Source organism: Nibrella saemangeumensis, assembly GCF_039541915.1.
Lineage (GTDB): Bacteria > Bacteroidota > Bacteroidia > Cytophagales > Spirosomataceae > Nibrella > Nibrella saemangeumensis.
Genome location: NZ_BAABHD010000014.1, coordinates 1 through 57,671, shown reverse-complemented (window position 1 = coordinate 57,671; position 57,671 = coordinate 1). Strand labels below are relative to the sequence as shown.

Annotated in this window: 35 protein-coding genes (1 of these 35 running past the window's edge); 17 read left to right on the top strand and 18 right to left on the bottom strand. The window is 54.4% G+C overall.

Annotation, left to right across the window (positions count from 1 at the left end; genetic code table 11):
* The 3 genes from ABD949_RS06440 to ABD949_RS06430 all read right to left on the bottom strand — a co-directional run.
* A protein-coding gene (locus ABD949_RS06440; protein ID WP_345241746.1) for a LytR/AlgR family response regulator transcription factor crosses the window boundary here: on the bottom strand, positions 1-246 show its beginning. The gene continues 495 nt to the left of window position 1, outside the view; 246 of the gene's 741 nt are visible here — the first part of the coding sequence; the start codon lies at positions 244-246; the stop codon falls past the left edge of the window.
* Between the two features lie 25 nt (positions 247-271).
* Positions 272-3,325, bottom strand: a complete 3,054-nt coding sequence (locus ABD949_RS06435) for a two-component regulator propeller domain-containing protein (RefSeq protein ID WP_345241744.1) — start codon at positions 3,323-3,325, stop codon at positions 272-274.
* A 193-nt stretch (positions 3,326-3,518) separates the two neighbouring features.
* Positions 3,519-4,109 (bottom strand): hypothetical protein, encoded by a 591-nt coding sequence (locus ABD949_RS06430; protein ID WP_345241742.1) that lies wholly within the window; start codon positions 4,107-4,109, stop codon positions 3,519-3,521.
* 206 nt (positions 4,110-4,315) lie between these two features.
* Between ABD949_RS06430 and ABD949_RS06425 the strand changes: the two genes are divergently transcribed.
* The 3 genes from ABD949_RS06425 (at position 4,316) to ABD949_RS06415 (ending at position 7,433) form a co-directional block, all read left to right on the top strand.
* Positions 4,316-4,627 carry a hypothetical protein gene (locus ABD949_RS06425; RefSeq protein WP_345241740.1) on the top strand — a complete coding sequence of 104 codons (312 nt, stop codon included), beginning with the start codon at positions 4,316-4,318 and terminating at the stop codon, positions 4,625-4,627.
* A gap of 27 nt (positions 4,628-4,654) precedes the next feature.
* Positions 4,655-4,948 (top strand): hypothetical protein, encoded by a 294-nt coding sequence (locus tag ABD949_RS06420; RefSeq protein WP_345241738.1) that lies wholly within the window; start codon positions 4,655-4,657, stop codon positions 4,946-4,948.
* Between the two features lie 148 nt (positions 4,949-5,096).
* On the top strand, positions 5,097-7,433 hold the full coding sequence (locus tag ABD949_RS06415; protein ID WP_345241736.1) for a S8 family peptidase: 2,337 nt from the start codon (positions 5,097-5,099) through the stop codon (positions 7,431-7,433).
* Positions 7,434-7,506: 73 nt separating this feature from the next.
* On the opposite strand, the gene ABD949_RS06410 is transcribed toward ABD949_RS06415, so the two are convergent.
* Positions 7,507-8,718: a n-acyl-d-glucosamine 2-epimerase gene (locus tag ABD949_RS06410; protein WP_345241734.1), complete on the bottom strand. Its 1,212-nt coding sequence runs from the start codon at positions 8,716-8,718 to the stop codon at positions 7,507-7,509.
* 145 nt (positions 8,719-8,863) lie between these two features.
* Between ABD949_RS06410 and ABD949_RS06405 the strand changes: the two genes are divergently transcribed.
* The 5 genes from ABD949_RS06405 to ABD949_RS06385 all read left to right on the top strand — a co-directional run bounded on the left by ABD949_RS06405 (position 8,864) and on the right by ABD949_RS06385 (position 15,927).
* Positions 8,864-10,429 carry a DUF4127 family protein gene (locus ABD949_RS06405; protein ID WP_345241732.1) on the top strand — a complete coding sequence of 522 codons (1,566 nt, stop codon included), beginning with the start codon at positions 8,864-8,866 and terminating at the stop codon, positions 10,427-10,429.
* Positions 10,430-10,437: 8 nt separating this feature from the next.
* Positions 10,438-11,733 (top strand): citrate transporter, encoded by a 1,296-nt coding sequence (locus ABD949_RS06400; protein ID WP_345241730.1) that lies wholly within the window; start codon positions 10,438-10,440, stop codon positions 11,731-11,733.
* Between the two features lie 2 nt (positions 11,734-11,735).
* On the top strand, positions 11,736-13,886 hold the full coding sequence (locus ABD949_RS06395; RefSeq protein WP_345241728.1) for a hydantoinase/oxoprolinase family protein: 2,151 nt from the start codon (positions 11,736-11,738) through the stop codon (positions 13,884-13,886).
* 44 nt (positions 13,887-13,930) lie between these two features.
* Positions 13,931-15,520, top strand: coding sequence for an FAD-dependent oxidoreductase (locus tag ABD949_RS06390; protein WP_345241726.1), 1,590 nt, complete (start codon positions 13,931-13,933; stop codon positions 15,518-15,520).
* A 95-nt stretch (positions 15,521-15,615) separates the two neighbouring features.
* Positions 15,616-15,927 carry an ImmA/IrrE family metallo-endopeptidase gene (locus tag ABD949_RS06385; protein WP_345241724.1) on the top strand — a complete coding sequence of 104 codons (312 nt, stop codon included), beginning with the start codon at positions 15,616-15,618 and terminating at the stop codon, positions 15,925-15,927.
* Here ABD949_RS06385 and ABD949_RS06380 read toward each other — a convergent pair.
* The 5 genes from ABD949_RS06380 to ABD949_RS06360 form a co-directional block, all read right to left on the bottom strand.
* Positions 15,902-17,059, bottom strand: coding sequence for an ROK family transcriptional regulator (locus ABD949_RS06380; RefSeq protein WP_345241722.1), 1,158 nt, complete (start codon positions 17,057-17,059; stop codon positions 15,902-15,904). The genes ABD949_RS06385 and ABD949_RS06380 overlap by 26 nt on opposite strands.
* Positions 17,060-17,070: 11 nt before the next feature.
* Complete coding sequence (locus ABD949_RS06375) at positions 17,071-18,318, bottom strand: enolase C-terminal domain-like protein (RefSeq protein ID WP_345241720.1); 1,248 nt, start codon at positions 18,316-18,318, stop codon at positions 17,071-17,073.
* Between the two features lie 145 nt (positions 18,319-18,463).
* Positions 18,464-19,996 (bottom strand): glutamine-hydrolyzing GMP synthase, encoded by a 1,533-nt coding sequence (guaA, locus tag ABD949_RS06370; RefSeq protein WP_345241718.1) that lies wholly within the window; start codon positions 19,994-19,996, stop codon positions 18,464-18,466.
* A gap of 104 nt (positions 19,997-20,100) precedes the next feature.
* Positions 20,101-20,376, bottom strand: a complete 276-nt coding sequence (locus ABD949_RS06365) for a DUF7683 domain-containing protein (RefSeq protein ID WP_345241716.1) — start codon at positions 20,374-20,376, stop codon at positions 20,101-20,103.
* A gap of 135 nt (positions 20,377-20,511) precedes the next feature.
* On the bottom strand, positions 20,512-21,741 hold the full coding sequence (locus ABD949_RS06360; RefSeq protein ID WP_345241714.1) for an exo-beta-N-acetylmuramidase NamZ family protein: 1,230 nt from the start codon (positions 21,739-21,741) through the stop codon (positions 20,512-20,514).
* Between the two features lie 64 nt (positions 21,742-21,805).
* On the opposite strand from ABD949_RS06360, the gene ABD949_RS06355 reads away from it, so the two are divergent.
* Positions 21,806-23,029 carry an ABC transporter permease gene (locus ABD949_RS06355; protein WP_345241712.1) on the top strand — a complete coding sequence of 408 codons (1,224 nt, stop codon included), beginning with the start codon at positions 21,806-21,808 and terminating at the stop codon, positions 23,027-23,029.
* 236 nt (positions 23,030-23,265) lie between these two features.
* Positions 23,266-26,631, top strand: coding sequence for a methylmalonyl-CoA mutase family protein (locus tag ABD949_RS06350; protein WP_425576733.1), 3,366 nt, complete (start codon positions 23,266-23,268; stop codon positions 26,629-26,631).
* Between the two features lie 68 nt (positions 26,632-26,699).
* Here the strand turns inward: ABD949_RS06350 and ABD949_RS06345 are convergent, their stop codons facing one another.
* Positions 26,700-27,992, bottom strand: coding sequence for an alpha/beta hydrolase family protein (locus ABD949_RS06345; RefSeq protein WP_345241708.1), 1,293 nt, complete (start codon positions 27,990-27,992; stop codon positions 26,700-26,702).
* A gap of 218 nt (positions 27,993-28,210) precedes the next feature.
* On the opposite strand from ABD949_RS06345, the gene ABD949_RS06340 reads away from it, so the two are divergent.
* The 3 genes from ABD949_RS06340 (at position 28,211) to ABD949_RS06330 (ending at position 32,865) form a co-directional block, all read left to right on the top strand.
* Positions 28,211-28,627 (top strand): DUF2267 domain-containing protein, encoded by a 417-nt coding sequence (locus ABD949_RS06340; RefSeq protein ID WP_345241706.1) that lies wholly within the window; start codon positions 28,211-28,213, stop codon positions 28,625-28,627.
* Between the two features lie 120 nt (positions 28,628-28,747).
* On the top strand, positions 28,748-30,031 hold the full coding sequence (locus ABD949_RS06335) for an acetyl-CoA hydrolase/transferase family protein (protein ID WP_345241704.1): 1,284 nt from the start codon (positions 28,748-28,750) through the stop codon (positions 30,029-30,031).
* A 155-nt stretch (positions 30,032-30,186) separates the two neighbouring features.
* Complete coding sequence (locus ABD949_RS06330) at positions 30,187-32,865, top strand: MGH1-like glycoside hydrolase domain-containing protein (protein WP_345241702.1); 2,679 nt, start codon at positions 30,187-30,189, stop codon at positions 32,863-32,865.
* A 70-nt stretch (positions 32,866-32,935) separates the two neighbouring features.
* On the opposite strand, the gene ABD949_RS06325 is transcribed toward ABD949_RS06330, so the two are convergent.
* From ABD949_RS06325 to ABD949_RS06310, 4 genes are all read right to left on the bottom strand, one after another.
* Positions 32,936-33,487, bottom strand: coding sequence for a CHRD domain-containing protein (locus tag ABD949_RS06325; RefSeq protein ID WP_345241700.1), 552 nt, complete (start codon positions 33,485-33,487; stop codon positions 32,936-32,938).
* Between the two features lie 175 nt (positions 33,488-33,662).
* On the bottom strand, positions 33,663-34,379 hold the full coding sequence (locus ABD949_RS06320) for a membrane or secreted protein (protein ID WP_345241698.1): 717 nt from the start codon (positions 34,377-34,379) through the stop codon (positions 33,663-33,665).
* Positions 34,380-34,384: 5 nt separating this feature from the next.
* Positions 34,385-36,580, bottom strand: a complete 2,196-nt coding sequence (locus ABD949_RS06315; RefSeq protein ID WP_345241696.1) for a xanthine dehydrogenase family protein molybdopterin-binding subunit — start codon at positions 36,578-36,580, stop codon at positions 34,385-34,387.
* Positions 36,581-36,583: 3 nt separating this feature from the next.
* Entirely contained in the window at positions 36,584-37,069 is a 486-nt protein-coding gene (locus tag ABD949_RS06310; protein WP_345241694.1) for a (2Fe-2S)-binding protein, read from the bottom strand.
* Between the two features lie 105 nt (positions 37,070-37,174).
* Here ABD949_RS06310 and ABD949_RS06305 point away from each other — a divergent pair, with 105 nt between their 5' ends.
* Together ABD949_RS06305 and ABD949_RS06300 are read left to right on the top strand one after the other, a co-directional pair.
* Positions 37,175-37,483: a GNAT family N-acetyltransferase gene (locus ABD949_RS06305; protein WP_345241692.1), complete on the top strand. Its 309-nt coding sequence runs from the start codon at positions 37,175-37,177 to the stop codon at positions 37,481-37,483.
* 100 nt (positions 37,484-37,583) lie between these two features.
* Complete coding sequence (locus tag ABD949_RS06300; protein ID WP_345241689.1) at positions 37,584-39,098, top strand: sensor histidine kinase; 1,515 nt, start codon at positions 37,584-37,586, stop codon at positions 39,096-39,098.
* A gap of 19 nt (positions 39,099-39,117) precedes the next feature.
* On the opposite strand, the gene ABD949_RS06295 is transcribed toward ABD949_RS06300, so the two are convergent.
* Positions 39,118-40,017, bottom strand: coding sequence for a sterol desaturase family protein (locus tag ABD949_RS06295; RefSeq protein ID WP_345241688.1), 900 nt, complete (start codon positions 40,015-40,017; stop codon positions 39,118-39,120).
* Positions 40,018-40,227: 210 nt separating this feature from the next.
* Here ABD949_RS06295 and ABD949_RS06290 point away from each other — a divergent pair, with 210 nt between their 5' ends.
* Positions 40,228-41,241 carry a threonine aldolase family protein gene (locus ABD949_RS06290; protein WP_345241686.1) on the top strand — a complete coding sequence of 338 codons (1,014 nt, stop codon included), beginning with the start codon at positions 40,228-40,230 and terminating at the stop codon, positions 41,239-41,241.
* A 48-nt stretch (positions 41,242-41,289) separates the two neighbouring features.
* Positions 41,290-42,882, top strand: a complete 1,593-nt coding sequence (locus ABD949_RS06285) for a carbon-nitrogen hydrolase family protein (RefSeq protein WP_345241684.1) — start codon at positions 41,290-41,292, stop codon at positions 42,880-42,882.
* A 65-nt stretch (positions 42,883-42,947) separates the two neighbouring features.
* Here ABD949_RS06285 and ABD949_RS06280 read toward each other — a convergent pair whose 3' ends face one another.
* The 3 genes from ABD949_RS06280 to ABD949_RS06270 form a co-directional block, all read right to left on the bottom strand.
* A complete protein-coding gene (locus ABD949_RS06280; protein ID WP_345241683.1) occupies positions 42,948-43,862 on the bottom strand; it encodes a T9SS type A sorting domain-containing protein in 915 nt (304 codons plus the stop codon).
* 44 nt (positions 43,863-43,906) lie between these two features.
* Complete coding sequence (locus ABD949_RS06275; protein WP_345241682.1) at positions 43,907-46,375, bottom strand: Ig-like domain-containing protein; 2,469 nt, start codon at positions 46,373-46,375, stop codon at positions 43,907-43,909.
* Positions 46,376-46,441: 66 nt separating this feature from the next.
* Positions 46,442-57,670: an Ig-like domain-containing protein gene (locus ABD949_RS06270; protein WP_345241680.1), complete on the bottom strand. Its 11,229-nt coding sequence runs from the start codon at positions 57,668-57,670 to the stop codon at positions 46,442-46,444.
* Between the last annotated feature and the right edge of the window lies 1 nt (position 57,671).

The window sequence follows — 57,671 nt, the reverse complement described above, 5'->3', positions numbered from 1 at the left end:
GCCGGTCGTAAAAATCAGGGCAAACGGTATAGCCGGCAGGCACTTCAGCATGTCAAAACCATTCATCCCCGGCATCTCCACATCCAGAAAAACCACATCCGGATTATACTGATTGATAGCCTGAAGTCCTTCTGCGGCCGAACTACATTCGGTCAGCAGGGTAACGTCGGGGCAGTAGCGCTCCAGTTGCATAGACAGCGTTTCCCGACAGTGCTTTTCGTCATCAACTAATATTGCCTTTATCATCGTATGAAGAAGTACGAATCCTTATTTATACCGGTATTTTCAGTTGTACCCGCGTGCCGCAGGGCTCCCCCAGTGAATCTACTAAATCGACTACCTCCACGGCAGTCTGACGCTCTGCTCCCTGGTTGAGCAATGCCAGCCGGTGGGCCGTAATGGTCATGCCCAGCGACTTGTTGCGGGTGACCGATTGGCTTTTCAGCTCGGCTGCCCGCTGCCGGCCAATGCCGTCATCCTGCACTGTACACAGCAGCCAATCCCTTTCACACGCGACGCTGATGTCGATATGGCCGCTACCTTGTTTATGCATCAGACCGTGCCAGATGGCATTCTCCACATACGGCTGGATCAACAACGGCGGAATCTCCAGATACGCCAGTTCTACGCCAGACGCGCAGTGAATCTGAAAGCTGAACTTCTTCTCAAAGCGCAGCGACTCCAGCTCCAGGTATAGCTGTAAGGCGTTTAATTCATTTTCCAGGGTTACCCCCGGAGCATTGGAGTTTTGCAGAATGAGCCGGATCAGTTTCGAGAACTTGGAGAGATAGTCAGAGGCTGCTTCGGCTTCATTTTTCATGATGAAGCGGTTGATGGAATTGAGACTGTTGAAGATAAAGTGGGGATTCATCTGCGCCCTGAGCGCCTGCATCTCCATCTCCGACAGTTTTTTGCTGAACTGGGCTTTCTGTTCTACGTCTTTGGTTTTGCGAACTTCCTCCCGGCGAATCTGCTCGACGCGGTAGTGAAAACCCGTAGCAATCAGGCTCACGACAAGTGCAACAATCAGCGCCGTAAACCACCAGGTGCGCCACCAGGGCGGATGAATAATGAGCGTTACCGATGTTCCTTTTTCACTCCAGACGCCATCGCTATTGGAGCCTTTGACCCGGAAGGTGTAGGTGCCAGGCGCAATATCGGTGTAGGAGGCACTGCGTCGGGTACCGGAGTATACCCACTGGGGGTCAACTCCCTCCAATTGGTAAGCATATTGGTTCTTTTGTACGCTTCGGTAGCTCAGGGCCGCAAACTCAAACGAAAAGAAGTTCTCCTGGTAGCCTAGTTCAATGGGTCTGGTATCAACGGGATGAGGCTTATCAAACACGCTAAAACCGGTGATGTAAACAGGGGGAGCCGGAATGTTATCCCGAAGGCTGTCCGGGTAAAATACACTAAAGCCATTGTGGCCATGTAGTATAAGTTTCCCGTGTCTGTACTGCACACTACCGAAATGAAAATCATCCTCCCGTAAGCCGTCGCTTTCATCGAAATTACGGCAAACCTTAGTTGTTGTGTTGAACCGGCATAGCCCTCTATCGGTAGTGAGCCAGAGGTGACCGGCGGAGTCACCTGTCATTCCCCTGATTTGATTACTAGGCAGGCCATCGTGGGTAGTAAAGGCGGTAAAAAGTTGAGTTTTAGGATCAAAGCGATTGAGCCCGCCATGCTGCGTACCAATCCAGATGATACCGTGAGAATCCTCGTAAAAAGCCGAAATCAAGAGGTCGTTGAGGTGGCCGGCCGGGTGGGTCAGATTTGGGAGGTAACGGGTAAACTTGCCGGTAACCTGATTCAGCCGGCTGATCCCCATCCCCCCCACCCAAATATCACCCGTCCGGCTGGTCAGTAAGGCCCCGACCCCATTGTCTCCCAGGCTGGTACTATCTTTAGGATTATGACGATAGTGCGTAAATTTTCCCGTCTTTCGATCCAATGACGAAATGCCATTCCCGTCAATCCAGATCTTTCCGAAGATATCTTCCCGGATCAGCCAGAAAAAAGTACCAACCGGATAGCGGGTAAACCGCCCCGTCTGCCGGTCCAGGGCGTGCAGCGTTTCGCCGGCACCTACCCAAAGGATTCCGGTATGATCTTCGAGAATTGCATCACCAGTGATAAAATTATGGATCAGGCCGTGTGGGTCAGTTGGTCTGGCTTCATAGCGCGTTAGTTTATCCTGAACAGCATCGAACCGGTATAAACCGCCGGGACCGGGTGAATTGCTCAGCCAGATTACGCCCGACCGGTCTATATAAGCGGGTTCAATGTTATTTTCGGGTAACCGGGAATTGGTAGCATCCGGCATAAACTGGTAGGTACGGAATTGCAGGCCATGCTGCTCTACTTTAGTAATTCCTTTATTAGTGCCTACCCACAGGATGCCCGACCTATCTTTATATAAAGCATACACTTCATTGCCGCCAGGGCGGTTCGGTCCGGAAAAACGCTGAGGTGAGGTAAAAACCTCACCAGTTTGGGTATTAATGCACTGTAAACCAGCATCGGTACCCAGCCAGAGCATATTCCCTTCCTCCAACATAGCATTCTGATAGAAATGCCCTCCAGCCAGAGACTTGGTTTTAAAGGGGTAAAAAGCGATGATCTGTTGAGTAATCGGATTAAGTCGATACAAACCAATTTGGAAAACGCCAACCCACAATGTGCCGGCAGCATCTTTATAGACTGACTCGATAAGATGCGGGATAGAGGAATGTACGCTGGGCTGGGGTGGCTTCAGCCGGAAAAGAGTGAATTGCCCGGAACGCTCATCGAACCGATATAATCCATGTCTCGTGCCCAGCCACAACTGGCCGGAATTGTCTTTGCAAACCGACGATACCCACTCAAAATTGCCCCGAAACGGGTAAAATGTTACGTCACCCGTCTGCGGGTTAAATCGGTTCAGGCCATTTAACGCAGGAATCCAGAATACATCCTCCTGGTCTGCGAAAATTCCAAAATCTGTCTGAATGGGTTTATTGCCGGTAGCACGATTATGATAGTCGATGGTCCTGGCAGTCTGCGGGTCAAACCGTCTCAACCCTTTGTTGAGGGTGCTGACCCAAAACAGGCCATTACGGTCTTTATGAATATTCGTTATATGCGTGTAACCAGGTTTATTGTCCGGTTCTGGAGAACCGGGTTGACTCACGGTGAAGGTATAACCGTCAAATTTATTCAGACCATCCCGGGTTCCTACCCATAGAAAACCCTGAGCGTCCTGGTGAATCGCAGTAACAAAGTTATTGGAAAGGCCATCTCGTACCGACAGGCATTCAAAACGGGCTTCATCAGTTACATACAATCGGGCTTCAGTGTTCTGCCCCCATAGTACAGCCGGACAGCTTAGCAAGACCAGCAGGAGAACAGTCCTTAAAAGGTTCGTCCTCCGCTTAACCCGGTTTATATGCTTCAGACCGAACATCTTTTATACTGATAGTCAATACAATATAATGAAATCGAAACAGATTCTGGCAAAGAGCAGCTATAATCAGGATCTATACGCCGTTGTAGGTAAAAAGGAGTTGTACAGTTTTAACCTTCGCTGTATCTACCTCTTTGAAGTAGGCTAAGCCAGCCAGGCCCGCTGCGGCAACGCCATGCTCCGCAGCGGTGGGTGCCGCTTTCTCCGGGTTCACCGCTACTTCTGGCGTTCTTCCACTAAATTCATAATCCGATAGGCTAAGGCTCAAAAACTCCATCGTAAAAAAAGGCTCATTGGTTAACTCCAGAGCCGTATCGTTCTGCTTCAGGGTGTAATTGCCGGACGGACCGCTGGACGAGTATCGGCCATCTGCCCGGAAGGTAATATTATCGAGAAGAATCCCCACCGCCTGCCATTGCGTCCTGGTGAGGCTATACGTACTACCATTATCAACCCGAATAGTTACCGTGTTGAGGGTCCACTTACGAGCAATCAGTTTCTCCTGGGCGGTACGTTTAACCGGCATGGTATCATCCTCTTTGCTACAGCCCACCAACAGAGGTAATGCTGTCACGACCGCGAAAAACAGGAAACGTTTTATGTACGTAAAGAGCAGCGTGCCTGTTGCCGGAAACAGAGCAGAAGGGTTGGATGACGTTTTCATGGCGTTTGACCATTTGGTGATTTAGTCAAAGCTATCATCTCTTCCCACCTCAACCTATCGCCAATCTATAACTGGCGGGAACCAGTTTATAACTGCCTTATTTGAGTCCATACTTAACGAAGCGCCCATTACATCCTGCCCAGGGCCACCCGTCAAACCTTTAGGCCCCCCACCAGTTTCTTTACTATCACCAAAGACCAACGGCTATGAAAACAGAACGCAAAACCCCGCAGACCGAGGTAGATCCGCAACAGGGCATCGCCGGTGCCAGGGCGCAGTTTGGCCTCGGTAAAGACAATACCGAACTGGTGGGCTCACGGGTAGGACGCATCAATCCGGATAACTTTAGCAATGAAGGCCCAACGGCTGAGGACGATATGAATTCAGACGAACGCCTTGACGAAGAAGCCATCAACGATGATTTTAACGACAGCTACCGCGTAGGGGGCGACACCAGCCACGACCGGGATGATAATTATCAGCTAGGCAGTTCAACGGCGCGGACGAGTGGAGAATAGACCGCGTTCGACCAAACAAAATCAACTATGGAATCAAGAGACGAACGGTACGAACCGGGTGAAGACGAAAATCAGGGCCCACTCTCGGCCCTGGCCCGCACCGAACAGGTAGATCCCGAAATTGGCGAAGCCCAGGTGCCCCGCATGAGCCCCAACGAAATGCTGCGGCCAACCGCCCAGGATTTAGAAGTTGACAAACAGGAAACCAGCGCCGACGGCACCAACACTACTTTACAAAATGCCAAAACGGTAGCCAGCGGTGATGCCGACAATGCGGCTGGTAACCCAAATTATGAGGATGTGACGGGAGCTGCTAGTTGAATGTCAACTTCTCTATTTTTGCTTCAAACGCCCGGTGGATTAAACCCCGGGCGTTTGTTGTTCTGCCTTACAGGTAAACAGGGGTTTTTACGCTAAAATAATCCCTTATAAATCAATAGGTTCGTAAGACACTAACCCTGTTACTGCCATGGAAAAAGAGTTGGAATTTATGCGCCAGAACCATCCGGAGATTCTGGAAAAAGAACCGCCTTATATCATGATCCGGTTTAGTCCTGAGTTGAAGCTTGACTACAACGAAAAAGCTGCGCAGCAACTGGAAGCCCGGCAGTTCAGGCCCTGGGTTGACCTGCAAAGAGAGTTTCCCGGTATTAAGCTATCACCGCTGTATGCGGCTTTACCCCAGGACCAGTTGAATGCACTCATCAGAAAAGCCAGAGCGACAGACCCCACCTACAAACCCGGTCCTTTTTCTTCGTACTTCAAAGTTGACTACGACGATGCCCAACGGCTGACCGACATTGTAAAACGATTGAAGCGCTGGCGGGAAGCCGAAGATGTAACCATGTATGTGCCCGCTCCTGATCCGTTTGTTGATGCCACGAATGATCCCAGGGCCGTTGACCAAGTTTATCTGGATACGGCTCCCAACGGCATTGATGCCCGCTATGCCTGGGGATTTGTGGGGGGCGACGGACAGGGGCAGCGGGTCATCGATCTTGAGCGAGGCTGGACATTCGGTCATGAGGACCTGACAGCCCATGGCATTACACTCCTGCACGGCACGCTGCTGGATTCGAGCCGGAGCCATGGTACAGCTGTTTTTGGGGAGATTTGTGCGTCTGACAATACCTTAGGTTGCGTGGGAATCACCCCCAATGTAGCCAGTGTACGGGCCGTATCATTTCACGGCAGCACCCAGCAGGATGCCATCCTGGCCGCCATAGCCACTATGAATTTCGGTGATGTCTTGCTGCTGGAAGCTCAGAACTGGGTTCCCGGATTACCCAGTATGCTGGGGCCTATAGAAGTAACAGATGCCGTTTATGAAGTGCTCCGCTTGGCTACGGCTTTAGGAATAATCGTGGTAGAGGCCGGGGGAAACGGTACCAATAACGGCTCTACACCCCCGTTTGCTATGGATACGTATGTTGCGCCCGGCGGTAACGCGATCCTGAATCCTGGCGGGGTGGGATTTCGGGACTCGGGAGCCATCATTGTCTCAGCCTCTACGTCTGCCGCTCCGCATACCCGGATGCCCTGGGCTCCCCATGGGCAGCGCATAGACTGCTATGCCTGGGGAGAAAACATTAACACCTGTAGTTCCAACAGTAGCGGAGCTACCAATCTGTACCAAACAAGCTTTGGCGGTACCTCAGGAGCCTCACCCATCATTACGGGAGCCGCTTTGGCCGTTCAGGGGATCATAGAAGCGAGTTTCGGTTTCCGGTATAGTCCCAGACAGATGCGGGCGGTTTTGCGCAACCCCGCAACCGGTACGCCACCGGCCACTACCGAAACAACACAGATAAATGTAATGCCGAATCTGCGGCTTATCATTGACAATCAACTTAATATCACCCCTGACATTTATCTGCGTGACTTCGTTGGCGATACCGGCAATCCCCATACGGGCGCTATTTCGGCAAGCCCTGACATCATCGTTCGGTTAGCCGCAGAAGCCAATCCTCAGGCTGCGTTCGGTGAAGGCAGTGGTACCGAAAACACTAGTACGCTCGGTAGCACGGTAGAAGCCGGTCAGAACAATTTCATCTATGTACGCATGCGTAACCGGGGCGGCTCAAACGCCAACAATGTTCAGGCTACGGTATTCTGGTCAGAGGTAGCCTCACTGGTTACCCCGGACTTGTGGAACCTGGTTGGCACTACGACGCTGGCTTCGGTACCCAACGGCAACCAGCTGACGGTTTCAGACGCCATTACGTGGTCGGCAGCCGCCATACCGGCCACAGGTCACTACTGCTTCGTTGGGCTCGTCGGGAACGCACAGGATCCGGCGCCCGGTCCAGCAGACTTCATTGACTGGAACAACTTCAACAACTTCATTCGTAACAATAACAATGTTACCTGGCGAAACTTCAACGTTGTCGACGCAGAGCCTGCACCAGCGGCCGATCCGGCGGGATTCGTACCATTACCCTTCCTGCTGGTCGGTGCACCGGATAAAAATCGGGTGTTTGCGATTGAAATTGAAGGACGGTTGCCGGAAGGAGCCCGCTTGCTTTGGGAAATGCCTCTGGCATTATACCGGAAGGTCAAGCGATACCTGCCCAAAGCAGACCTGATTCAACGGGAGAAGGTAGTCCGTGCTTACCTGCACCCATACCAGGTAACCCGGCTCACCTCGATTGAGCTTCCGGCCAAATACCGGGCGAAGTGCCGTTTGTTGCTGCAAATTCCCAGGGAGCTTCGGCGTAAGACTTACCAGATAACCCTTCGACAGTTTTACCGTCAGCTACAGGTGGGGGGTATAACGTGGCAAACAGGTCGCAGACGCCTGGTCTAAACCGCATCGCACCCAGCCGGTCTCCCGGCTGGGTGCGATGCCTGGTTGAGCGTGATGAGACGGAATTTAACAATCAACTCATCACGTTTAGCCGCCGGGCAGCCCCGCCATCATTCTTCACCGCTATTTTCTCCAGCGTTTTCCAGCACTGATACAGGGCCCGCGGAACGTGGTAGCAGCCTTTCCATTTGCCTCCTTTCAGGGGTAATAATACTTCGCCCCGGCGATTGAGGTAGCCGTACCATTCACCGTACTCAGCGTCTTTAAAGTGCTGCCAGGTATAGTCATGTACTTTTTCGAACCAGCGCAGACAGGCTTCGTCGTTGGTCAGGCGGTAGCCTTTCAGGAGAGCAATCAGGGTTTCGACATGCACCCACCAGAGTTTCTGATCCCACTCCAGATGCTGCGACGGACGACCTTTAATGTCCATGAAGTAAAAGATGCCGCCGTAGGTGCTGTCCCAGCCATACTCCAGGTGTTTTAAGGTAAGATCCTTGGCGCGTTCGATCAGGGTTTGGTCGCCCAGCCGCTCGCCCAGATCCATAATAAACCACATGGCTTCGATCACGTGACCGGGATTGAGGTGCCGCCCTTCAAAGCTGTCGACAAACGAGCCGTCCGGGGCTACGTTCTCCAGAATCAAACCTGATTTTTCGTCGTAGAAAACATCCATCACCTCATGGATGCAGTCCTTGATAAGGGCATCCACCATTGCCGCGTCCAGCAGGTGTTCAATCTCCAGCGACAGGTTGCACAGGATCATGGGCAGGGCAAAGTTCTTCAGCGGCCGCGTGCCGGCCACGGCTTTGCTCCACTGACGCTTGGGGTTGGTCTGCCGATCCAGAATACTATTGAACGTGTTGTAGGCAATATCGGCGTGGCGCGGTTCGCTGGTGGCTTTGTAAAGCTGCCCGAATGCCATGGTGGCGAAGCAGTCGGAGAAGATGTTGTACGGGTGCACCAGCGGCCGGCCGTCGCGGGTCAGCGAGAAGTACCAGCTACCATCCTCAGCACGCCCGTGTTTCTCCATGAAGCTGGCACCGTGCAAGGCGAAGTCCAGCCATTCGGTATTTTGCTCCACCTGGTTGTACAGCATCGAGAATAGCCATACCTGCCGGCCCTGCAGCCACATGAACTTGTCAGTATCGAACACCGAGCCGTCGCGGTTGAGGCAGGTTAGGTAGCCGCCGTATTCGGCATCTTTGGAATGAGTCAGCCAGAAAGGAAGAACGTTGTTGAGCAACTCTTTTTTATATAGATCCAAATACTGATCAGCCGAATTCATAAGCAAGATGCGTTTTCTTTCCTAAGTTAGTAGGTAATCCGAACAACTTTACAAAAATATGTAAAATACTTTACTAAAAATTTTATTTAAGTTTGTTCAATCAAAAAAGTTGGCGTTTCTTGTACTGTTTCTAGTAGCCTGCTATATGCCTCGCAAACTATTGATTATTGCTCTGCTCATCCACGCACTGACACTTCAGGCACAGGTGAATTACACCTCCCGCGTGTTGCTGATCCCGCTGGACGACCGGCCGCCCTGCCTGCAGTTTCCGGTCCGGATGGGCCTGATCGGCGATGTAGACGTGGTGACGCCACCCCGTGAGATGCTGGGGCGGTTTACGCAGTATGGTCAATCCGACGAGATCATTCAGTGGCTCCGTGGGCAAAACCTCAGCCGGTTCGATGCGGCCATTCTGTCGCTGGATATGCTGGCGTACGGCGGACTGGTCGCTTCACGGGTACACGCCACCCCGGAAGCCGAAGCGTTACAGCGGGTGCAGATTGCGCGCGAACTACGCCGGAAAGCGCCCAACCTAAAAATGTACGGCTCCAGCGTGATTATGCGTCTGGCACCCACCTCCGACGGTAAAAATGAAGCCTATCGGGAGAAACTGGCGAAGTGGGCCGAGGTGTCACCGGATGCCGGTGAAGCCGCGTTAACGCAGAAACTGGAGAGCGATATTCCGGCAGCAGCGCTGGCAGACTACAAACAGGCCAGGGAGCGTAATCTCCGGATCAACCGGTACGCCGTTGACCTGGTGCGGGACAAGGTGTTCGACTACCTCATCGTATCGCAGGACGACGCCAAACCCAGAGGGGTACACGTCAAAGACCGCGAAACGCTTATTGATCTGGTAAAGACAAACAAGCTGACCGAGCAGGTGGCCGTGCAGCCCGGTGCCGACGAAGTATCTATGCTGCTGCTGGCCCGTGCTATGGCTGACAAATACAACTACCGGCCTAAAATCAAAGCCGTATATTCGTCGGAGGCAATGGCCAATAAAATCATGCCTTATGAAGACCGGCCGCTGCGCCAGACGGTCAGCTTCCACATCAGAGCCGTGGGTGCAACAGAAGTGACCAGCGAGCAGCAGGCCGATCTGCTGTACTACGTCTATGCCTCCCGGTTTGAGCCCGGCCGTGCCCAAAGCTTTGCCGAAGAAATTGCGAAAGTACCCGCGTCGAAAGGGCTGATTATCGCGGATATCGACCCTAAAGGCGATGTGCAGGGGGGTGATATACTCTTTACGGAAGCGCTGAAACAGCAATCCGTTTTTGCCCGGACCTACGGCTATGCCTGCTGGAACACCGCCGGTAACACCATCGGCACAGCGCTCCCGCACGGCATCATAGCCGGTATTTCCAAAACTGTTTTAAAAGCCAAACCGCCGGTCGTTGACCGCATGAACCGGGCCCAGACCTGGTTTATGCTGAACCGCCTACTGGACGATTATAGCTACCACTCCATCGTCCGCCCGAAAGCCCAACAACTGTGCCGGGAAAGGCAATGGAACAACTACCGGCTCACCGACGAGCAGAACCAGGCCATCGAAGCCTTTTGCCTGAAGGAACTCCAGCCCATTGCGCAGCAAACAGCTGCCGGTTTCTTCCCGAAAAGCAGCAAACAACGAGCCGAACTCACCAGCCTCACCTTCGACCTGCCCTGGAACCGTACCTTTGAAGCAGAGATTGATTTTGAGGTAAAACCTTAATCTTTTTCATGATAGCCATCGGTCTACTCCTCATCTTCCTGGTTTTTGCCACGCTGATGTTCATGCGGAAGGTTCCGGCGCTGCTGGCCTTACCCGCCATAGCGGTGCTGATTGCGGCCCTGGCCCGACTGCCGGGTACCGATATTCTGAACACGATTGTCGCCCAGGGTTCCATCAAACTGGCACCGGTATACGTGGCGGTGTTTGCGGGAGCTATGATGGGCCGGGTGCTGATTCAGACCGGCATTGCCGAAGAGATTATCAAGCGGGCTGCTGAGTTTGGGGGCGAACGGCCGCTGGTGGTTGCGTTCGGGCTGATGCTGGTCACGGTGGTGCTGTTTACGACCCTGCAGGGGTTAGGCGCTATCATTACTGTGGGGTCGCTGGTGCTGCCGATCATGATGAGCCTGGGTATTCCCCGTAAACTGGCCGGGGTGCTGTTCCTGCTGGCGTTTGCTACGGGGTTCATCTTCAACCCCATTCTGTTTACGCTGTACCGGCAGTTGCTGCAACTCCCCGAAAGCCAGCCGATGCCGGGTCAGGTGATGACATTTGCCTTTATTCTGCTGGGGCTGATGATGGTCGCCGTTGTAACATATGCGCTCATTGCCGCCCGCCGGTCGGGTGAAATGCTGCTGATGATAGCCACACCGGCCGAAGAAGCCGTCAAGCCGGAGCGGGGAAAGCGGGTGCCGCTCATTGCGCTGCTGACGCCGGTGGTGCCGCTGATTCTGTTTTTCGGCTTTAATGCATTTGGCATCAAGCTCGATTTTATTGCTGCGTTTATCATCGGTTCGCTGTTCGGCGTGATTACCACCAACTACCGCAATGCGGTGAAAACGGTAACGGCTTCGGCCATTAAAGGCATTGAAGATGGAGCCCCGGCCGCCATTCTGATGATGGGCATCGGTATGCTTCTGAACGCGCTGAATTTACAACCCATTAAAACGGCGCTGGAGCCGCTCATCGTATCGCTGCCGTTCAGCTCAGCGCTGTTCTATATCGCTTTCTTCGGACTGCTTTCCCCGCTGGCGCTTTACCGGGGACCGCTCAACATTTTCGGTATTGGGGTTGGCCTGTTCACCATTATGTTCGGAACGGGCGTGCTGCCCGCCATTGCGTTGCTGGCGGCTATCATGTGCGTGGTGCAGGTGCAGAATGTGTGTGACCCCACCAACACACATAATGTGTGGATTGCCAACTTTGTAGGTGTTCGGGTGGAAGATCTGACGAAGGAAACGCTACTGCCGACGGTGCTGGTGTGTGTAGTTGGCCTGATAATCTCGGCCCTGTTATTCCTGTGAGCATGAAAAAGCAAGTCAGAGTGGGCATCGATGTAGGCGGCACCTTTACCGATGTGGTAGTGGTCGACCATGCCAGCCGGGAGGTTATCTCGCAGCTCAAAGTACCTACCACCCACGACGCTACCGAGGGCGTGGCCCTGGGCATCATCAACGCCATCAACCGGGCGCTGTCTGAACTCAGCATCGACCCCGAAGACGTGGTGTTCATCGCCCACTCCACCACCCAGGCGACCAACGCGCTGCTCGAAGGGGATGTGGCTAAAGTCGGCATTATCGGCATCGGCAATGGTGTGGAAGGGCTGAAAGCCAAAATTGACACCCATATTCCGGCCATCGAACTGGCTCCTAACCGCTTCCTGAACGCGGAACACGTTTTTCTGTCGAACCGCAACCTCAGCGAGACAGTTCTGGATACTCAACTGGCTGATTTCCGCCGGAAGGGTGTCGAAGTTGTGGTAACGTCCGAAGCGTTTGGGGTGGATAATGCCGACAATGAGACGCACATCAGCGATAAAGCCCGCCAACTGGGTTTTCTGGCCACCAGCGGCCATGAGGTATCGACCCTCTACGGCCTGCGTACCCGCACCCGCACGGCGGTGATTAACGGGGCGATTCTGCCCAAGATGATTCACACGGCTACTATGACGGATGCGTGCGTGAAGAAGTCCGGCATTACGGCCCCGCTGATGATTATGCGCTCCGACGGTGGCGTGATGAGCGTTGAAGAAGTTCACCGGCGACCGATTATGACCATGCTCTCCGGCCCCGCAGCGGGTATTGCGGGTGCGCTGATGCACGAGCGGGTATCCGACGGGATCTTCATCGAAGTTGGCGGCACCAGTGCGGATATTTCGGTGATTCGCGACGGGCAGCCCCAGACCAAAGCCGCCCGCGTGGGTGGTCACCGGACGTACCTGAACACGCTTGATGTACGCACCCTGGCCATTGCCGGCGGCAGCATGATTCGCGAGGCTAACGGCAAAATCGTGGACGTAGGCTCCCGGTCGGCCCACATCGCCGGACTGCATTATGCCTGCTTCCAACCGGCTGAAATCTTTGAGAATGCCAGACTGGTGCATCTTCGCCCTACTGAAAAAGACGCCGACGATTACACCGCCATCGAAACCACCAGCGGCAAACGCTTTTCCCTGACTCCCACCTGCGCGGCCAACCTGCTGGGCATTATTCCCGATACCGCTTTTGCCAAAGGCAATGCCGATGCCGCCCGGCTGGCGTTTAAACCGCTGGCCGATAAGATTGGCAAGACGGTAGAAGAAGCCGCCCGTGAGGTGCTGGACATCTCGTGCCGAAAAGTAGCAAAACAAATCGACGAACTCATTGCCGAATACCACCTCGACCGGGACACCGTCGAACTGATCGGCGGGGGTGGCGGAGCGGCTTCGCTGGTGCTGTATACCGGCGAACTGATGAAACTCCCCGCCCGGCTCGCCAGAAAGGCGGAGGTCATCTCCACCATCGGCGTAGCCCTGGCGATGGTGCGTGATACGGTGGAGCGTAACATTGTTGACCCGACACCCGATGATATTCTGGCGGTGCGTCGGGAAGCAGCCGAAGCGGTTATCAAAATTGGCGCTTTGCCCGAAACGGTCGAGGTGCAGATGGAAGTAGATACCCGGCGGAATCTGGTGCGGGCGACGGCCTTTGGCACCACCGAACTCAAGAAGGACGACAGCAACGCAAAAATTTTCACCTTTCAGGACTGCAAAGCCTCGGCCGCCCGCTCTATGCAAACACCTGCTGAAAACGTCCGGCTGCTGGGCGAAACAGGTCCGTTATACGTTTTCGGTGCCGAACGCATCAGCAAAACGTTCTTTGGACTTTTTCAGTCGAAACAACTGGCGGTGCGGATCACCGACCGAACGGGGGTAGTACGACTCCAGCGCAACCACGCGCATGTGTACGCGACCCGGATTGCCGAAGCGTTGCCGCAACTGGAACGAGTGATACTCGACTTAACGGATTTTGGGGATGCCGGCCGGAGTCTGCCCGATATTCATTTGCTGGTCGGTGCCCGCATTATCAACCTGTCGGGGCTGGCCGACCTCGAACAGGCACTGGCCCTGGCGGCTACCGAACTGGAGAATAGAGCCGGTGACGAGCACATTGTGATTCTGGCGGAAGATAAAAAGTGAAAGAGCGAGAGAGCGAAAGAGTGGGGCTAGCAACTATTCAACCAATGACTGATATACTAATTGTAGGTGGTGGCGTGGGTGGCTGCGCCTGTGCGCTGGCGGCCTGCAACGCTGGCTTGACTGTGATAATGACGGAAGAATCCGACTGGATTGGCGGTCAGTTTACTACACAGGCCACCCCGCCTGACGAACACGGCTGGATTGAACGCTTTGGCTGCACCCAGACCTACCGAACCTTTCGGGAGCGGGTACGGCAGTACTACCGAACCAATTACCCGCTCAAACCAGAAGCGCTGACAAACCCCGTGCTGAATCCGGGTAATGGCTGGGTGTCGCCGTTGTGCGCCGAACCAAAGGTATTTTTACACGTGCTGAAAGATATGCTCCAGCCGCACGTCCAGAACCATAAGCTGACTATCCTCACCAAACACATCCCGGTTGCTGCTGATTCTACCGGCAATACGGTACATGCCATTACCCTGCAAAACACCCGAACCAGCGAACCCACCACGATTACCGCCCGGTATTTCGTAGACGCCACCGAACTCGGCGATCTGCTGCCCCTGACCGGAACCGAATATGTCACCGGCTCCGAAAGCCAGGCCGATACCGGTGAACCCAGCGCCAAACCTATAGCCAACCCGGCCAATTCGCAGGCATTTTCGGTATGCTTCGCCATAAGCTACCACGAAGGCGAAGACTGGACCATTGACCGGCCTAAAAATTACGACTTCTGGCGGGAATTTACGCCCAGTCTCTCCCCTGCCTGGGTCGGGCGGCTGTTGAGCATGTCAGGTATTAGTCCACGCACCATGCAACCCGTGCAGTATACCTTTAAGCCCCACAACGAACCCAACAAAGCCTTTGCGGGTCTGTGGACATACCGCCGGATTCTCCATAAAGACCTGTTTAAGGATGGCGCGTTCGATTCCGACATTACGCTGGTGAATTACCCGCAGATTGACTACCTGCTGGGCGATTTGTGCAATGCCTCCGCCGAGGAAAAGGAGCGGCTGATTGCAAAAGCCAAAGAGCAGAGCCTATCGTTTCTGTACTACCTGCAAACCGAACTGGGTTTCAAAGGGCTGAAGCTGCGAGCGGATGTGGTGGGTACGGAAGACGGACTCGCCAAACGGCCATACATCCGGGAGTCGCGTCGCATTAAGGCGGAATTTACCATCAAAGAGCAGCATGTCTCGGCCCAATACCGGCCGGGGCAGATCCTGGCGGAGCCGTTTCCGGACTCAGTAGGCATCGGCTTTTACCGGATTGACCTGCACCCGAGCGTTGGCGGGGATAATTACGTAGACGTAGAAAGCCTGCCGTTTCAGATTCCGCTGGGCGCGCTGATTCCTAAGCGGGTTGACAACCTGTTGCCGGTTTGTAAAAACATCGGCACTACGCATATCACCAACGGCTGTTACCGGCTCCACCCGATCGAGTGGAACATTGGCGAATCGGTCGGTAACCTGCTGGCGTTTTGTCTGGGAGAAGACCTCCGTCCGAGGGCCGTCAGAAATGACCGTACGTTACTCCAGCATTTTCAGCAACTGCTTATCGACAAAGGGGTAGAAATAGCGTGGCCCGACGATATAAAGTTAGAAGAAGGCGACCCGCATATTCACGCCATGTGAACGGATTGGGGACGGTTCGCCGATGCGATTTATGAATTCGAATTTGGGATTTTGTCCGAGGCTACCTCGACTACCATTCTATCGAACTTGAGTGTATGAACGGGAAGGAACTGGCGCAACAGGTAATCGAACGCTACGGCACCAGCGATGCATTTGCCCTTGTTGAACGGGCAGGTATATCGCTGAGCTACGGCCGGTGGCATCCAGTAACGCTGGGTGAATATGATAAAAAGACCCGAAGCATCTGCATCAACCTGAACGCGGCTATTGACAAAGAATTGATTATCGCCCACGAGTTGGGGCATTACTTTGCCGCCGACCTGCCGGGACAGCGGAGCCGGGCCGAAGAAGAACAGATAGCTGAAGACTTTGCGGCCGAACTCAAGGCTCAAAGACCTTCTCCATAACCAGGGCGTAGGCCCCCAGCATCTCGGCCTTTTCGCCTAAGGGCGATACCTGAACGTCACAATCGGCCATCAACTGGGGTAAACTGTGCAGGCTCATGCCCCGGATAATCGGGTACTTCAGGTACTCACCCACTTCGCTGAACCGCCCACCCAGAATCAGCAGCTCCGGATTCAATACCTGAATCAGCAGCGACAGGGCCTTGCCTAACTGCTCCCCTACCTCCGACAGCAGTTCATTGACCAGCCGGTCGCCCTGCTTCGACAGCACCATGAGTTCGCGATAACTCAGCGCCTTGCCGGTCTTTTCCTGATAAGCCTCCTCCACAGAAGCGCCCGACACAACCGTCGACAAACAACCTTTTTTGCCACAGATGCAGAGTTTGTCGTTATCGAAAAAGGAGATGTGACCAAACTCCCCGGCGAACCCGGAGTGCCCGTTATGAATCTGTCCGTTCGAGATTAAGCCAACCGCCAGCCCCCGGCTCAGGTTGACATACACGACATCCTGCTTGCCACGGGCCAGCCCGAACGTCTGCTCGCCCAGCGTCATGAAGTGGGTATCGTTGTCAATGAAAACCGGGTAGTTCCACTGCGCTTCCAGCAGTTTGGTGAGTGGCTGGTCGAAGTTCAGAAACGAGTAGCTGATGCCTCTGTCCCGATTTACCCTGCCGGTGATACCAATCCCTACGCCCAGGATTTTCTCGTCGGCAATGCCTTTGGAATTTATCAGCGCCGGCACCGTCCGCACCAGAAAATCGAACGCATCTTCCCGCTTGCTGATATCGAAATTATCCGTCTCATAATCGTAGATTACCTCGTGGTTGAGGTTGATAATGCTCATCCGGAACGACTTCAGCAGCAACTCTACCCCCACAATGTAGCCCTGCTCCGGATTCAGGCGGTAGACGGTCGGACGGCGGCCGCCGGAAGACTCTTTCTTGCCGGACTCAATGAGAATATTCCGGTCCAGCAGGTCGTTGATAAACTTGATGGTAGTGGGCAGACTCAGGCCGGAGAACTCCCGAATTTCGGGCATAGTCTTGCCTTTTTCGCGCAGCAGAAACTGAATTATTTTTCGGGTTTGCAGACTCTGATGTGTGCCCACATCCATATTGTCGATAAACGCTCTCATCTTTACCGTTTTTAAACTACCCGCTCGGCTCCTTTCCAGATACCTTCGTCGTACTGAATACCCAGGCCGGGAGTGTTTGGGATTGTCATTTTTCCGTTCTGCACCTGAATGGCGGGCGAATACCAGGAAGCCGGTTTTTCGCCGGGATTATACACGAACTCCTGCAGGCCGTACAGATTTGTGGCCAAGGCCGCTACCTGCCAGAACGGCCCGATCAGCGGGTCCGCTTTTGGGGTATGCGGGGCAAACTGCTTGCCATGCTGCCGCACAATCTCAGCTACCTGCAACGTCCGCAGTATACCACCATTGTAATACAGATCCGGCTGGTAGAGGTCATATACGCCGGTGCGGGACAGTCGTTCAAAACGGTACAAGCTGCTGTCCTGCTCGCCACCGGCCAGCATGATTTTGGTCAGCGCCTGATTCACCTGGCGCATGCCGTCTTCGTCTTCAAAGCTGCACGGCTCCTCAAAAATAGCCACGCCGTAACTTTCCAGAAACTTACCCGCTTCGATGCCTTCTTTGGTAGAGAATGAGCCGTTACCGTCGGCGTAAATAATTGCCGCATCGCCCAGCGTTTTGCGGACCAGCGGCACAAACTGCCGGGTCCGGCGGTCATCCTCCGGCGTATTCTGCATACGACCACCCACTTTAATCTTTACCCCTCTGGCACCGGTAGCCACTAGTTTTTCCGCCAGCCGGTTCACAACACCCCCTACCAGTTCTCCTCCCCGGTAAAAATCAGATATGTATACTTCGTATTCATTCCGTATGGGCTTACCAAGTAGAGCATATACCGGTTTTCGGGTCAGTTGCCCCAACAGGTCCCAAGTAGCAATTTCGACCGAGCCGATGCTGTTCCAGAGCGGCATACCGGCGTATTTGTAATTGCTGTTGAGCCGGTAAGCATTATCCACCAACTGCGGCAGGTCGCGGGCATCTTTCCCTAAAAAGTGGGGCAGTACCAGCCCCTTCAGCAGCGACGTCAGGTTCGGCATCCGATCGTTGCACTGGGTGATACCCTTCGCCCCGTCTTCTGCCGTAACCACCAGCAACATACGCCCCTGGGTTTTCAGTAGCTCTACGGATCGGATCGATACCGGATTCGGTAAGGCTTTCCTGAGGTCTGGTAAGGGCCAGTTGGGAAACGGGTCCGGAGCGGCTGAACCCAGGATGCGATTATCGGCTTCGGCCATGGGTGAGGTAAAGGCCAGGGTCGCTACGCCGGTCAGGGTTTTCAGGAAATGATGTCGGTTCATCGGTTCAGGAAGCTACTACACGTGCGGCAGGCAAGTAAGCATTTTCCTGTTAAGATTCTAAATGCCGGCTATGTAAATAAAAGCCCAGCCACCCTTCGGCAGCCAGGCTATAATTCGTTTTTCATTATACAGTATTCACACTCCCCTATTCCCACTCAATGGTAGCGGGCGGTTTGGAGGAAATATCGTACACGACGCGGTTAACACCCTTGACCTTGTTGATGATCTCGTTGGAGATGTCGGCCAGGAATTCATACGGCAGGTGCGCCCAGTCGGCGGTCATGCCGTCGACACTGGTTACGGCCCGGAGCGCTACGACGCGTTCGTACGTACGCTCGTCGCCCATAACCCCCACCGACTGAATCGGCAGCAGCATGGCCCCGGCCTGCCAGACCTGATCGTACAGGTCGTATTTCTTCAGGCCGTTGATAAACAGCGCATCCACCTCCTGCAGAATGGCTACTTTCTCCGGCGTAATATCGCCCAGGATACGAATGGCCAGGCCCGGTCCGGGGAACGGGTGGCGTTTCAGGATGTTATCCGGTATCTCCAGCGTGCGGCCGACAGCCCGTACCTCATCTTTAAAGAGCGTATTCAGCGGTTCCACCACTTTCAATTTCATGAAGTCGGGCAGACCGCCTACGTTGTGGTGGGATTTGATGGTGGCCGACGGCCCCTTCACCGATACCGATTCAATCACATCCGGGTAGATGGTACCCTGCCCCAACCAGCCGACGCCTTCAATCAGGTGCGCTTCGTGGTCGAATACGTCGATGAACGTTTTGCCGATGGCTTTGCGCTTGGCTTCCGGATCGGTCAGGCCGGCGAGGGCGGTGTAGAATTGCTCTTTGGCGTCGACGCCTTTGACATTCAGGCCGAGGTGCTTGTAGGATTCCAGAACGCCCTCAAACTCATCTTTCCGCAAGACGCCGTTATCCACAAAAATGCAGTAGAGGTTGCTGCCGATGGCCCGGTGAATGAGCGTAGCCGCCACCGATGAATCGACCCCGCCGGACAAGCCCATAACAACCTTATCATTACCCAGTTTTTCTTTCAACTGCGCAATGGTCGACTCCACAAACGACGCTGACGTCCAGTTCTGCGAACAGCCACAAATATCGACCACAAAGTTTTTGAGCAGCATCTTACCCTGCAGCGAATGCGTTACCTCCGGGTGGAACTGAATGCCGTAGGTTTCCTCACCCGCTACCTGGAAAGCAGCCACCTGAACCGTTTCCGTGGAGGCAATGATCTGGAAGTTGTCGGGGACACTGGTAATGGTATCGCCATGCGACATCCAGACCTGCGTATGCACATCCAACTCTTTCAACAAGGGGTTTTCGGTATGAACGGTACTGAGTTTAGCCCGGCCGTATTCCCGGATGGACGAAGGCTGCACCTCTCCCCCGCTGGTATGGGCTAGTAGCTGAGCGCCGTAGCAGACACCTAATAGCGGCATCTTGTGCCGGAAAGCGGCCAGATGCACTATCGGCGAATCGGCGTCCCGTACGGAACACGGGCTTCCGGACAAAATGACACCTTTGATGTCGGGGGTAATTTTGGGGATATGATTATAGGGGTGAATCTCACAGTAGACGTTCAGTTCGCGCACCCGGCGGGCAATCAGTTGGGTATACTGCGAACCAAAGTCCAGAATCAGGATTTGTTCAGTGGCCATGGTACGTATCTAAAATGCAAAATTATAGCATTTTAGATACGTACCCAAAAAGTCTCTGCGCTCTGAACAATTTTGTGTTTAAATAAGGGCGGGCGAATTGGATTTTACTCGTACACCTCAGCAACCTGCGAGCACTCTAAATAGTAAATATTCTGGTCAAAATCAAACGAAACATCTTCGTCGGCCAGCACATGCGCATTCACCGGCGATATTTCGTAAAAATCGTACATAAACGGGTCATCCTGAGGCACGTCGAACCAGTAAATATACTCATGCAGAGCAAAATTCTGGAGCGTGAAGTACGTTATAAATTCCTCAGTATCCTTATCAAATACGGTGACAACACGGCGAACCGCGTACTCTCTGACATTTGTGTTCATGGTTAGATTAACAGGTACAAGTTACATCATATTTTCACTTAAAAACCAAGAAACATTAACTTTCTGCACAAATATAGTAACACGTTTGAATTGTAAAATAGCCGGAAAAAATCTCCGGCTATACATGACAAAAAATTATTGATACAGTAAGTATTTCTTTCTAAGCGTCTTGTACTGGCCCAGTTCCGGCTCCCAGCTTTTTCGGATATTAGCCTCCGAAAGCCCTCCTTTTATCTGATAACGCAACTGATCACTACCCGCCAGCCGGTCAATGCCATTGTTCTTCAGAAAGAACGCTTCCTTATCGGATGCCTTCTGATAAAAGTCAATCAGGTACTTTAACGTGATTCTGTCTTTTGGCGGCTCGATCTGCGACATATCCATGCCATAGCACTGCTTGCCTTCCTGCGGAGGGTTCATCGCACCCGGCTTATCCACCGGTGTGAACGTGTACGTGCCAAAATTCGGGTCAGGGCCTCCAATCACCTGAAACTGCTTGTCGGTACCCCGCCCTACGCTGACAACCGTGCCCTCAAAGAAACAGAGTGACGGATACCACAGGACCGCTTTCTGGTTGGGCAGGTTCGGCGACGGCTTCATGGGCAGGGTGTACGGTGTCTGGTGGGTATACCCTTGCAAGGGAATCACCGTCAGATTGGGCTGCACCCCATTTTTCAGCCATTTCTCGCCATTGATCATTTTGGCCAGTTCGCCAATGGTCAGGCCATGTGCCACCGGTATCCTGTGCATCCCCACAAACGACCTGAACTTAGGGTCCAGCACGGGCCCATCCACAATATGGCCGTTTGGATTAGGCCGGTCCAGAATCAGGATGGGCTTATTGTTTTCGGCGCAGGCCTCCATGGCGTAGTGCATGGTGCTGATATACGTATAAAAGCGCGTACCCACATCCTGAATATCGAAGATGACGATGTCCAGCGAATCCAGTTGGGCCGCTGCGGGCTTGTAATTGCTGCCGTAGAGAGAAATGATGCTGACGCCGGATCGCGGATCGCGGCTGTTGCTAATCTTCTCGCCATCGGTGGCCTTACCCCTAAATCCATGTTCCGGCGCAAAAATAGACTTCACGGTTACCCCCTGGGCCAGCAGGGTATCCACTAAATGGGTATACCCACCGTTCTTATTACGAACGATCGACGTATGATTGACAACCATCCCTACCCGCTTGCCCTGCAGCAGGGGCAGGTAGGCCGAAAACTGCTCGGCACCGAGTTGAAGCGGCTCATTGGTGACCGACTGGGCGGCAGGAGCCTGATTCTGGCCAGGCTTTTTATTGGACTGGGCGGTACAGTTCAGGCAGCCCATTAAGGCCAGGCCCAGCACGAAAAGAGATTTCACTTGCATAGAAAAGATTGTTCGGTTGCTAAATAAGGCATTATTTTGTTCCACCACAAAACGCCCAGTCGGCTTGAACGTCCCATTTTTTCTGGCCCGGCGCATTCGCCACGCGCCAATGGCCAGTTTTTCGGCTACCGTTACTAAAGTTGGCATTGCCAGTATTGCCGTCGGTCTGGCGGTGATGATCATTGCTTTTGCGGTACTTTTTGGTTTTAAACGTACCATTCAGCAAAAGATTTTCCTATTCGGGGCGCATATGCAGGTCTCTAAATTTACGCTGAACCTGTCCTACGAAGAACCGCCTCTGTTTCTGCGCACCAATTTGTATAATATTGCCGAACAGATTCCGGGAGTAAGGCACATTCAGGCCGTTTCGCTCAAAGCAGGTATCCTGAAAACCCCCGACGAGTTGGCCGGGGCCGTCCTGAAAGGCGTTGATAAGGATTACGACTGGGCCCTGTTCCGCGAAAGCATCATCGCCGGTAAAGTACCTGCCGTGGCCCCCGACAGCGGCTACTCCACCGAAATCCTGATAAGCAAACGCATGGCCGACCAGCTACAACTTAAAGTAGGCGGGAGCGTACCCATGTATTTTATCGGCAACCAGCTCCGCGCCCGCAAACTAAACGTGGTGGGTATCTACGAAACGGGTCTGGAAGAGTTCGATAACACCATCGTGCTGGGTGACATCCGGCTGATACAGCGGCTCAACAACTGGGGGGCTGATTCTGTAGGCCGCTACGAGGTTTTCGTCAGTGACTTCGACCAGCTGGACGCGACTACGCGCCGGGTGTTCGACGCCATGTCGCCGGATATGCGGCTGTTGAAAGTGACTGACCAGTATCGACCACTATTCGACTGGATGGTGCTGCTCGACCGCAACATGGTCGTTTTTCTCGTGCTGATCGTCTTCGTTTCCAGCTTCAATATGGTATCGGTGCTGCTGGTACTGATGATGGAACGGACGCCCATGATTGGCCTGCTGAAAGCCCTGGGCGGCAATAATAAACTACTCCGACAAATCTTTTTCTACGTCGGCCTGAACATGATCGTGTGGGGCTTATTAATCGGCAACGTTGTGGGTATTGGCCTGTGCTGGCTGCAGGATACCTATCAGCTGATTCCGCTCGACCCCCGCAATTATTACATGAGCTACGTTCCCATCGAGTGGGACTGGACCGTTATCGTCTTACTGAACATCGCCACAATTATCCTCATCGCAGCTGTGCTCTGGATACCCACTCTGGTCATCAACCGCATTCAGCCGGTACGGGCGCTGGTCTTTAAGAAGTAACCTGACCCAGGACACAACAGATTGGAACTGGATTTTACAGCATTTTAAGGATTAATAGGATTATCTTTGTGCTGCTTTGTTATATACTCAGCGAACAATACACTTCATCCGGTTAATCGTTTAAATCTGTTATAATTTTGGTTCAGACAGTAGTAACCCCATACCAGCCCAAGTACAAAATCCGCATCGTCACGGCAGCCTCTTTGTTTGACGGGCATGATGCGGCCATCAACCTTATGCGCCGGATCATGCAGGCATCCGGCGCCGAGGTCATCCACCTGGGGCATAATCGCTCCGTGTCCGAAATCGTCGACTGCGCCATTCAGGAAGATGTGCAGGGGATTGCCGTTACCAGCTACCAGGGCGGGCATCTGGAATTCTTCAAATACATGTACGACCTGCTAAAGGAGCGCGGAGCGGGTCATATTAAGATCTTCGGTGGCGGTGGCGGTACCATTCTGCCGACCGAAATTGACGACCTCCACGCCTACGGCATTACCCGCATCTACTCGCCCGACGACGGCCGCGCCATGGGTCTGCAGGGTATGATCAACGACCTGCTCGAAAAATGCGACTTCCCGACCCGGCTTGAGGACGGTTGGCCGCTGCCACTGAACGGCCAGTTAAAAAAGCTTCCCGTAACCAAAGACACCAACCTGATCGCCCGGCTGATTTCGGTAGCCGAGAACGACCCGGAGCAGTTCAGCCAGCCAAACCTGCCAGCTTCGCAGGCTAACCAAACTGCCCAGACGCCCGTTCTGGGTATTACTGGCACAGGCGGAGCCGGTAAGTCGTCGCTGGTGGATGAGCTGGTGCTGCGGTTCCTGCGGCACTTTCCGGAAAAGACCCTTGCTATTATTTCTGTAGATCCGTCGAAGCGCAAAACGGGCGGGGCCCTGCTGGGCGACCGTATCCGGATGAACGCGATTAACGACAAACGGGTATACATGCGGTCGCTGGCAACGCGGCAGTCGAACCTGGCGCTGAGCCGCCACGTGCAGGACGCCATTAATGTCTGCAAAGCCGCGCATTTCGACCTGATCATTGTGGAGACATCGGGTATTGGTCAGTCGGATACGGAGATTACCGAACATTCGGATGTCAGCCTGTACGTGATGACGGCCGAATACGGAGCCGCCACGCAGTTGGAGAAAATCGACATGCTCGATTTTGCCGACATCATTGCCATCAATAAATTCGACAAACGCGGTTCGCTGGATGCGCTGCGGGATGTACGGAAACAGTACCGTCGGAACAACGGAGCTACCAACCCGGCGTTGTGGGAAATACCCGACGAGCAACTGCCTATTTTCGGCACCATTGCGGCCCAGTTCAACGATGCGGGGATGAATGCCCTATTTACGAACGTGGTAGCGAAGCTGGCCGAAATTGACGACCGCCTGCAACTACCCGCCGACGCTATCCATCAGACCACAACCAGTTCCAAACCCAGTATCATTCCGGCTGACCGGGTACGATACCTGGCCGAGATCGTGGAAAGCAGCCGCCGGTACGCCGACTTTGTGAACGAACAGGCGGCCCTGGCCCGGCAACTGTACCAGCTTAAGGGTACCATCGACCTGCTGAAAAAAGCGCCCCAGCCAACGGAGGGGGAAGCTTCTTCAACGAAAGACACCGGATTGGCGGGTAACCTGCAATCGATTTACAACGACCTTGAGAGCCGGTTGCACCCCGATTGCCGGCAACTCCTGCTACAATGGCCGGAGATGCAAAAACGATATACCGCTGACAATTACCAGTACAAGGTCCGGGACAAAGTCATTGAGCAGCCGCTCTATACCGAAACCCTGTCTCACCTCCGCGTACCCAAGGTCAGTCTGCCGAAATACAGCGACTGGGGCGATATTCTGCGGTGGCTGCTGACCGAAAACGTGCCGGGTGAGTTCCCGTACGCGGCTGGCGTATTTCCGCTCAAGCGCGAGGGTGAGGACCCCACGCGCATGTTTGCCGGTGAAGGCGGCCCCGAGCGTACCAACCGCCGGTTTCATTACGTTTCCAAGGGCATGCCGGCCAAGCGACTCTCCACCGCTTTCGACTCGGTTACCCTCTATGGCGAAGACCCGGATTACCGGCCGGACATTTTCGGCAAAGTAGGCAATTCCGGCGTTAGCATCTGCACGCTCGACGACGCCAAGAAGCTCTACAGCGGCTTTAACCTCTGCGACCCGGCTACCTCGGTCTCTATGACCATCAACGGCCCGGCCCCCATGCTGCTCGGCTTCTTCCTGAACACGGCTATCGATCAGCAGTGTGAACTTTGGCTGCGCCAGCAGGGGGATGTAGACCAGAATGTAATTCCGGGCAACGAAGTTGAAGCAGACAACCAAAATCCAATCGCCCAGCGACCCGGTCCGGCCTACAACGGCCCCCTCCCCGACGGCAACGACGGCCTGGGTCTGATGCTGCTGGGAACGACCGGCGACAAGGTGCTGCCCAAAGAAGTTTATGAGAAAATCAAGGCCGACACCCTCCGACGCGTTCGGGGTACGGTACAGGCGGATATTCTGAAAGAGGATCAGGCGCAGAATACCTGCATTTTCTCGACCGAGTTTGCGCTGCGGATGATGGGCGATATTCAGGAGTACTTCACCCATAACCAGGTCCGCAACTTCTACTCCGTATCCATCTCCGGCTATCACATTGCCGAAGCGGGGGCCAATCCGATTTCGCAGTTGGCCTTTACGCTGGCCAACGGCTTTACGTTTGTGGAATACTACCTAAGCCGGGGTATGCACATCGACGACTTTGCACCAAACCTGTCGTTCTTCTTTTCGAACGGTATGGACCCGGAATACACCGTTATGGGCCGGGTCGCCCGGCGCATCTGGGCCAAAGCGATGAAACATTTATACAAGGGCAATGACCGGTCGCAGAAGCTGAAGTACCATATCCAGACGTCGGGCCGGAGTCTGCACGCGCAGGAGATCGCTTTTAACGACATCCGTACCACGCTCCAGGCGTTACTGGCAATCTACGATAACTGCAACTCGCTGCACACCAATGCCTACGATGAAGCCATTACCACCCCCACCGAAGAATCGGTACGGCGGGCGATGGCCATTCAGCTCATCATTAACCGGGAGTTTGGTCTGACCAAAAACGAAAACCCGCTGCAGGGCTCGTTTGTGGTCGAGGAACTGACCGAACTGGTCGAGCAGGCCGTGTACCAGGAGTTCATTAACCTCAACGAGCGCGGAGGGGTATTGGGGGCGATGGAGCGCATGTACCAGCGGAACAAGATTCAGGAAGAGTCGATGTACTACGAGATGCTGAAGCACAATGGCTCGTTACCCATTATCGGCGTCAATACCTTCCTGGACCCCAAAGGCTCACCGACGATTGTGCCGGAAGAGGTTATCCGTTCCACCGACGAAGAAAAACAATACGCCGTTGAGTCGTGCCGGGCGTTTCAGGAGCGCCACCGCACCGAAGCGGAGATGGCGCTGAAACACCTGCAGGAAACGGCGCTGGCCAACGGCAACCTTTTCGAGAGTTTGATGGAAGCAACCAAGGTCTGTTCGCTTGGGCAGTTGTCCAACGCGCTCTACGCTGTAGGTGGGCAGTACCGGCGGAACATGTAACTATTGGTGTGAGCCCGGCCGCTCACCCAATACGGTGGTGGGGTGAACCAATACCCCACTACCGTTGCTTAATCCGGTTTGGCGTGCCGCATTTCCAGCCCAACAGCTCTGGGCTTGAAGCCCGGCCATACGCCGTCGGTCACCTTTTCGGGAACATCCAGGTATTTCCGGTTGTCCTGGCCTTTCAGGTGCCAGCCCAGAAAGGCCGTCACGAAATGCTGATTGATGTTGTTGATCCGTCGCTCATTCCAGCCCGGCTCCGCATAATGCATGTATTCGTTCAGGGGAAGGCCGGGCTTTAGTATGGCCGCAACCGGGGCATTCGGGGCCACGTTGTGCCGGGCATTCACGTAGGTGAGCATGTATCGGTCGGCATTGACGGCGCCCTCATAGATCAACTTTATGCCTTTGTCGTACCCAGACACATCATCTTTGCCCCCGGCGATAAACAGTGTCGGCAGGCGAAGTCCTTTAAGGCCTTCGGCATCCCATACCCCACGTTCCATACCCCAGGGCGCAAAGGCAATGATGGCTTTAATCCGGGTATCGACAGGAGCCTTCAGAGCAGGAGAGCCGGCGGCCCGTAGCCTGAGGGTATCACTGCCACCGGCCAGTTGTTTGAACAAACTGACCGCCTGCGGACTGTAGCCGGCTCCTCCAACGTTCAGCACGCCATAACCGCCCATGGAGTAGCCAATCAGCGCCGTCCGGCTGGCATCGCATAAACCAGCCAGAAACGAAGGACTGCCTTTAGCACTCAGCCGGGCCATTTCGTTCAGCACGAACAGGTCGTCAAGCGGTCGGTTCAGCAGGGTACTGCTAAAACTGGCCACATCGCGGTACGTCGATTCGGTATGGTCAATTGCCACAACGACGTAGCCCTTGGAGGCCAGATTTTCGGTCAGGTATGTCATCAGATAGCGCGACCCAGGATAACCGTGCGAGACGATAACCAGCGGGAAGGGTCCACTCTGCACGTCCGGCCCGGCATCGCGCAAAGCCCGGCCCGCAAACGTATACGGCACTACAGGTCGCTGCGGATTGTTAGCCAGCCCCATCACCTGCTCGTACTGCGTCAACTCGGCCTGTCCCTGCGGAATCCGGGCCGGATACCATACCTCCACGGTAAGCGGCCGGTCATAGGCCGGTGCTTTACCGTCTTTGGCTTTGAGAATGTCGGCCTGGCCTGGATTGGTCAGCTTCAGAGTTCGGACACCCACTTTATACGCACCACGCGGAGCCAGTTCGGGGGCGTCGGGAAGTGGGTCCCCCACCACAAACGGTTCGGTTTGGGACTGGGCGATACTTGCCCCAATGGATAAAACGCAGAAAAGCAACAGCGACAGCCAGCGACGATACATGAAATCGGCAGGATTTAGAGGAAAAACAGCGCTAATCTACACCTTTTCGCCAGTCTGTACAGAGGCCTTACGCAGAACGGCTATGTAAGCAGACAGAGCGCGGGCGGAAAGACCCTGATCAGACCACCAAACCTTAAACCGCCTAACTTTTTCTTCCCGCTCATAAAACCTGTTGAGTAGACCAGAGTTATCCTATCAGATCAAAATCGCTAGGAGTTATGCAGTACAACGAATTCATTCACGAGGGAAAACAGTTGCTCGGTCTGGAAAAAGAAGCGGATGTTATGACTATAGCGCGGGCGTTTCTGCACACGCTGACCGAGCATATGGCCGGCAACGCTGCGGATAACCTGGCCGCTCAGTTGCCGGAGCCTGTCGCTGCCCTCATCCGCGAAATTGACCCTGAGGACCGGGATCAGGGCCAACGCTTTTCGCTGGCCGAATTTTATCAGCGTATGGCCCACAAAGCGCACCTGGACGACGCCACGGCCCGGCGCTACACGCACGACTTTATGAGGTTGCTGGGTGGGGCGATTACGGAAGGAGAAGTGGAAAAGCTTAAAAAGATATTACCGGCTGATTATGAGCCCTTATTCCACGGGGTCAGCGGAGTTCCCAATGCGCCTGTTCGATAAGAAAACTGAAAGGCCGGTTAGAAAAACCGGCCTTTGTTATCGTAAGTCACGGTTTTATCGTTACTTGTTCCCTTTCTTTGAGTCAAAGTCGTTCCTAATTAGTCACACTGCTTCTTTTTCATGAGTAGCATTCTACCCCTGGTGAGCCCCCAGCAGGCTGTTTCGTGTATCCAATCCGGTAATCGGGTATTTGTTCACAGCGTCGCCCAAACGCCCCATACGTTGATAAACGCCATGGTAGCCCGCTCGGAAGAGCTGAAAGATGTTGAGATTGTCCATATTCATACCGAAGGAATACTGCCCTACCTCGACGAAAAGTACCAGGGCGTTTTTCGCGGCAATGCCTTCTTCATCGGTTCTAACATGCGGAAGCAGGTCAACCAGGGCCTGGCCGATTACGTGCCCATTTTTCTCAGCGAAATTCCCTTACTGTTCAGCAAGCGCATCTTACCCATTGATGTCGCGCTGATTCAGGTATCGCCCCCCGACAAACACGGCTACTGCTCGCTGGGGCCGTCGGTAGATGTATCGCTGAGCGCCATCAAATCGGCAAAATATGTCGTGGCCCAGATCAACCCCAATGTACCACGCACGCACGGCGACGGGATGATTCCGGTATCGGCTATTCACGCGGCCGTAGAAGTAAATGACCCAATATACGAAGTGAAGGTTGGTACTATTTCGGATGTGGAGCGCAAGATTGGTCAGCACGTAGCCAGCCTGGTCGAGGATGGCGCTACGCTGCAACTGGGCATTGGCGGTATACCCAACGCCGTTCTGGCCGAACTGATCCACCATAAAGCCCTAGGTATCCATACAGAAATGTTCTCCGACGGAGTCATTGATCTGGTAGAGCGGGGCGTTATTACCGGCGAAAACAAACGGGTACTGCCGTACAAGGTCGTGTCCAGCTTTGTGATGGGAAGCCGAAGGGTATACGACTTCATCCACGATAACCCGGCTGTTACCATGAAAGAAGCCTCCTACACGAATGACACAGCCATTATTCGTCGCAACCCGAAGGTAACAGCGGTGAACAGTGCCATCGAAATAGATCTGACCGGTCAGGTCTGCGCCGACACCATCGGTACGTTTCAGTATTCGGGCGTGGGTGGGCAGATGGATTTTGTGCGGGGAGCATCGCTGTCGGAAGGTGGTAAACCCATTATTGCGCTGCCGTCTGTCACGAAGAAAGGCGAGAGTAAAATTGTACCGTTTCTGAAGGAAGGTGCCGGCGTCACCACCACGCGGGCGCACGTTCACTACATTGTTACGGAGTACGGCATTGCCAATCTGTACGGCCAGAACCTGCGCCAGCGAGCCAAATCGCTGATTAGCATTGCCCACCCCGAACACCGGGAAAGCCTTGAACGGCAGGCGCACGACCGGTTCGGCACGCTGTAAGAAAAAGCGCCCCACAACCATAGCTAACCTATTGACTATAAGTTATTAATTTTACCGGTGAAGATGATACTAAAATGATCATCGGCTGCGATATTTGATAGTATGCTTCCTTCGTATGGAATATGAAACCTGCCGTACAGTAAAAGAGTAAACCTATGAGTACACCTGCTGAAAAATTGCGCATAAACGACCGGCCCGATAACAAAGGCTGGAAAAAGTGGGGACCTTACCTATCGGAACGTTCCTGGGGAACAGTCCGGGAAGACTATAGTCCCTACGGTGATGCCTGGAATTATGTTAACCACGATATGGCCCGCTCCCGTGCCTACCGCTGGGGCGAAGAGGGTATCGGTGGCGTATCCGACAACAAAGGACATATCTGCCTGGCTCTGGCCTTGTGGAACCACCGCGATAACATCCTGAAGGAGCGGCTCTTTGGGCTGGCCGGGCCGGAAGGTAACCATGGCGAAGACGTAAAAGAACTCTATTATTACCTGGACAGTACGCCAACGCACTCCTACATGAAGATGCTCTATAAGTATCCGCAGCAGGAGTTCCCGTATAACCGGCTCGTCGTAGAAACCATGCGACGTACCCGGCAGGATCCCGAATTTGAAATAATGGATACGGGTATTTTCGACAAAGATGAGTACTTCGATATTTTTATTGAATACGCCAAAGCCGACGAAAACGACCTCCTGATCAAGGTAATCGCTTATAACCGCTCGGCTAAGCCGGCTCCCCTCACGCTGCTGCCAACCATCTGGTTCCGGAACACCTGGTCGTGGGGCTACGAGCAGTACGCCTACAAACCCATGCTGAATGGCATTGCCAGTAGTCAGATCGAGGTCAATCACAAGCAACTGGGCAAGTTTAAGCTGTACTGTGAAAAAGCCGATGAGCTGCTCTTTTGCGATAACGAAACCAATACCGAACGACTGTACGGACGACCCAACCAGACGCCGTACACCAAAGACGGCATCAACAACTACATCATCACCGGTCGCCGGGAATACGTTAATCCCAACGAAATCGGCACGAAGGCTGCGGCCCGGTACGAGAAAATGATCGGGGCGGGCGAGAGCTATACCATCCGGCTGCGATTCAGCGATAAAACCCAGCTGCTCACTCCCTTCGGTGATTTTGATGACATATTTGAGTTGCGTAAAAAGGAAGCGGATGAGTTCTACGATGCGCTCCAGAAGAACGTCACTGATGCTGAACTCAGGACTATTCAGCGGCAGGCTTATGCCGGTATGCTGTGGAACAAGCAGTTCTACTACTACAACGTAAACGAGTGGCTGAAAGGTGACCCCAAGATGCCGGTACCGTTTCAGGGCAGGGTATACGCCCGGAACGAGTCCTGGAAGCATATGTACACGGCCAACATCCTGTCGATGCCCGACAAGTGGGAATACCCCTGGTTTGCGGCCTGGGATCTGGCGTTTCATACGCTGACGCTGGCCCGGCTGGACCCTCATTTTGCCAAGCGTCAGCTGGCGGTTATTCTGCGGGAATACTACATGCACCCCAACGGCCAGATTCCGGCGTACGAATGGAATTTCAGCGACGTGAATCCGCCCGTACACGCCTGGGCTACCTGGAAAGTTTACGAGATTGACAAGGAACTGAATGGCACCGGCGACATCGGGTTTCTGGAGCGCGTCTTCCATAAAATGCTGCTCAACTTTACCTGGTGGGTTAACCGCAAAGATGTGGCCGGCAATAACATTTTCGGCGGAGGCTTTCTTGGTCTGGATAACATTGGGGTCTTTGACCGCAGCCAGCCGCTACCGATGGGCGGGCGCATTGAGCAGGCCGACGGTACCGGCTGGATGGCTATGTACACCCTGAACATGCTCAGGATTGCCTGTGAGATCTCCCTGGTGCGCCCCTCCTACCAGGACATGGCCAGCAAGTTCTTTGAGCACTTCCTGCACATTGCCGCAGCCATGAGCAACCTCGGTAAGCACAATATCAGTTTGTGGGACGAGGAGGACCAGTTCTATTACGACGTACTGCACACGCCCGACAACAACGCCCGATTGCTCAAAATCCGCTCGATGGTGGGCCTGATCCCGCTATTTGCGGTGGAAATTCTGGACGAGGATATGCTGTCGAAACTGCCTGACTTCAAACGGCGGCTGGAGTGGGTGCTGCGTAACCGGCCCGATCTGGCTTCGCTGATTTCCCGCTGGCACGAGCCGGGTAAAGGGGCTACCCACCTGCTGTCGCTGCTGCGTGGTCACCGCATGAAGATGCTGCTGAAGCGCATGTTCGACGAAACCGAGTTCCTGTCTGACTACGGCATCCGGGCCCTGTCTAAATACCACGAAGCGCATCCGTACGAGTTCGGCCTGAACGGCGAGGTTTTCCGGGTCAAGTACGTGCCGGCTGAGTCGGAGACAAGTCTGTTCGGCGGTAACTCCAACTGGCGCGGCCCGGTCTGGTTTCCGGTCAACTTCCTGCTGATCGACTCGCTGCTGAAGTTTTACCAGTACTACGGCGATGATTTTGAGGTCGAATACCCCACGCATTCGGGGCAGGTCATGAGCATTAAGGAAGCGGCCATCCTGCTCGCCGACCGGCTGATCAACATCTTCCGCAAAGACTTCCGGGGGCATATTCCGGCCTACGGTAACGTCAAAAAGCTCCAGCAGGACCCGCACTTCCGGAACCTGTACCTGTTCTATGAGTACTTCCACGGCGACAACGGCAGCGGCCTCGGAGCCAGCCACCAAACCGGCTGGACCGGGCTCGTTGCCGATTTAATTGAGTACGTGTATAAGTTCCAGCCGGAAGGATTAGCCATGACCTCACCGGCAACGAAATAAGGCCTTTATAGCCGAAAACAAGAAAGCCCCGCAACGTTGCGGGGCTTTCTTATTACGTGCCTGAAGCCGGTTATTGTTTTCGGATAGTGCCGCCAATTTCACCGGCAGGGAATCTGCTTGTTTTAATACTGATGTAGGTCTGCCCATTGTTCATGCTGGTTACCAGGGCCGCCGGTACTGTTGCCGTACCAGTAACTGTACCGGCCCTGGCGTTCGCGGCCGTTGTCGATGCAGGTGTACCCACAATGGTAATTGACTCAGGACCCGTTGCCGTGGCCGACGTACTCGTTGCACTATGGATGTGAGCGCCGGTGATCGGGGTTGATAAGCCGGAATAAGTCATGGTATAGCTCATTGAGTTTGAAGCATTGACCACCCCTACGAAGCTACCAACTCCGGTTGCGGCTGTGTTTGATACGACCGTGCCAGATGTACCGGTGGTCGATGTACCCGATGTTAAGGTCGTTGAGATGGGGTTTCTTCCGCCTGCCGCATTAATGGTGGCTGTATACGTAGATGATGTAACAATCGGTGTGGTATCGTCATCATCATCATTATTACAGGCAACAAAGATAACCGACATAAGCAATACTGGTACGAATAACGAAAAGAGAGCTTTCATAACTTTTAGAGATTGGATAACATAAATGTGAACACTTCCCTATAAAAACTATAGAGCGCAGAATTGTTTTAATTTTTTATAAAAAGCACCTGACGGTAAACCATCCTCCGGGTTGCCACATAAAAAAAGGCGCCGTACTGAGTTACTGCGCCTTTTTTACCGTTTAATAATTTACTTACTCCCGACTCCAGACTTCATTGACTTTACCGCCGGTAGAACTCTGCCCCCGGTGCAACCAGTCGTTGCCTTTTAACTCAGCATCAAAAGTCAGCGACTTGCCAACCCGGCTGTTGTCGCGGGAGAAAAAGTCGATTGTCTCAGTGTACTTACCATCTTTTAACGTGTAGGTTCCCCCCCCCGTACCGGCAAACAACTTCGTCTGGGGGTTAATAGCCGCCCACTGGAAGCGGGTGCCGGTCAGGAGTTTCAGCGTTTTGCGTGGGCCACGCTGCATAGTCGTTACCTGACCATCGTCGCCAGCCCGGCCGGTAATCCGCCACAGGCCGGCCAGGGGCGTTTGAGTGGATGGCTGATCAACCCGCTCAAAGGTTCGGCGGCCACCGCGACCCAATAGCGTCATTTTGTTGCCGGAGAACGCCAGTTCGTAGCTTTCCGAACCGCCAATGCGGGTGCTGTCTTTCGTATCAAACTCCACCAGCAGATTCATTACTTTACCGTTTTGCTGAACGGCTCCGCCCCTGGTGCTCACAAATTCATTTGGGCGGTAATCCGTCTGCATCAGGTAACCGTCAGAAGCAATCAGCATGGTAGCGGGTCCGCCAACCGCGTTCGTCTCGCGCCAGGCACCCGCTATGGTCGGTGTTCCCTGCCGGGCGGCTATCAGCCAGCCGGCGGTTACAACCATCAAAATAATCAGGCTTTTTCTCATCATATTGGTTACACAGCGTTTAGGTCAAAAGGTAATTTACGAATCCGTTTACCCGTAGCGGAGAAAATAGCGTTGCAGAGCGCCGGGGCTACGGGCGGTAAGCCAGGTTCGCCTACACCACCGGGTGCTTCTTCGTTTTCAATGATATGAATATCAATGATCGGCGGCATTTCGTCCAGGCGCAACACCGGGAAGTTGTGGAAGTTGGTCTGATCAGCCCGGCCATTGGTAAAGGTGATGCCGTTTTTGATCGCTGCCGTTAGTCCGTATACGATGTTCCCTTCTGTCTGGGCCCGCACATTGTCCGGGTTTACATACATCCCGCAGTCGAGCACCGATACCACGCGGTCGATCGCTACGCCATTGCCTTTCTTTGACACAAAAAAGGCGTGGGCACAAATACTGCCAAAGGAACGGGCCACCGCCACACCTTTACCGGCACCGGCCGCTAATGGCTGATCCCAGCGGGCTTTCTCCCGGAGGGTCTTTAATACATGGACGAACCGCTTCGCTACGTCGCCTTCTTTCTTCTCTAATAAGGCTAACCGGAACGCCAGCGGGTCTTTACCAGCCGCATGCGCCAGTTCGTCTATAAACGACTCGTGTCCGAATGAGCTGTTCGACGGGTACACCGACCGCCACCAGACAATGGGAATATCGGTTTCTACGGTGCGCCAGCCGATGTTGGCGTTAGGAAAGGCGTACGGGCTTTCTTCCTGATTGATGCTTTCGCCGGCCCAGTCGTCGGCCTTCTCGCCGAGGGGCGATTTGAACACCTGCCGCTGAATGGACTCACCAATCAATTTATGCTCAAACGCCACCAGATCCCCCTGCGCATCGACGGCCCCACGCATGGCACTGAGCATACCCGGCCGGTACGGTCCCTGCGTGATGTCGTCTTCCCGCGTCCAGACCAGCTTGACCGGAGCTTTTACCTGCCTGGAGACACTGACGGCTTCCAGCACAAAATCCAGGTACGCCTTACGGCCAAATGCTCCGCCCAGGAAGGGTACGTTTACTTTCACGTTCTCGTTCGGAATTTTCAGGTAGCCGGCTACCTGCTGAATGGCGGCATCAGGGCCCTGCACCGGTGCCCAGATTTCGCAGGTGCCGTCGTCTTTTACGTGCGCAACGGCCACTTCGGGCTCCATAGGTGCATGGGCCATAAATGGGGTCTCGTAAAAGCCCTCCAGTTTTTTGGGAGCCGCTTCGTAAGCAGCCTTAAAGTCACCTATAGTGTTGTAGGGAGCTACTGGCTGGCTGGCTTTTCCCCGCAGTTCATTGTAATACCGCGCCGTAGTCATGGTTTGGTCGTAGCCGGCATTATCCCACTGGATCTTCAGGGCCCGGCGGCCCTGCAGGGCTGCCCAGTAGCTGGTGGCTACCACGGCTACGGCTTCGGAGGTGCGGTGCGGCATCGGGCGTTCGGCTTTGATGACCGCTTTTACGCCCGGGATCTTTTTCGCCTGACTATCGTCAATCGAAACAATCTTGCCGTGAATGACCGGCGGACGCTCCATACTGGCGTAGAGCATACCGGGCACTTCTATATCCATCCCGAACACCGCCTGTCCGGTTACCTTCTGCGGAATATCAGGCCGGGGAGCCCTTTTACCGATCAGCTTAAACTCTTTTTTTGCCTTTAACTTCAAATCTTTGGGTACCGGCAGCTTAGCGGCCTCATCGACCAACTCGCCGTACGCCAACGCTTTACCCGACGGTTTGTGTTTGATAGTCCCTTTCTCCGCATAACACTCAGCCAGTGGTACATTCCAGCGGGTAGCGGCTGCCTGCCGGAACATCTCACGGGCAGCCGCGCCAGCTTCGCGCAGTCGCTTCCAGCCGGTCCGGACGGTGCTGCTGCCGCCCGATAACTGGTCGCCGTACTTGCGCAGCCCGTCCGACTGCTTAATCTGTATCTGATCCAGGCCAACCTCCAGTTCTTCGGCAATCAGGGTCGGAACAGCCTGCCAGGAGCCCTGCCCCATATCGGGACGGTGGTTAATGAGGGTGATCGTGCCTGCATTATCAATCACGATAAATGGGTGCAGTTCAAACGACAGAACAGCTTTGGGATCGTGGCTCAGGTTGGTCAGGGCCGGTGTACCGTTGGCACTCGCCGAAAAGCCCAGAAACAGGCCCGTCCCGGTAAGCCCGGCGGCTTTCAGGAACGAACGGCGATCTATGGGGGGAGTTGAATTCATAGCTTATTTTCCGGTAGAAGCGGTTTCTTTGGTCATGGTAGCGGCCGTGTGAATGGCTTTACGGATGCGGCTGTAGGTACCGCAGCGGCAAATATGCCCACGCATGGCCGTATCAATGTCAGCGTCAGTGGGGTTGGGCTTGTCTTTCAGCAGGGCTACCGCGGCCATGATCTGGCCCGACTGGCAGTAGCCGCATTGCGGTACCTGCTCGTCAATCCACGCTTTCTGAACCGGGTGTAGATTTGCTTCGGTACCAATGCCTTCGATAGTCGTAATCTTCTTATTGGCGACGGCCGATACCGGTGTTACACACGAACGAATTGGCCGCCCATCGAGGTGAACGGTGCAGGCTCCGCACTGAGCCATGCCACAACCAAACTTGGTACCCTTCAGCCCGATAACGTCCCGGACGGCCCACAAGAGGGGCATCTGGGGATCGGTATCAAGGGTATGTTTTTTGCCGTTGACGGTCAACGAAATAGAGGCCATACAGAAATGTTGGTTAGAAATGGGTAAAGATTGGGATTTTGCGAGATTTTATCAAGCGCAAACATTTTCATTAATTCACCGGTTCAACTTGTAAATTACGTACGTATGAACCTGGATAACGCCACCGTTCAAAATAACACCGCCGAAAACCGGTTTGAAATGCTCACCGACGGTAAATTATCGGTTGTAGAGTATCAGCCTTACGATGACAACACGCTGGTGCTGACGCATACAGAAGTAGCGCTGGAACTGGAGGGCCAGGGTATTGGCAGCCGGCTGGTAAAAGAAACCCTTGAGTATGTTCGCCAGCACAACCTGCAGGTTATTCCGCTTTGCCCGTTTGTGAGCACGTATTTAAAACGGCACCGGGATTACGTCGACGTTGTTCATCCGGCTTACAAAGATAAATTCTGACCCGTATTTCCCAGTAAATCAGATTTTCAGCGACCTAATCCAGTACATATAATTTGCCGTTAATTTTACAGATACGGCCTTATTAGTCTTCCGACCGCTTATGCAAGGTACCATAGCCCCCATCGACATTCTGAAGGGAGTATTAGACTCGTCGCTCAATGGAGTGGCGGTGTACCAGAGCATTCGTAATGAAAGCGGTGACATTATCGATTTTCAGGTGGTTTTGATGAACGCCATTGTCGAGCAGGACTTAGGAACCTCTGCCGAAGCGTTCCTCGGGCACCGGCTTAGTGAGTTCCCGCTGGATGATGCCCAGACGAATCTGGTCAATCAGTACAAGAAGGTTATTGAAACCGGCCAGCCCTACAGGACAGAATTACAGTATCCGCTGCCTACCCGCTCTCAACCGGCCTGGCTCGACATCTCGGTGGTGAAGCTAGAAGACAGCGTGGTTGTTTCCTATAATGACATTACCGGCATTAAGGAAGCCGAAATGTCGCGTCAGCAACAGGCAGAGCTTCTGCAGCGGGTAACCGATACCTCCCTGAGCGCCCTGGCCTGCTGTGAAGCCATCCGGGACGGCAACGGCAACCTGACAGACATGAAGATTACGCTGGTTAATCAGATGACGGCCCAGTGGCTGAACAAGCCCGTAGACCAGATCCTGAATCAGACCATTCTGTCTTTGTTTCCCGTGCTCCAGGATAAGGACGCATTTGCCCGCCTGGAAGAACTTATCGCCAAGGGACACCCGTACGGCGTCGAATACTGCATTGGTAACCGCTGGTACAGTCTGGCCCTCGCCAAGTTTGGCGATGGCATTGTGGTCTCGGCCAGCGACATCACCACCCTCCGCCGGTACCAGCAGGATCTGGAGCATAGCAATAAAGAGTTAACGCGCTCCAACAGTGACCTGCAACAGTTTGCCTACGTAGCCTCTCACGACCTGCAGGAGCCCCTGCGCAAGATTCAGTCGTTCGGGGAGATGCTGGAGAATCAGGTAAGCGGGCAGGTAAGTGATGGTCATCTCAACCTGCTCCGGCGCATGCAGGACGCGGCCCAGCGGATGCAGATCCTTATTCAGGATTTGCTGACGTATTCGAGGGTATCGAGTAAAAAGGACTCTTTCCAGCTTATTTCGCTCCAGACCATTGTGCAGGAGGTGCTGACCGATCTGGAAGTAACCATTCAGGACAAGAAAGCAGAAATCAAAACTGATGCCTTACCCACTGTCCAGGGCGACCGGCTTCAGCTGCGGCAACTGTTCCAGAACCTGATCAGCAACGCCCTGAAGTTCAACCAGCCGGACATACAACCAGTTGTGCGGATCGAATGCCGCCAGATCCGGGGACAGACTATTCCGGACGCTTCGCCTTCGGAATTGGATAGGGAGTTTTACGAGATCAGTGTCATCGACAACGGCATCGGCTTCGACGAAAAATACCTGGATCGTATTTTTCAGGTTTTCCAGCGCCTGCATAACCGCAGCGAATACAGCGGCACCGGTATTGGACTGGCCATCTGCAAAAAAGTAGTCGATAATCATAAAGGTCACATCACGGCCAGCAGCCAGCCCGACGAGGGCGCTACCTTCAGGGTGTATCTGCCCGTGTAAGTGCTATCCCAGCGGGTGCTTACGCCAGTTGTTTTTCCTGCGGTTCCGGCTGCCGTTGCCGGGCTTCGTCCCGTAACTGCCTGGTGGTTTTACGGCTGCCGTCGTGGCTCCAGCCCGGAGGACCAAACAGGTACCCCAGCGCATTACGCAGGGAGCCGGCATGTCTTACATCGTGCAGCATATCAGCCCACTCGTGAAAAGCAATCCGGACGGGATTATAGGAATTGATATTCCTGGTCAGGCCGTAAGTCGGACGCTCCACCTCCGGCTCAAATGTACCAAACATCCGGTCCCAGATGATGAGCACCCCGGCGTGATTCTTGTCCAGGTATTTCAGATCCGAAGCATGGTGTACACGGTGGTGCGAAGGCGTATTGAAGATAAACTCAATAGGGGCCGGAAACTTGTTGATGAACTCGGTATGAATCCAGAACTGGTACAGCAGGCTAATGGCCTGCATGGCCATAACAGCCGCCGGATGGAACCCCAGCAGGGGCAACCAGAGCCAGAACAGAAAGGAGCCGCTGATAGTACCCGTCCAGGTTTGGCGCAGGGCCGTACCCAGGTTATACTTCTGGGACGAATGATGAATGACGTGCGACGCCCAGAAATACCGGCTGCCGTGGCTGGTGCGGTGAAACCAGTAGTAGGTAAAATCATCGGCAAAAAACAGCACCACCCAGTACCACCACTGGTCGGCGGGCAGGTCGAACAGCCGGAACTGATACACGAGCGAGTAAGCACCAAACACCAGAATTTTACCAACCAGGCCCACAATAACGTTCCCGATGCCCATAGACAGGCTGCTGGCGGTGTCTTTGGTTTCGTAGAAATCTTTCTTCTGAATGGCCGTTGCAATGACCTCGGCAGTCAGCAGAATCACAAAACCGGGTATGGCATAGTGAATAAGGTCTTTCATACTCTTTCTGATTTCAATGCAATTTACAAAATAAGCGGTAGGTTCTCAAGAAGCGACCCGCAGCGCAGCCGGCCATATTCGGGAAGAATGCTTTTTTTGCACCGCAATTACGCTGAAATTTGCACGTACCCCGGATCGGATCGCCGAAGCGATTGGATTCCGGGGCTGATTACAAGCCTTTGAAAACCGGAACCCTATTCCGGGATACGTATGATTATTGACTTACGAAGCGACACGATAACCAAACCCACTCCGGCGATGCTGGAGGCTATGTTCTCCGCCGAAGTTGGCGATGATGTTTTTGGCGACGACCCGACCGTAAACGCCCTGGAGGCTAAGGCGGCCAAGCTGTTCGGTATGGAAGCGGCCCTGTTCTGTGCATCGGGCACCATGACCAACCAACTGGCCATCCGGACACACACCCGCCCCGGCGATGATATCATCTGCGATATACTCTCGCACGTATACCTCTACGAAGGGGGCGGTATTGCCCTCAACGCGCTGGCATCGGTCAGCCTGCCGCAGGGCAAGCGGGGCAAACTGACGCCGGAACTGGTTAGCACTCATATCCAGCCCGATGATATACATAAGCCCCATACCCGGCTGGTTTGTCTTGAGAACACCATCAACAAAGGCGGAGGCTGCTACTATACCGTGCCGGAGATTTCGGCCATCCGGCAAATCTGTGACCTGCACGGGCTCAAACTGCACCTGGATGGTGCCCGGCTGTTTAACGCGCTGGTCGAGACCGGCGAATCGCCCGAGGCTTACGGCCAATTGTTCGACTCCATCAGTATTTGTTTGTCCAAAGGTTTGGGTTGTCCGGTCGGCTCGCTGCTGCTGGGCGATGCCGATTTTATCAAACAGGCCCGGCGGTTCCGGAAAGTGATGGGCGGAGGCTGGCGGCAGGCCGGCTTTCTGGCGGCAGCGGGCATCTACGCCCTCGATCACCACGTAAACCGCCTGCGCGTCGATCACTCCCGCGCCCGTAAGATTGGCGCTATGCTCGAACGGTTGCCGGAGGTAGAAGAGATCTATCCGATCGATACCAACATTGTTATCTTCCGGCTCAACGACTCTATCCTGGCCGCCGATTACGTCAAACAACTGGAACAGAAGAACATTCGTTCGGTTACCTTTGGCAAACATCTGGTGCGCTTTGTAACGCATCTGGAATTCACCGATGAACACTTAGTTGAATTGGAGAAACAACTTTCGGCCTGAAACGGTAATGGTTACGGTGGTGTTACTCTACTAACAGAAACGTGAAATATGCTGATACAAACCCGTAATCTAACAATGGATGATTACGCCGATCTGAAGGAGGCTATGATTGAAGCCTATAGCGGGCTCGGCGGAGAATACTGGGAGAAAAATAAAATTGAAAAACTGCTGGACCTTTTTCCGGAGGGTCAGTTTTGTGTAGAGGTTGACGGTAAAGTTGTGGCCGTGGCCCTGGCCATCCTCATCAATTATGATGATTTTGGCGATGATCACACGTACTATGAAATCACGGGCCGGTATACCTTCAAAACGCATAATCCCAAAGGTGACTGGCTGTACGGCGTCGAAGTGTTCGTCCATCCCGGCTACCGTGACCTGCGACTGGGCCGACGGCTGTACGACGCCCGGAAAGAGCTTTGTGAGCAATTGAACTTAAGAGGGATACTAGCCGGTGGCCGGATTCCGAACTATAATCAGTACGCCGATGAGCTAAAACCCAGGGAGTACATTGCCAAGGTGAAGCAGAAAGAGATCTACGATCCTACACTGACGTTCCAGTTATCCAATGATTTTCACGTAAAGAAGATTCTCAGAGGCTACTGGCGACGGGATCTGGAGTCGAAAGAATACGCGACTTTGCTGGAATGGAATAATATCTATTACGTAGACGAAAAGGATAAAAAGCCCCATACCGACGCTATTATTCGTCTGGGTGTGGTGCAGTGGCAGATGCGTCTGTTCAAAAACGTACAGGGTATCTTCGATCAGGTAGAATTTTTTGTCGATGCCGTCAGCGATTATAAGGCCGATTTTCTGGTGTTACCGGAATTTTTCAATACGCCGTTGATGGCCGAGTTCAACGCGATGCCTATTTCGCAGGCAATCCGGAAGCTGGCCGAATTTACCGAGCCCGTGCGCCAGAAGCTGGTCGAGTTTGCCATTTCCTACAATGTAAACATCATTGGGGGAAGTATGCCCCTGGTGGATGACGACGGAAAACTGTATAACGTGGGCTACCTCTGCCGGCGGGACGGTACCTGGGAAGAATACCGCAAGATCCACATTACGCCCAACGAAGTGCGGCACTATGGGATGGTAGGCGGCAACGAGATCCGGACGTTTGATACCGATTGCGGTAAGATCGGAATTGTGATTTGCTACGACGTAGAGTTTCCTGAGCTGAGCCGGCTTTTGGCTAATCAGGGTATGCAGATCCTGTTTGTGCCGTTCCTGACCGATACCCAAAACGGGTACTATCGGGTTCGTAACTGCGCCCAGGCCCGGGCTATTGAGAACGAGTGTTATGTGGTCATCTCCGGTTGCGTCGGCAACCTGCCGAAAGTGCAGAATATGGATATTCATTATGCACAGTCGGCGGTATTCACACCCTCCGACTTTCAGTTTCCCAATAATGCCGTGAAAGCCGAAGCGACGCCGAACAGTGAGATGATGCTTATTGCCGATGTCGATTTATCCCTGCTAAAAGAGCTTCATGAATACGGCTCTGTCCAGATCTTAAAAGACCGCCGGACTGACCTGTACGACATCATTGTGAAGAAGCCGGCTAAGAAAGCCCATAAGAAAAAAGAGTCAGCCGATAATGATCCGGAAGTAGTGCCACCCGTTGTGGTCGTAAGCTAACAACAGCAAGGCCCACTCTGCCGGCAGAGTGGGCCTTGTCATTTCTGAATATGCTCCGAAAATGGTTAGATTTTCACCACTTTCTTGGTAACCACGTTATTGTCTTCGCTCTTCTTGATAAAGTATGGGCTACCCGGTAGCTCAGACAAATCAAATTCCACCGTATTAACCCCGGCTTTGGTCTTGATCTCCTTTGCCCGCTTCACCATGCCTTTCAGATCCACTACTTCCAGCTTCACCGGTTCATCGCCAACCTGCGAGAAGAACTTCACTTTTACGACATCGACCGTCGGGTTGGGGTAAGCTACCACCTCCAGCTCCTGCGATTCACCCGTAAACGGCCCCATCTGCGCCAGACGCTCCTGCAACTCTTTCATTACGTTCAGCAGGTTCGTCGGCTGCACAAACTGCTCCAGCGGACGGGCTTCGATCTTAGCTGCCTGTCCTGAACGCGAGTAGAAGCTACTGGCTACGTTCAGTGAGAAGGTCTCTCCCGCCAGCTTCACAAAGGTATCCTCCCACTCCAGGGCCTGCACCCGCGAGGGATCGCCACCCTGCCCTTTGAAGGTAAACAGTGCTACCGGCTCACCTTGTTTGAACTCGCCGTAGTTAGTTTCCTGCGGGGCTTTACCAATAACATAGTAGGCGTATCCCGGATCGGCTCCTGCCCGCAGCAATTCTGCCTCCTGGCCAAACTTGCGGGCCTGCTTGTCCCATATACCACGAATGTCTTTCAGGCCACCCAGTACAAAATCTTTAGGTACTTTCAGGGTAAACTGCGCCGTTGCCCCCCGCTCCTCAGTTTCAGGGTTGAAGGTGTTGGGCGTGCTGTAGTCGGGCACCACCCACGCGGTAAACAACCCTGTTTTGGCTTCGTAGGTCACCATGTAGCGCACCGTGTGCTGCGACTTGTACTGCGCCTGAGCCAGACTCACCAGTCCCAGCAGGCCTATCCATACGATCAACAGACTCTTTTTCATAGTTCGTCTCTGATTATTGCTTTTCTTTTTTGACTAACTCCGGTTTAACGTACTAGCGTGGAGCGGGTTTTGCTGATAACAAACGGCACACAGACTGGCTGACAGCAGTCGACTGCCTGCACAATAATGGGGCAACAGTTACCTCCCAACGGACAGGCACCGTTACCTGCCGTTACTGTATATGTTCCTCCCTGAGTGATCGTAATCGACGTACTGGTGACCCCTCCGGTTACCGCTTGCCCATTGCGGAACCACTGCACGTTCTGGAAGCCAGCCGGAATGGTGATTACCAAGGCTTCTCCCTGACAGAGCTGCACCGGCACCGACACACAGGCGGAGGCTACATTGTTACCCGAGTTAGGATCGCTCGTGGTGCTGCTTACTGAAGCGGTATTAGTAATGACCCCCTCTGCCCGCAGTTGGACACTCATCACCATCGTAGCCGACTCGCCGGCCGCGAGCGTCCCTACCGTCCACAACCCCGTCGTGCTGTTGAAACTACCGCGGGAGACGATAGCCGGCCCCTGCATCTGAACCATAGTTGAACGCGTAATTGTATCGGTTACTACCACATTAGCGGCAGTCCCTGGCCCCACGTTCTGCACGGTTACCGTAAAGCTTACCACACCCCCTACTGTCGATTGGGCCTGGCTCACTACTTTGGTCACCCGTACATCCGCCGACGCACCTGTGATCGGATTAACCGTCACGGCCACCACGGCGGTGGCACACTGCACCGGCGTAGCAATCGAGCAGATGGTGTAGGTGAAGGACACCGGACCCGTAAAGCCGGGTGCCGGCGTAAAGGTCACCGTACCGTTGGCGTTTACCGTGGCCGTACCACTGCTGGGTACACCTGTAATGCTGGCGGTCACGTTGGTGGTGCTGGCCGGACCACCGTTGCGGGTGTCATTGGCCAGGATCGGGATGATTACTGGCGTACCCGTAGTGGTTGTGGCATTGTCGTTAGTAGCAACGGTACTGGTTGGTTGTGTTCCCGGATTAACTGTCACGGTTACCACGGCGGTGGCACACTGCACCGGCGTAGCGATAGAGCAGATGGTGTAGGTGTAGGACACCGGACCCGTAAAGCCGGGGGCGGGCGTAAAGGTAATGGTGCCGTTGGCATTTACCGTGGCCGTGCCACTGCTGGGCGCTCCGGTAATGCTGACCGTGACGTTAGTAGTACTGGCTGGCCCACCGTTGCGCGTGTCATTAGCCAGCACATTAGTGGTCACTGCTGTACCAGCGGCCGTGGTGGTATTGTCGGGATTAGCAACGGTGCTGGTTGGTGGTGTCACTGCATTGACCTGCACGGTCACCACGGCCGGGGCACACTGCACTGGCGTAGCAATTGAACAGATCGTGTAGGTGTAGGACACCGGACCGGTAAAGCCGGGGGCCGGGGTAAAGGTGATGGTACCGTTAGCATTCACCGTGGCCGTACCACTGCTGGGGGCACCTGTAACGCTGACCGTCACATTGGTAGTGCTGGCCGGTCCGCCATTGCGCAGGTCGTTGGCCAGCACACTGGTCGTTACGGGCACTCCAGCCGTCGTTGTCGAGTTGTCGGGATTAGCCACCGTACTGGTCGGTTGCGTCACGGGGTTGACCGTGACGGTCACCACCGCCGAAGCACATTGCGGAGGTGTCGAGATCGAGCAGATGGTGTAGGTAAACGAGATAGGACCCGTAAAACCGGGAGCGGGGGTAAAGTTCACTGTACCATTGGCATTGACGGTAGCCGTACCACTGCTGGGGGCTCCCGTGATACTGGCTGTAACGTTGGTGGTGCTGGCCGGGCCACCGTTGAACAAGTCGTTGTTGAGGATCGGGACTACTACCAGCGTACCCGCTGTAGTTGTAGCATTATCCGGCGTAGCGACCGTGCCGGTCTGGCAGTTAGCGGCCGGACCCGAGATGTTCACAAACTGCTCCAAAGGTACCACGTTACCCCCGGCCGGCTGGCCTGATCGCGAATAGAAGCTATTACCCACGTTTAGCGAGAATCGCTGGTCAGCAGCCACGATGAATGGGTCGTTGGGCGGCAGGGGAGTAACAGGGCCAAAGCAACCATTACCAGCAAATGAAAATAGAGCGACCGGTACACCCGCCTGAAAAGACCCGTAATCGGTTTCGGAAGGACTCTTGCCAATGACATAGTAGGCAAAAGCAGGGTCCAGTCCCGTACCGCTAAAATCCTGATTTGGCTGTCCCGGCCCCAGCTTCAGCGGGTTCTTCTCCCAGGTGCCCCGGATATCCTGAATATCCTGAATGACAAACTGGGCGGGAACTTTCAACGTGTACTGAGCCGTGCCTCCCCTTTCTACGGATCCGGTATTGTTACTATTTGGCACATTATAATTGGGGATAACAAACGCCGTGTACCGGTTGGTAGCCGCATCATACGTTACCCGGTAGTTTACGGTGTTTGGCGATACTTGCTGACAGTATCCCATCCAACCAGTCAGCATTAAACCCAGCCAAAGTGATAAACGTAACATGTGCTTCATTTTATTCCTGTTTTTAATGATCGTTACGAGCATTGGGTGGGACCCGATGGCCCCACCCCCGCCCTATCAGGGTAATTGCTCACGTATTCTAAAGAACGGCTGCACCAGTGTATTCCCCGGATGGTTCTTGATGACGTTCTGGTAAATGAACTCAACATCGTTACCTGTACCCTGGAAGATTACCTCTCCATTCATATTAACATCACCCGTGAAGTACCCACGCAATTTATAGAAAGGTGTACCAAATATATTGCCCGGTGCATTAATAACTTGCTGGTAAATAACGTTTACATCATTTTCTGTACCCTGATACGTCACAAATTCGTGCGGTATCGATGGTAAATTCTCTCTCAGCGCGTTACCTGCCCATAGTGCCCGTCCCTGTTCAACCACTACCTGCGCCTGATCCAGTGGCGTGTTGGTGTAGGTATAGGTCGGCGTTGAGGCTCTGCGGAAGTCTACCACCGTACCGGTCGTACTCAGCGGTACAGCTGTCTGGGTCATTACACCCAGATGGTTGCGGTGCTTCACCACTACATAGTAGCTGGCTGCCGTTGCACTGTTGAACCGCACCGGCGATACCCCATCCAGATTAACAATGTCGCCATCCCGCTGGATGAGGGCCGAACGACTATCGACCACCTGGGTCGGATTGGCCGGGTTACGCAGTTCGACAAACACCCAGTCTACGATCGCATTCGGACCGGTTACACTGAACACCGATGGATTTACAGTACCAGTTACTGTCAGGGCGGTGAAACCGTTGGCCGGAGTATACGGGCTGGTAGTCGGCAGAAGTCCTCTGACGCGCAGATCATCACGCATCAGGGTATCCGGCAGGAATACGCCAAACAGCGCGCCCTGCAGATAAGCTCTGGCCACCAGCGTTACCTGACCCTGGGCGACGCTTATGATTACCCTTGCCGTGTCGCACAGACTGGTGTTCACCCGGTCGCAGATCTGGTAGACCAGCGTATCGTTACCACCGAAGCCAGTATCCGGTGTATAGATGATCGATCCATTGACAGTCACGACCGCCGAACCATTTTGCGGTTGCCGGATAACTACCGGTCCGGTTACGTTGGTGGTGCTGGCCGGCTGGTTGTTCCGATCCTGATCGTTGAGCAGTACCGGTATGGTTACAGCCGTCTGGAATCCGGTAGAGGCAAAGTCCGCATTCGCTCTTGGAGCCGCACTGCCAATATTGATGACCACTAAGGCGGTATCGCACAGTGACGTATTGATCTGGTCGCATATGCGGTAGATCATAGTATCCGCACCAGCGAAGCCTGAATTCGGCGTATACGTCAAGGTACCGTTGGCGTTGATTACACCTGTGCCGTTATTGAACTGATCGACAATCACGGGATTCGTCACCGCAGTCAGGCTGGCCGGGAACCCACCTCTGCCCAAATCGTTCAGCAGAATCGGTACCGTAGTTGGTGTATTCAGCGCAGTGGTGTAGTTATCCCGATTCGCCACCGGAGCCGCGCTGCCTACGTTGATCACGACCAGAGCCGAGTCACAGAGCAAGGTATTCACCTGGTCACAGATGCGGTAGATCAGGGTATCACTACCCGCAAAACCGGCATTCGGTGTATAGGTAATACTGCCCGTAGAGTTCACCCCGGCCGTACCGTTATCCGGTTGCTGAGTAATGATCGGCAGCGTCACTGTCGTCAGACTCGCTGGCAGACCCGCACGACCGGTATCATTCAACAGCACCGGTATGGTAACCTCCTGCTGGAAGGTAGTCGTGGCATCATCGCGGTTAGCCGTAGGCGGTGCCGACGGTACGTTGATAATGATGCGGGTCGTATCGCACACATTCGGACTAACTAACGAGCAGATGCGGTAGATCAGCGTATCACTGCCGGCAAAACCAGGAGTTGGTGTAAAGGTAATGGTACCATCAGCGTTCACCACCGCTGTACCATTGTTGGGCTGATCCACAATCACCGGCGGAGTGACGTTCGTCAGGTTGGCAGGCTGACCGTTACCGGCCAGGTCATTTGCCAGCGCGTTGATGGTTACTGGTTGACCCAGCGCACCCGTTATTACATCCTGAGTAGCTCTTGGCGCCGGTGCGTTGCCGATATTGATCCGCACGATAGCCGTATCGCAACGCGTCGGATCAACCACATCACAGATGCTGTATATAAAGGCATCGTTGCCCGTGAAGGTGTCGTTCGGATTATACGTGATTGTACCATCGGCGTTCACTGTAACCACCCCATTCGTTGGCGGGAATGTGATCGTTGGTAACGTCACATTGGCGGCCGGCGGTCCGGTTAGGCTGGCCGGGGCTCCGGTTCTGTTCTGGTCATTGGCCAGTACATTCAGCGCCAGCGTCTGATTAAAGCCCAGCGTGTAGCTGTCGGGGTTCGCCACCGGCGGTGCCGACTGCACGCTCACAATAATGCGGGCCGTATCACACAGACTGCGGTTTACCACATCACAGATCTGGTACACTACCGTATCAAGACCAGCGAATCCGGTTGCCGGACGATAACTGAATGTTCCATCCGGGTTAATAAGCGCCGTGCCGTTGGTCGGCTGTGACAGAATAACCGGAGCCGTCACATTGGTCAGGTTAGCTGGAGCGCCCGAGCGATTCTGGTCATTGGCCAGAATTCCGAATGTGACCGTTGTATTGAAGGCGGTTGTAATGATGTCCGAATTAGCTCTCGGCGCACCACTTCCCACACCGATTACGACCAGTGCCGTATCGCAGAGTGCCTGATTGACCTGATCACAGATGCGGTAGACAAGCGTGTCGCTACCCGCAAAGCCAGTATTTGGTGTGTAGGTCAGCGTACCGTTGGCATTGATAACTCCCGTACCGTTGTTAAACTGATCCACAATCACCGGCGCGGTCACACTCGTTAGCGAAGCTGGCGCACCACCTCTGCCAGTATCATTCAACAGAATTGGTACCGTTATTGGCTGGTTAAACGCCGTGGTGTAGTTGTCGCGGTTCGCTATCGGTGCCGTACTGCTCACACTGATGACCACCAGCGCCGAATCGCACAACAGTGTATTCACTACATCACAGATGCGATAGATCAGGGTATCACTACCGGCAAAACCAGCATTGGGCGTGTACGTGATACTTCCCGTACTGTTAACCCGAGCGGTACCGTTGTTGGGCTGATCCAGGATGATGGGGGCCGTCACCGTACTCAGGGTTGCTGGCTGACCCGCTTTGTCGGTGTCATTGAGCAGAATTGGCACGGTAACCTCCTGCTGGAAGGCAGTCGTCGCAAAATCGCGGTTCGCTACCGGCGGGGCCGATTGTACATTGAAGACAATCTGTGCCGTAGCGCATATATTCGGACTGATGATGGAGCAGATCTGATAGGTCAGCGTATCACTACCGGCAAAGCCAGGAGCCGGCGTAAAGGTGATGGTACCATCGGCATTTACCACCGCTGTACCATTGTTGGGCTGATCCACAATCACCGGCGCTGTTACATTCGTCAGGTTAGCGGGCTGACCGTTACCGGCCAGATCATTCGTGAGTACACTAACGGTAAGCGGTTGTCCAAATACGCCGGTGACCACATCCTGAACAGGGTTCGGGGCCGGGGCGTTGCCCACATTGATGCGGACGACGGCGGTATCACACAGGCTGGTGTTGACCACATCACAGATGCGATAGACAAACTGATCGTTACCGGTGAAGGTGTCATTCGCGTTGTACGTGATTGTACCATCGGCGTTTACGGTCATGCCCCCGCCTGTTGGCTGCGTCACGATCGTCGGCAAAGTGACACTGGTCAGCGAAGCCGGTGCGCCGGTGCGGTCGGTGTCATTGGTCAGCACCGTCAGCGCCAGCGTCTGGTTGAAGCCTAACGTGTACTGATCTGGGTTGGCCACCGGCGGTGCCGACTGCACGTTGAACACGACGCGGGCGGTATCACACAGGCTGGTATTCACGCGGTCACAGATCTGGTACACCAACGTGTCACTGCCGGCGAAACCAGGGGCCGGGGTGAAAGTGATGCTGCCATTGGCATTCACCACGACGGTACCATTATTGGGCTCATCCAGAATCACCGGTGCACTGACCGTGGCCAGTGTGGCCGGTACGGTGCCGTTTCGATCGGCATCATTGGCCAGCACATTGACGGTGGCAGGCTGGTTGAAGCCCACACTCGCTACATCGGCTGTAGCACGCGGAGCCGCACTGCCCACATTGACTACCACCAATGCTGTATCACACAAGGTCTGGTTGACCTGATCACAAATACGGTAGATGAAGCTATCCGCACCGGCAAAGCCAAAGTTAGGCGTGTAGGTGATGCTACCGTTGGCATTTAGTGTCAGGGTACCATTGCTTGGCTGATTCACGACCACAGGAGCCGTCACATTAGTCAGACTCGCTGGTTGGCCACCCAAGGCATCATCATTGAGCAGAACCGGGATCTGAACCGGTGTATTCAGAGCTGTTGTGTAGTTATCCCGATTCGCCACCGGAGCCACACTGCCGACATTGATCACCACCAGGGCCGAATCGCACAAGAGTGTATTGACTACATCACAGATGCGGTAGATCAACGTGTCGCTGCCCGCAAAACCAGCATTGGGCGTGTAGGTGATACTGCCCGTCGAGTTCACCCGGGCCGTACCGTTGTTGGGCTGATCCAGGATGATGGGGGCCGTTACCGTGCTTAGATTGGCTGGTCTGCCGGCCCGGTCGGTATCATTGAGCAGAATCGGTACAGTCACCTCCTGCTGGAAGGCCGTAGTGGCTACATCCAGATTGGCCGTTGGCGGTGCTGATGGCACATTGATGATGATGCGGGCGGTATCACACACACTCGGACTGATCACTGAGCAAATCTGATAGACCAGCGTATCACTACCGGCAAAGCCCAAGGCAGGCGTAAACGTAATCGTACCATCCGGATTGATTGTGGCCGCTCCATTGTTGGGTCCGGAAACCAGCACCGGTGTGGTCACATTGGTCAGGTTGGCGGGTTGACCATTACCCGCCAGATCATTTCCTAACAGATCTATGGAAGTCGACTGGCCGAAGCTACCTACTACCACATCCTGCTGAGCCGTGGGTGCCGGAGCATTGCCGACATTGATCCGGACTATGGCCGTGTCACATCGGGTTGGATCGACGATATCACAGAGACTGTAGACAAACTGGTCGTTACCCGTGAAGGTATCATTTGGATTATAGGTAATGCTACCATCCGGATTAATTGTTACCTGTCCATTGTTAGGTCCACTTATTACCAATGGCAGCGTTACACTCGTTAAACTGGCCGGCGCTCCGGTACGGTCGGTGTCATTAGTAAGTACCGTCAGCGCGAGCGTTTGGTTGAAACCTAATGTGTATTGGTCTGCATTAGCCACCGGCGGTGCCGATTGGACCCGGATAACAACTCTTGCCGTGTCACACAGGCTGGTATTCACCCGATCACAGATCTGGTAGACCAGCGTATCATTGCCGGCAAATCCTGGGGCTGGTGTAAAGGCAATTGAACCATTAGCATTCACCAAGGCGGTACCATTATCGGGCTGATCCAGAATAACGGGTGCGCTTACATTGGTCAGTGTAGCCGGTATGGTGCCGTTTCGATCGGCATCATTGTCCAGTACATTGATGTTAAGCGGAGTATCAAAGAACGTAGTAACTAAATCACTATTAGCTCTCGGCGCTGCACTACCGACATTCACCACCACCAGCGCTGTATCACACAAGGCCTGATTGACGGCATCACAGATGCGGTAGACGAACTGATCCGCCCCGGCAAAGCCTGTGTTGGGTGTGTAGGTGATGGTGCCATCGACATTCACCACCACATTGCCACTGGTGGGCTGGCTTACCAGCACGGGAGCGGTGACATTAGTCAGCGAAGCCGGCAGACCTCCTCTGGCTTCATCATTGAGCAGCACTGGGATCTGCACCGGGGTGTTGAAGGCGGTGGTGTAATTATCCCGGTCCGCTACCGGCGCAACACTGCCCACGTTGAACACAACCAGCGCGGAGTCGCACAAGAGCGGATTGACCACATCACAGATGCGATAGATCAAGGTGTCGCTACCGGCAAAACCAGCATTGGGCGTGTAGGTGATGGAACCCGTCGAGTTCACCCGCGCCGTACCGTTGTCGGGCTGATCCAGAATAATCGGTGTAGTTACTGTGCTCAAGCTGGCCGGATTGCCTGCCCGGTCGGTATCGTTGAGCAGAACGGGCACGGTCACCTCCTGCTGGAAACCGATGGTAGCTACATCCAGATTAGCCGTCGGCGGGGCCGATTGTACATTGAAGACAATCTGAGCCGTGGCGCATACATTGGGGCTGATGATCGAGCAGATCTGGTAGGTCAGCGTGTCACTACCGGCAAAGCCAGGGGCTGGTGTGTAGGAGACACTACCATCGGGATTGATGACGGCCGTGCCGTTGTTGGGCTGATCCACAATCACCGGGGCGGTCACGTTGGTGAGGCTGGCCGACTGGCCATTGCCTGCCAGGTCATTGTTGAGAATACTCACCGTCACCGTCTGTCCAAAGCCACCGCTTACCTGATCATTCGCAGGCTGCGGGGCTGGGGCATTGCCAATGTTAATCCGGACCAGAGCGGTATCACACAGACTGGTGTTAACTACATCACAGATGCGGTAGATGAAGGCATCATTGCCCGTGAAGGTATCGTTCGGATTATAGGTAATCGTACCATCGGCGTTTACCACAACTGTACCGTTAGCCGGCTGAGCGAAAATAACAGGCAACGTAACATTTGCGGCCGGCGGTCCGGTTAAGTTAGCCGCAACGCCATTACGATTTACGTCATTATCCAGCACCGTCAGGGCCAGCGTCTGGTTGAAGCCCAGCGTGTAGCTGTCCGGATTCGCCACCGGCGGTGCACTGCCTACATTAATCACTACCCTTGCCGTATCGCACAGGCTGGTGTTGACCCGGTCACAGATCTGATACACCAGCGTATCGAATCCGGCAAAGCCGGTTGCCGGGGTGAAGCTGATCGTACCATCGGCATTCACCACCGCCGTGCCGTTGTCCGGCTGCGACAGGATCACTGGTGCCGTGACGCTAGTCAGACTGGCGGGAATATTCCCGCTCCGGTCGGCATCATTCGCCAACACATTGATGCTGAGTGCCGTATTGAAAGTTGCGGTTACCAGATCCGGGTTGGCCACTGGAGCCGCACTGCCCACGTTAACCACCACCAGCGCGGTATCGCACAAGGATTGATTGACCTGATCACAAATGCGGTAGACAAACTGATCGGCACCCGCAAAAGCGTTGAACGGTGAATACGTGATTGTACCGTCAGGGTTTACTGTCACGGCTCCATCAGATGGCTGACTAACAATAACCGGCAACGTCACACTGGTCAGCGAAGCGGGTGATCCACCTCTGGCCTGGTCATTCAACAGCACCGGTATTTGCACGGGTGCATTAAAGGCGGTAGTGTAGTTGTCGCGATTCGCTACCGGCACTGTACTACCTACATTGACTACTACCAGAGCGGAGTCGCACAACAAGGTGTTCACCACATCACAGATGCGGTAGATCAACGTGTCGCTACCCGCAAAACCGGCATTGGGCGTGTAGGTGATGGAACCCGTCGAGTTCACCCGCGCCGTACCGTTGTTGGGCTGATCCAGAATGATTGGGGCCGTTACCGTGCTTAGATTAGCTGGTCGGCCGGCCCGATCGGTGTCATTCAGCAGAATCGGTACGGTCACCTCCTGCTGAAAGGCCGTGGTGGCTACATCCAGATTAGCGGTCGGCGGTGCTGATGGCACATTGATGATGATGCGGGCGGTATCACACACATTCGGACTGATCACCGAGCAAATCTGATAGACCAGTGTATCATTGCCGGCAAAGCCCAAGGCAGGCGTAAACGTCAGTGTTCCGTCAGGGTTGATGGTTGCGGTTCCGTTGGCAGGGCCAGAAACCAGCACCGGTGTGGTCACATTGGTCAGGTTGGCGGGTTGACCATTACCCGCCAGGTCATTACCCAGCAGGCTCACTGTGACTGTTTGCCCAAAGCTACCTACTACCACATCCTGCTGAGCAGTGGGAGCTGGAGCATTGCCTACGTTGATGCGGACGACGGCGGTATCACACAGACTGGTGTTAACTACATCACAGATGCGGTAGATAAACTGATCGTTACCGGTAAAAGTATCGTTGGCGTTGTAGGTGATGGTGCCATCCGCGTTCACCGTCACCACGCCCCCTGTGGGTTGGGTGACGATGGTGGGCAGAGTGACATTGGTCAGGTCAGCCGTAGCACCTGTGCGATCGGTGTCATTAGCCAGCACCGTCAGGGCCAGCGTCTGGTTGAAGCCTAAGGTGTAGCTGTCGGGATTGGCCACCGGTGGTGCACTACCTACATTGAAGGTTACCCGGGCGGTATCACACAGGCTGGTGTTCACCCGGTCACAGATCTGATACACCAGCGTAGTGGTGCCGGCAAAGCCCGGTGCCGGGCTGAAGCTGATGCTGCCATCGGCATTCACCACCGCCGTGCCGTTGTCTGGCTGGGCCAGAATCACCGGTGCACTGACCGTGGCCAGCGTGGCCGGTATGTTGCCTGTGCGATCAGCATCATTAGCCAGTACATTCACCGTGGTGGGCTGGTTGAAGACGACAGTGGCCACATCGGCATTGGCCCGTGGAGCCTGACTACCCACATTCACCACGACTAGGGCCGTATCACACAGGGATTGATTGACCACATCACAGATGCGGTAGATGAACTGATCGGCCCCGGCAAAGCCTGTGTTGGGTGTGTAGGTGAAGGTGCCATCGGCATTCACCACCACATTGCCACTGGTGGGCTGGCTTACCAGCACCGGAGCGGTGACATTGGTCAGCGAAGCTGGCAGACCTCCTCTGGCATCATCATTGAGCAGCACCGGGATCTGCACCGGGGTGTTGAAGGCCGTGGTGTAGTTATCCCGGTCCGCTACGGGAGCTACACTGCCCACGTTGAAGACCACTAGGGCGGAGTCACACAGCAGCGGATTGACTACATCACAGATGCGGTAGATCAGCGTGTCGCTACCCGCAAAACCAGCATTGGGCGTGTAGGTGATCGAACCCGTCGAGTTCACCCGCGCCGTACCGTTGTCGGGCTGATCCAGAATGATTGGGGCCGTTACTGTGCTTAGATTAGCTGGTCGGCCGGCCCGATCGGTGTCATTCAACAGAATCGGTACGGTCACCTCCTGCTGGAATCCGATGGTAGCTACATCCAGATTAGCTGTCGGCGGTGCCGATTGCACATTGAAGATGATCTGTGCCGTGGCGCATACGTTGGGGCTAATCGTTGAGCAGATCTGGTAGGTCAGCGTGTCGCTACCGGCAAAGCCAGGGGCTGGTGTGTAGGAGACACTGCCATCAGGATTGATGACGGCCGTGCCGTTGTTGGGCTGATCCACAATCGTTGGCGCTGTCACATTAGTGAGGCTGGCCGGCTGACCGTTGCCAGCCAAGTCATTGTTCAGCAGACTCACGGTTACCGTTTGGCCAAAACCACCAGTCACTTGATCATTAACCGGAGCCGGGGCCGGAGCATTACCGACATTGAGTCGTACAATGGCTGTATCGCACAGGCTGGTGTTAACTACATCGCAGATGCGGTAGATGAACTGATCATTACCAGTGAAAGTATTATTAGCGTTGTAGGTGATGGTGCCATCCGCGTTCACTGTTACTGTACCACCGGTTGGTTGGGTGATAATCGTCGGCAGCGTCACGTTCGTCAGGTCGGCCGGAGCACCGGTGCGATCGGTGTCATTAGCCAGCACCGTCAGGGCCAGCGTCTGGTTGAAGCCTAAGGTGTAGCTGTCGGGATTGGCCACCGGTGGTGCACTACCTACATTGAAGGTTACCCGGGCGGTATCACACAGGCTGGTGTTCACCCGGTCACAGATCTGATACACCAGCGTAGTGGTGCCGGCAAAGCCCGGTGCCGGGCTGAAGCTGATGCTGCCATCGGCATTCACCACCGCCGTGCCGTTGTCTGGCTGGGCCAGAATCACTGGTGCACTGACCGTGGCCAGCGTGGCCGGTATGTTGCCTGTGCGATCAGCATCATTAGCCAGTACATTCACCGTGGTGGGCTGGTTGAAGACGACAGTGGCCACATCGGCATTGGCCCGTGGAGCCTGGCTACCCACATTGACCACGACTAGGGCCGTATCACACAGGGATTGATTGACCACATCACAGATGCGGTAGATGAACTGATCGGCCCCGGCAAAGCCTGTGTTGGGTGTGTAGGTGAAGGTGCCATCGGCATTCACCACCACATTGCCACTGGTGGGCTGGCTTACCAGCACGGGAGCGGTGACATTAGTCAGCGAAGCCGGCAGACCTCCTCTGGCTTCATCATTGAGCAGCACCGGGATCTGCACCGGGGTGTTGAAGGCCGTGGTGTAGTTATCCCGGTCAGCTACGGGAGCTACACTGCCCACGTTGAAGACCACCAGCGCGGAGTCGCACAAGAGCGGATTGACCACATCACAGATGCGATAGATCAACGTGTCGCTACCGGCAAAACCAGCATTGGGCGTGTACGTAATGGTACCGGTTGAGTTAACTACTGCGGTGCCATTGTTGGGTTGATCCAGAATGATTGGGGCCGTTACTGTGCTTAGATTAGCTGGTCGGCCGGCCCGGTCGGTATCGTTGAGCAGAACGGGCACGGTTACTGACTGCTGGAAGCCTATAGAAGCTACATCCAGATTAGCCGTTGGCGGTGCTGATGGCACGCTAAACACCACTTGTGCGGTAGCACATACGTTGGGGCTAATGGTTGAGCAGATCTGGTAGGTCAGCGTATCACTGCCGGCGAAACCAAAGGCCGGCGTGTAGGTAATCGTGCCATCGGGATTGATGACGGCCGTGCCATTGTTGGGCTGATCCACAATCACCGGGGCGGTCACGTTGGTGAGGCTGGCCGGCTGGCCATTGCCTGCCAGGTCATTGCCCAGCACACTGACGGTCACCGGCTGACCGAAACTACCCGTCACCTGATCCGTCACCGGCTGCGGGGCCGGAGCGTTGCCTACGTTGATGCGTACTATAGCGGTATCACACAGACTGGTGTTGACCACATCACAGATACGATAGACAAATTGATCATTACCGGTGAAGGTATCGTTGGCGTTGTACGTAATTGTACCATCCGCATTCACCGTCACCACGCCCCCTGTGGGTTGGGTGATGATGGTGGGCAGAGTGACATTGGTCAGGTCAGCCGCAGCACCCGTGCGATCGGTGTCGTTGTTGAGCACA

What these genes read in the sequence shown, in the direction of transcription:
- ABD949_RS06430 (WP_345241742.1), bottom strand. Translation starts at nt 4,109, where the DNA reads ATGAAAACGTCATCCAACCCTTCTGCTCTGTTTCCGGCAACAGGCACG.
- ABD949_RS06425 (WP_345241740.1), top strand. Translation starts at nt 4,316, where the DNA reads ATGAAAACAGAACGCAAAACCCCGCAGACCGAGGTAGATCCGCAACAG.
- ABD949_RS06420 (WP_345241738.1), top strand. Translation starts at nt 4,655, where the DNA reads ATGGAATCAAGAGACGAACGGTACGAACCGGGTGAAGACGAAAATCAG.
- ABD949_RS06415 (WP_345241736.1), top strand. Translation starts at nt 5,097, where the DNA reads ATGGAAAAAGAGTTGGAATTTATGCGCCAGAACCATCCGGAGATTCTG.
- ABD949_RS06410 (WP_345241734.1), bottom strand. Translation starts at nt 8,718, where the DNA reads ATGAATTCGGCTGATCAGTATTTGGATCTATATAAAAAAGAGTTGCTC.
- ABD949_RS06405 (WP_345241732.1), top strand. Translation starts at nt 8,864, where the DNA reads ATGCCTCGCAAACTATTGATTATTGCTCTGCTCATCCACGCACTGACA.
- ABD949_RS06400 (WP_345241730.1), top strand. Translation starts at nt 10,438, where the DNA reads ATGATAGCCATCGGTCTACTCCTCATCTTCCTGGTTTTTGCCACGCTG.
- ABD949_RS06395 (WP_345241728.1), top strand. Translation starts at nt 11,736, where the DNA reads ATGAAAAAGCAAGTCAGAGTGGGCATCGATGTAGGCGGCACCTTTACC.
- ABD949_RS06390 (WP_345241726.1), top strand. Translation starts at nt 13,931, where the DNA reads ATGACTGATATACTAATTGTAGGTGGTGGCGTGGGTGGCTGCGCCTGT.
- ABD949_RS06385 (WP_345241724.1), top strand. Translation starts at nt 15,616, where the DNA reads ATGAACGGGAAGGAACTGGCGCAACAGGTAATCGAACGCTACGGCACC.
- ABD949_RS06380 (WP_345241722.1), bottom strand. Translation starts at nt 17,059, where the DNA reads ATGAGAGCGTTTATCGACAATATGGATGTGGGCACACATCAGAGTCTG.
- ABD949_RS06375 (WP_345241720.1), bottom strand. Translation starts at nt 18,318, where the DNA reads ATGAACCGACATCATTTCCTGAAAACCCTGACCGGCGTAGCGACCCTG.
- guaA (WP_345241718.1), bottom strand. Translation starts at nt 19,996, where the DNA reads ATGGCCACTGAACAAATCCTGATTCTGGACTTTGGTTCGCAGTATACC.
- ABD949_RS06365 (WP_345241716.1), bottom strand. Translation starts at nt 20,376, where the DNA reads ATGAACACAAATGTCAGAGAGTACGCGGTTCGCCGTGTTGTCACCGTA.
- ABD949_RS06360 (WP_345241714.1), bottom strand. Translation starts at nt 21,741, where the DNA reads ATGCAAGTGAAATCTCTTTTCGTGCTGGGCCTGGCCTTAATGGGCTGC.
- ABD949_RS06350 (WP_425576733.1), top strand. Translation starts at nt 23,266, where the DNA reads ATGCGCCGGATCATGCAGGCATCCGGCGCCGAGGTCATCCACCTGGGG.
- ABD949_RS06345 (WP_345241708.1), bottom strand. Translation starts at nt 27,992, where the DNA reads ATGTATCGTCGCTGGCTGTCGCTGTTGCTTTTCTGCGTTTTATCCATT.
- ABD949_RS06340 (WP_345241706.1), top strand. Translation starts at nt 28,211, where the DNA reads ATGCAGTACAACGAATTCATTCACGAGGGAAAACAGTTGCTCGGTCTG.
- ABD949_RS06335 (WP_345241704.1), top strand. Translation starts at nt 28,748, where the DNA reads ATGAGTAGCATTCTACCCCTGGTGAGCCCCCAGCAGGCTGTTTCGTGT.
- ABD949_RS06330 (WP_345241702.1), top strand. Translation starts at nt 30,187, where the DNA reads ATGAGTACACCTGCTGAAAAATTGCGCATAAACGACCGGCCCGATAAC.
- ABD949_RS06325 (WP_345241700.1), bottom strand. Translation starts at nt 33,487, where the DNA reads ATGAAAGCTCTCTTTTCGTTATTCGTACCAGTATTGCTTATGTCGGTT.
- ABD949_RS06320 (WP_345241698.1), bottom strand. Translation starts at nt 34,379, where the DNA reads ATGATGAGAAAAAGCCTGATTATTTTGATGGTTGTAACCGCCGGCTGG.
- ABD949_RS06315 (WP_345241696.1), bottom strand. Translation starts at nt 36,580, where the DNA reads ATGAATTCAACTCCCCCCATAGATCGCCGTTCGTTCCTGAAAGCCGCC.
- ABD949_RS06310 (WP_345241694.1), bottom strand. Translation starts at nt 37,069, where the DNA reads ATGGCCTCTATTTCGTTGACCGTCAACGGCAAAAAACATACCCTTGAT.
- ABD949_RS06305 (WP_345241692.1), top strand. Translation starts at nt 37,175, where the DNA reads ATGAACCTGGATAACGCCACCGTTCAAAATAACACCGCCGAAAACCGG.
- ABD949_RS06300 (WP_345241689.1), top strand. Translation starts at nt 37,584, where the DNA reads ATGCAAGGTACCATAGCCCCCATCGACATTCTGAAGGGAGTATTAGAC.
- ABD949_RS06295 (WP_345241688.1), bottom strand. Translation starts at nt 40,017, where the DNA reads ATGAAAGACCTTATTCACTATGCCATACCCGGTTTTGTGATTCTGCTG.
- ABD949_RS06290 (WP_345241686.1), top strand. Translation starts at nt 40,228, where the DNA reads ATGATTATTGACTTACGAAGCGACACGATAACCAAACCCACTCCGGCG.
- ABD949_RS06285 (WP_345241684.1), top strand. Translation starts at nt 41,290, where the DNA reads ATGCTGATACAAACCCGTAATCTAACAATGGATGATTACGCCGATCTG.
- ABD949_RS06280 (WP_345241683.1), bottom strand. Translation starts at nt 43,862, where the DNA reads ATGAAAAAGAGTCTGTTGATCGTATGGATAGGCCTGCTGGGACTGGTG.
- ABD949_RS06275 (WP_345241682.1), bottom strand. Translation starts at nt 46,375, where the DNA reads ATGAAGCACATGTTACGTTTATCACTTTGGCTGGGTTTAATGCTGACT.